The following is a 55,601-nucleotide window of genomic DNA, read 5'->3' on the forward strand; positions in this document are numbered from 1 at the left end:
ACCGGCCCGCCCGGTGTCGGGGCATCAACATATCTGGCGTTGACTTTTGGCACGCTGTTGAGTTCTCAAGGAACGGACGCTTCCTTCGTACTCACCCTCACAGGGCTTTCCTCCGGGCGCTTCCCTTCGGTGTTCACTACGTTAGCCGATCTCCCCGGCAATTCATAATCGCCTTCCGCGGGCTTGAATCAGGGCGCACGGGCGCACCAAACTCGCCCCCGCTTGAGGGATGCTCGGTAAGTAGTGGATTGGCCGCTCCGGCTGCAGGCAAGGGCCGTACCCGGTTCAGCGGCTCGGACTACGTTACGTACCTTCCCCCGGCAAGTCAACTTCGTCGGCGCCGCGGCACATGGGGGCGGTAGGGGCTCACCGTCGGGTCGTCGGCGACCCAGAAGCGCCAGGGGTGGGCCTTCCCGCAGCCCCCCGCGCCGGCGACCCCGACGCGGGGGCCGTTGCGTACCTGGTCGGGGGGTGTCGGGGTGCCGGTCAGGACACGTATGGGGGTGTCGCCGGCGGCGCAGGCGTCGGTGCCGTCGAGGGTCCGGTCCACGTCCAGGGCCATGGCCAGGCGGGCGGGGCCCTTGGCGAGTTCCTTGTCGTTGCGGGCCGAGAGCCGGCGGGCGCGGGCCAGCTCGGCGCCCTCGACGATCTCGCCGGCCCGGAGCAGGACTCCGCTCGCCTGGCCCTCCGGCCCGCACACCAGGTTCATGCAGTGCCACATGCCGTAGGTGAAGTAGACGTACACGTGGCCGGGCGGGCCGAACATCACGCCGTTGCGGGCGGTGCGGCCGCGGTAGGCGTGGGAGCCCGGGTCGTTCGGGCCGTCGTAGGCCTCGACCTCGGTCAGGCGCAGCACGATCGGACCGTCGGGGGTCGTTCGCACCAGAAGCCGGCCCAGCAGATCGGGAGCGACCTCCAGGACGGGGCGGTCGAAGAACTCTCTGGGCAGGGGCGTACGGTCCGAGGGCGCGATCATGGCTTCCGAGCGTAATCCAGACGGATGGGCTCTTGTCCGTGTTCGGGGATCGTCCCCCTTGCGGGGTGCGGCCACGGAACCGGTGGCGGTCGGACCGCGTGTGTACGAATCAGAATTCACACCATAGGGAGAATCATGGGGTTCAAGAAGCTGTTCGCGAGCCTCGGCGTCGGCGGTGCCTCGGTCGAGACGGTGCTGCATGAGCACAACGTCGTGCCGGGCGGGGTCGTCCAGGGGGAAGTGCACATCCAGGGCGGCACGGTCAACCAGCAGATCGAAGGGCTGTCGGTCGGGCTGCAGGCGCGGGTCGAGGTCGAGAGCGGAGACCAGGAGTACAAGCAGGACATCGAGTTCACCAAGGTGCAGATAGGCGGTGCCTTCGAGCTCCAGGCAGGAGCCGTGCACACGGTTCCGTTCGGGCTGGAGATCCCGTGGGAGACGCCGATCACGATGATCGACGGGCAGGCGCTGCGGGGCATGAACGTCGGGGTGACCACGGAGCTGGCGATCGCGCGTGCCGTGGACTCGGGTGACCTGGACCCGATCAATGTGCACCCGCTGCCGGTGCAGAAGGCGATCCTGGACGCGTTCATCCGCCTCGGTTTCCGGTTCAAGAACGCGGATCTGGAGCGCGGGCACATCCGCGGGACGCGGCAGCGGCTGCCGTTCTACCAGGAGATCGAGTTCTACCCGCCGGCGCAGTACCGGGGGCTGAACCAGGTCGAACTGAGCTTCGTGGCCGACGAGCACGCCATGGACGTGGTGCTGGAGATGGACAAGAAGCCGGGGCTGTTCAGCGAGGGCAGCGACACCTTCCGGTCGTTCCAGGTGGGCCTGCACGACTTCCAGGGGACCGACTGGGCGGCATATCTGCACCAGTGGATCGCCGAGGTCGGCAGCAGGCGCAACTGGTTCTAGGCTCGGGAGCCGAAGGCCCAGAAGCGATCAGGAGGTTATCGAGGTGACCGAGCTCAGGAGACGGCCCCTCCCCCACGACTTCCATCCGCCCGTGCCGTCGTTCACGGTCACGAGCAACGACGTCCAGGAGGGTGCGACGCTCCAGGAGGCCCAGCTCCACGCGGGCGGGAACATCTCGCCGCATCTGCGCTGGGAGGGCTTCCCCCCGGAGACCAAGAGCTTCGCCGTGACCTGCTACGACCCGGACGCCCCGACGGGCAGCGGGTTCTGGCACTGGGTGCTGTTCGACATCCCGGCCTCCGTGACAGAGCTGCCGACGGGTGCGGGCAGCGGCACGTTCGAGGGGTTGCCCGAGGGCGCCGTGCACGCGCGCAACGACTACGGGACGAAGGACTTCGGGGGTGCCGCGCCGCCGCCGGGGGACGGACCGCACCGGTACGTCTTCACGGTGTACGCCGTCGACCAGGAGAAACTGGGCCCGGACTCGGACGCCTCTCCCGCCGTGGTGGGCTTCAACCTGCGTTTCCACACACTGGCGAGGGCCCAGCTGATCGGTGAGTACGAGAACCCCGCCAAGGACTGACTTCCGCGCGGCCCGGTTCTCTGTTCACTGAACGTTTGCCCGTCTTCGGTCATGGAAGTGATCGAAGGCGGGCATTTATTGCGTTGTCCCATCCCGGCGTGCCCGGCCAGAGTTGACCCAGCCCGCCGCGGGGTGGGCCGATGCGCACGAAAGGTGGGCCGGAATGCGGGACACACTGGTGCTGAACGCGAGCTTCGAGCCGCTGTCGACGGTGACGCTGAAGCGGGCCATCGTGCTGGTGCTGCAGTCGAAGGCCGTGGTCGAGCAGGCGCACCCCGAACTGCGGATGCGGGCGGCATCGGTGGACATACCCGTGCCCCGGGTGATCCGGCTGTGCCGGTATGTACGGGTCCCCTTCCGAAGACAGGCTCCATGGTCGAGACGGGGTGTGCTGGTACGGGACCGGCACCGGTGCGCGTACTGCGGCCGGCGGGCGACGACCGTGGACCATGTGGTGCCGCGGTCGCAGGGCGGGCAGGACACCTGGCTGAACACGGTGGCCTCGTGCGCGGAGGACAACCACCGGAAGGCGGACCGGACTCCGGAGCAGGCGGGCATGCCGCTGCTGTGGGAGCCGTTCGAGCCCACGCCGACCGACGCGATGCTTCTGTCCCTGGGGCAGGAGGAGTTCGAGGCGCTGCCCTCCTGGCTGGTCCGGCGGGCCGCGTGACGGCTGCGTGACTCCGGGCGGCGGGACCTCACCGGACTCCGGGCGGCGGGGCCCACCAGCGGTGTGGGGCCCGCCTTTCCCATGGCCGTGAGGCCCGGGCCCACCGCGGGAGGCGGGGCCGCTTCCGTCAGTCGATGGACGGCTTCTCGCGGCGCTCGGTGTTCGTGTTCGCACCGGCGTCGCCCGCACCTCCGCCCCGGGCGCTGAAGTTCCCGATGGCCCCGGACAGGCCCTTGAGAGCCTCGCCGATTTCGCTGGGGACGATCCAGAGCTTGTTGGCGTCGCCCTCGGCGATCTTGGGGAGCATCTGGAGGTACTGGTAGGACAGCAGCTTCTGGTCCGGGTCACCGGCGTGGATCGCCTCGAAGACCGTACGGACGGCCTGGGCCTCGCCCTCGGCGCGCAGGGCCGCGGCCTTGGCCTCACCCTCGGCACGGAGGATCTGGGCCTGCTTCTCGCCCTCGGCGCGCAGGATCTCGGACTGCCGGACGCCCTCGGCCTGGAGAATCGCGGCGCGCTTGTCACGGTCGGCGCGCATCTGCTTCTCCATCGAGTCCTGGATGGAGGTCGGGGGCTCGATGGCCTTGAGCTCGACGCGGTTGACGCGGATGCCCCACTTGCCGGTGGCCTCGTCGAGGACGCCGCGCAGGGCCGCGTTGATCTCCTCGCGGGAGGTCAGGGTGCGCTCGAGGTCCATGCCGCCGATGATGTTGCGCAGGGTGGTGACGGTGAGCTGCTCGATGGCCTGGATGTAGCTGGCGACCTCATAGGTGGCGGCGCGGGCGTCGGTCACCTGGTAGTAGATGACGGTGTCGATGTTGACGACCAGGTTGTCCTGGGTGATCACCGGCTGCGGCGGGAAGGGGACGACCTGCTCACGCAGGTCGATGCGGTTGCGGATGGTGTCGATGAACGGAACGACGATGTTGAGGCCCGCGTTCAGCGTCCGTGTGTAGCGGCCGAAGCGCTCGACGATGGCAGCGCTCGCCTGCGGGATGACCTGGATGGTCTTGATCAAGGCGATGAAGACCAACACCACCAGAATGATCAGGACGATGATGACCGGTGCCATCGTTGCTGCCCGTACCCCTTCTCCGCCTCGGCTCTTTCGGAGGATCTTGTGGCTGTTGAAGATCTTGGCTGGTCGAGTCTGACAGACCGTCAGGCACCTTGTAAGGTGTTCGGTCCACTTGCGCCGCCCGGTGGGACGGTCATATGACGATGGCGGTGGCCCCCTCGATGTCCACGACGTCCACCTGTTCACCGACTTCGTAGACGCGATCGGTGTCGAGTGCGCGCGCCGACCAGATCTCCCCGGCGAGCTTGACACGGCCGCCCGAGCCGTCGACGCGTTCGAGTACGACGGCCTGCTTGCCCTTCAACGCGTCGACGCCCGTGGCCAGTTCGGGGCGCTGCCTGTTGTGCCGGGCGGCGATGGGCCGGACCACGGCGATGAGGGCGACGGAGACCACGACAAAGGTGAGCACCTGGGCGACGATGCCGAAGCCGAAGCCTGCGACGATCGCGGCGGCGACAGCGCCCACCGCGAACATGCCGAACTCCGGCATGGCGGTCACCACGAGCGGAATTCCGAGCCCTACCGCACCGACCAGCCACCACACCCACGCGTCGATGTTGTCCACATGTTCATGGTAAGCCGCGGCCGACGACGACGGACAGAGCGCAGTAAAAGGGATTGGGACAAAAGGCGGATCCAAAAGGAGGATCCAAGAGGCGGATCAGGACAACGGCAGGCCCTGGGCGGTCCAGCGGTCGCCGACCTGCTCGACGACGAGCGGGAGGCCGAAGCACAGGGAGAGGTTGCGGGAGGTGAGCTCGAGCTCCAGGGGGCCGGCGGTCAGGACCTTGCCCTGGCGGATCATCAGAACGTGGGTGAAGCCGGGGGCGATCTCCTCGACATGGTGGGTGACCATGATCATCGAGGGGGCGATCGGGTCGCGGGCGAGCCGGCCGAGGCGGCGGACCAGGTCCTCACGGCCGCCGAGGTCGAGGCCGGCGGCGGGCTCGTCGAGCAGGAGCAGCTCGGGGTCGGTCATCAGGGCGCGGGCGATCAGGGTGCGCTTGCGCTCGCCCTCGGACAGGGTGCCGAACTTCCGGTCGAGGTGCTCGCTCATCCCGAGGCGGTCGAGGAAGGCGCGGGCACGCTGCTCGTCGATGTCCTCGTACTCCTCCTGCCAGCCGGCGGTCATGCCGTAGGCGGCGGTGAGCACGGTCTGCAGCACGGTCTGGCTCTTGGGGAGCTTCTCGGCCAGGGCGATGCCGGCCATGCCGATGCGGGGGCGCAGGTCGAAGACGTCGGTGCCGGGCCTGCCGAGGGTCTCGCCGAGGACGGTGACCGTGCCGCGGGTGGGGAAGAGATAGGTCGAGGCGATGTTCAGCAAGGTGGTCTTGCCGGCGCCGTTGGGGCCGAGGATGACCCAGCGCTCGCCCTCCTTGACCGACCAGGAGACCTGGTCCACCAGAGCCCGGCCCTCACGGATCACGGATACGTCCTGAAGCTCCAGAACATCGCTCATGAGCGCGTTGTCTCCCCTTGCAGTGTGCCGCCGGTCTCGGCCGTCGCGTACGCCTGTGGCTCGGTCCGCCGCGCCGGTGGGCGCAGCCCCCCCACGAATCTACGCCACGAGCCGGGCAGGGCTGCCCATCGGTCCTCTCCTTAGGGTGGAGACATGCTCTCGGAACCGCGTTCTGGACGCCTCACCGCATGGGGAAATGCCCTTTTGTCTGGATATGTATCGCCGGACGATGCCGTGCTCGCCGTGGTCGGTGAGGATGCCGTCCATCGCGTGGAGGGGCTGCCCGGGGAACCGGGGCCGGTCGGGCTCACGCTGGCCCTGGGGCGGCTGCGGACGCTCGGGGTGACGGCGCTGCGGGTGGCGCTGCCCGTGCCGGGGCATCCGCTGGGGCTGAGCGGGCCGCCGGAGTTCAACGCACGGGCGCTGGAAGCCGAGGAGGCGGTGATCTGTCATGGGGCTGCTTTCGGGCTGGTGCCTCTGGTGCACGAGGCGGGACCCGAGGGAGACGTGCATGTCGAGGTGGTGTGGCAGGTGCTGCCCGCGCGACAGGCCCCGCCGGCCGATGTGCCGTCGCTGGGTGAGGCCGAACGAGAGCTGGCGGAGGCGTTGCGGGAGGCCACGGAGACGCTGACACGGCTGGATGTGGCCGGGTCGGGGCCGGTGGCCCGGGCCGCGGTCGACGCGTACCGGGCCCGGGCCGAGGAGGGGAACGGGCAGGGGGTGCTGGCGCCCGGGTATCCGCCGCGGGCGGCGCGGGTGCTGGAGCTGGCGCGGCGCGTGGGACTGCTGGTGTCGCTGGCGTACGAGAACGGGCACGGGGGTGCGGTGAGCGCGTTCGAGATGGGGGCGCGGGGGGAGGTGCTGCGCATGGTGGAGCGGACGGCCCGGCGGGCGCGGGTCGCGGCGTACAACTCCGTTGTGGAGGAGCGGGAGAAGGGCGTGCGGTGAGCGTGGGGCGCGCAAGCGTCCGGCATTGTTCCGCGGGGGGAGCGGAGAGTGCCGCCCGGCGCCATGGGGTGCCGTCCGCGCCCGTCCGTACCGCCCTGCGGCACACCGCCGCGCGGGACGGCGGCTGCCCGCGGGATCATTCGACTCCGTGGCGTACCGCCCACAGGGCGGCCTGGGTGCGGTCGGAGAGGTCCAGTTTCATCAGGATGTTGGAGACGTGGGTCTTGACGGTCTTCTCGGACAGGACCAGGGCCCGGGCGATCTCGCGGTTGGAGCGGCCGTCGGCGATCAGGGCGAGGACCTCGCGCTCCCGTTCCGTCAGGGAGCTCCCGCGGCCCTGACCGGGGGTGGTCTCCTCCTGGGACAGCAGGGCGCTGGCCACCTCCGGCTGGAGCAGGACGTGACCGGCGTGCACCGAGCGGATGGCCCCGGCGAGCGCGTCGGGGTCCACGTCCTTGTAGACGTACCCGGCGGCGCCCGCGCGCAGGGCCGGGACGACCGTGCGCTGCTCGGTGAAGCTGGTGACGATCAGCACACGCGCGGGGTTGCCGAGCTCGCGGAGCCGGCGCAGTGCCTCGACGCCGTCCAGGACGGGCATCCTGACGTCCATGAGGACGACGTCGGGCCTCAGTTCCTCGGCCCGGGCGACGCCCTCGGCGCCGTCGGCCGCCTCGCCCACGACCTCGATGTCGTCCTGCACCTCCAGGAAGGTGCGCAGGCCCCGGCGGACCACCTGGTGGTCGTCGACGAGCAACACCTTGATCGGTTCAGCCACCGGGGACCTCCATCTCGATCGTGGTGCCCTTGCCGGGCGCCGATTCCACCGTCAGCCGGCCGCCGACTCCGCTCGCCCGGTCCCGCATGGAGACCAGGCCGAGGTGGCGGCCGGCCCGGCGTACCGCCATGGGGTCGAAGCCGATGCCGTCGTCGGTGATCCGCAGGACGGCGCCGCGGCCACGGCGCTCCAGGACGACGTCGACCTGCTTGGCCTGTGCGTGCCGCAGCGCGTTGTGCAGGGCCTCCTGGGCGACGCGGAGCGTGGCCTCCTCCTGGGCGGACGGCAGGGCGCGCACCCCGCGTGCGGTGAAGGTGACGCGTGCGCTGTGGGCGCGGTCGAGGACCTGGACCTGGGTGCGGAGGGTGGCGACCAGACCGTCCTCGTCGAGGGCCGCGGGGCGCAACTCCACGACGGCGGCGCCCAGTTCGTCGGCCGCCTCGGCGGCGAGGGCGGCCACCTGCTGCAACTCGCCCTTGGCGCGCGCCGGATCGCGGTCGATGAGGGCGGCGGCGGCCTGGGCGGTCAGCCGCAGGGAGAACAGCTTCTGGCTGACCGCGTCGTGCAGTTCGTGGGCGAGGCGGGAGCGCTCCTCGGCGATGGTCAGTTCGCGGCTGCGTTCGTAGAGACGGGCGTTGGTGAGGGCGATCGCGGCGTGCTGGGCGAGGATGGAGAGCAGTTCCTCGTCCTCCGCGGTGAAGCCGCAGCCGCCCTCGGGCTTGGGGCAGCGCTTGTTCGCCAGGAACAGCGCGCCGAGGACCTCGTCGCCGTCGCGGATCGGCAGGCCCAGGAAGTCGGACAGCTCGGGGTGGGCGGACGGCCATCCCTCGAAGCGCGGGTCCTTGCGCACGTCCGCGAGACGCTCGGTCCTGGCCTCGTGCAGCATCGCGGCGAGGACGCCGTGCTGGCGCGGCAGCGGACCGATGGCCCGCCACTGCTCGTCGCTGACCCCGTCGACCACGAACTGGGCGAAGCCGCCGTGGTCGTCCGGTACGCCGAGAGCGGCGTACTGCGCGTCGAGCAGCTCGCGTGCCGAGACGACGATCGTCTTCAGGACGTCGCGGACCTCGAGATGCCTGCTCATGGCCAGCAGCGCGGAACTCACCGCGGCGAGGCCGGACGGGGGACCTTGACTCATGTCCTCACGGTACCGGCGGGATCCGACGACGCGGATCGGCCCCGTGACGGCCCTGCCCGGGTCTGTGGTCCTAGGCCCGCGGGCCGAGGACGGACGGTCCCGGACCAGAGGACCGGATCGCCCGCCCTACGGCGAAGAGCCCCGTCGATCTGCGGCTCGCGTCCGAGGCGGCGCCAAAGTCGCCGTTCCTACGGTGGGCGGCGCGCCGGTCCGGCGGCGCACGAGGACGACCCGGCGGCGAGGGCCGGGTCATGACCGAGGGACGAGTGCCATGCCAGTAGCGATCATCACGGGGGCCTCGAAGGGGCTGGGGCGGGCCCTGGCCGAGGCGCTGGCCGCACAGGGCTGGGACCTGGTGCTCGACGCCAGGAACGCCCGGGTGCTGGAGGAAGCGGCCCGGGCCGTCTCCGCGCAGGGCACACGGGTGGAGGCCCTGCCCGGGGACGTCACGGACGCCGGGCACCGGGCCGGGCTGGTGGCGGCCGCGCGCGGGCTGGGCGGGGTCGACCTGGTGGTGCACAACGCGAGCGCGCTGGGCGCGGAGCCGCTCGTACGGCTGGCGGAACTGCCCCTGGAGGGGCTGCGCCGGGCCCTGGAGGTGAACACGGTCGCGGCCCTGGGTCTGGCGCAGGAGGCGCTGCCGGCGCTGCGGGACTCGGCGCAGGGCACGGTGATCGCGGTGAGTTCGGACGCTGCCGTCGAGGCGTACGAGACCTGGGGCGGCTACGGGGCGTCGAAGGCGGCGCTGGACCATCTGGCGGCGGTGCTCGCCAGGGAGGAGCCGGGGCTGCGGGTGTGGGCGGTGGACCCGGGGGACATGGACACCGACCTGTACGCGGCGGCCGTACCGGACGACGACACCCCGCGTCCGGCGCCGAAGGAGGTGGTGCCGGCGTTCCTGCGGCTGCTGACGGAGCGGCCGGCCAGCGGCCGTTACAGCGCGCCCGCCCTGCTGGAGGAGCGGTGACCCTGGCCGTGCGGGTTCCGCGGGAGCTGTCGGCGCGGGTGCCAGCCGAGCAGCGGGGCCCCGGGCTGGACCGGGACGCCGTGCGTCTGCTGGTGTCGCGTGGCACCGAGGTGTCGCACCACGTCTTCCGGGAGCTGCCGCGGCTGCTGTGCGCCGGGGACCTGCTCGTGGTGAACACCTCCCCCACGCTGGCCGCCGCGGTGGACGGGCGGATCGGGCGCACGGACGTGGTGGTGCACTTCTCCACGCGCGGGGACGACGGCCGCTGGGCGGTGGAGCTGCGGGAGCCGGACGGAAGGGGGACCACGCGCGCGCGTGCGGCCGCGCCCGCGGAAGGAGAAGTGGTGCTGCCCGGAGGCGTACGGCTGACGCTGGAGGAGCCGCTGAGCGCACAGAGTGCGCGGCTGTGGTGGGCGCGGGTGGCGGGGCCCTCGGTGCTCGGGATGCTGCGGGTGCACGGGCGGCCCATCCGTTACTCCTACACGGAGCGGGATCAGCCCCTGTCCGTCTACCAGACGGTGTTCACGGTGCCGTCGGCCGACGGTTCGGGCAGTGCGGAGATGCCGAGCGCGGCACGGCCCTTCACCAGGCGGCTGGTGGCCCGGCTGGTGAGCCGGGGGGTGCTGTTCGCACCGGTCGTCCTGCACACGGGCGTGGCCTCGGCCGAGGCGCATGAGCCGCCGTATCCGGAGCGGTTCTCGGTGTCCGAGGCATCGGCCCGGTTGATCAACGGCGTACGGGCGAGCGGCGGCCGGGTGATCGCGGTGGGGACCACGGCGGTGCGGGCCGTGGAGTCGGCGGCCGGGCCGGACGGCGTGGTCCGGGCGGCCTCGGGGTGGACCGACCTCGTGGTGACGCCCGAGCGCGGCGTACGGGTCGTGGACGGGCTGCTGACCGGGCTGCACGAGCCGGAGGCCTCGCATCTGCTGATGCTGGAGGCGGTCGCGGGCCGGGCGGCGGTCGAACGCGGGTACGAACAGGCCGTTCGTGAGCGCTATCTCTGGCACGAATTCGGTGACGTGCACCTCGTTCTTCCGGAGGAGAACACTCACCGGGAGCATTGCGACGGCAACGCCACGTAACAAAAACTCCCCTCCGATGTGAAGAGGCGCATAGGGCACGCATCACGTACGAAGCGGCGTAGGAGTCACGGACGCCCTTGATGAGCGGGACAGATGGAGCCATCTGTCCCGTTTTGTCCGTTCCCATTCTCCTATCCGGCTTCGTACATCACATCTTTGCCCGCCGATTTTGCGGCCGCTAAGAATTGCTCCCGTCGCTCAGCGCCGCGGATCTCTGCTCGCGGCTTGTGCGCGGGGAGGGCCCCTTCCCGCAGTCCGGAGAGCGACCTCCGTGCTACTCGAAGAGGTCCATTCGTCATGCCCGCTCACCTCCGTGCCCGTGCCCTCGGCCGTGCCCTGACCACGCGCCGCAAGTGCGTCGCCGCCGGCACCGCCGTGCTCGGTGCCGCCACTCTGGCCGTCTCCGCCGTGCCCAGCCAGGCCCAGCCGGCCACCGGCGCCGCCACCGTCACCGCGGCCCCGGTGCAGCTCGGCGCCCAGCCGATCAAGGGGGTCAAGGCCGCTGTCACCGACCAGCTGGCCGGTGAGAGCGTGAAGATCCAGGCCATCGAGGCCAGGCAGCAGGCCGCCAGGAAGGCCGTCGCCGAGAAGGCCGCGGTCAGGAAGGCGGTCGCCCGTGCCGCCGAGAAGGCCGTCGCCGGGAAGGCGGCCGCCCAGAAGGCCGTCGTCACGAAGGCCCGGGCCACGCACCGGGCCGAGCAGGCCGTGAGCCGGTCCGCCGCACGCCCGCAGGCGCAGAAGGCCGCCGCCCCCACCCGCTACCCCAACAACCTGGACGGCTGGATCCGGGAGTCGCTGGCCATCATGAGGAAGCACAACATCCCCGGCACCTACCAGGGCCTGTACCGGAACATCATGCGGGAGTCCTCGGGCAACCCCTACGCCATCAACAACTGGGACATCAACGCCCGCAACGGCATCCCCTCCAAGGGTCTGCTCCAGGTGATCCCGCCGACCTTCAGGGCGTACCACGTGCCGGGCACCTCGTGGAACATCTACGACCCGGTCGCCAACATCACCGCCGCCGCCAACTACGCGGCCCACCGGTACGGCTCGATCGACAACGTCTACAGCGCGTACTGACGCACCGGGGCCGGCGCGGGCCCGGACACCACGTGCGAGGGGCGGCACCCCGGCGGGGTGCCGCCCCTCGGCGTCCTCGGCACGCTCTCGTGCGGTTACTTGCGCATGACCTCCGGCTCGTGGCGGCGCAGGAAGCGTGCCACCAGGAAGCCGCAGACCACTCCGAGGGCGAGCAGCGCGGCCATGTCGACGGCCCAGGCCGACGCCGTGTGGTCCCACAGCGGGTCGGTGCTGGACGGGTCCTCGGTGTTCGGGGCGATGTTGTTGAAGTCCAGCGTGGTGCCGGCGGCGGCCACCGCCCAGCGCGACGGCATCAGGTAGGAGAACTCGTTGACACCGACGGTGCCGTTCAGGGTGAACAGGCAGCCGGTGAACACCACCTGGACGATCGCGAACATCACCAGCAGCGGCATGGTCTTCTCCGCGGTCTTCACCAGCGAGGAGATGACCAGGCCGACCATCATCGAGGTGAAGCCGAGCGCCATGATCGGCAGGCACAGCTCGAACAGCGTCGCGTTGCCCAGGATCAGCCCCTCCTCCGGGATCTCACGGCTGGAGAAGCCGATGAGGCCGACCATCAGGCCCTGCAGCACGGTGATGACACCGAGCACGACCACCTTGGACATCAGATACGCCGAGCGGGACAGGCCGGTGGCGCGTTCCCGCTCGTAGATGACCCGTTCCTTGATCAGCTCGCGGACGGAGTTCGCGGCCCCCGCGAAGCAGGCGCCGACCGCGAGGATCAGCAGCACCGTGGTCGCCGTGCCGTTCGGGATGGGCACGCCGGTCTTCGGGTTGACCGGGTTGACCAGCAGCCCCCTGTCGTGGTCGATGAGCAGGCTGACCGCGCCGAGCACCGCCGGCAGGATCACCGTCAGCGCCATGAAGCCCTTGTCGGAGGCGATCACCGCCATGTACCGCCGGATCAGGGTCATCAGCTGCGAGCCCCAGCTCTGCGGCTTGGGCGGCCTGACGGCCTGCGGCGGCGGCAGCTGCGCGGACTGCGGGGCGACCGCGTCGATGTCCGCGGCGTACATCTGGTAGTGCTGCGAGCCCTTCCAGCGGCCCGCCCAGTCGTAGTCGCGGTAGTTCTCGAAGGCGGAGAACACATCGGCCCAGCTGTCGTAGCCGAAGAAGTTCAGCGCCTCCTCCGGCGGGCCGAAGTAGGCCACGGAACCGCCCGGCGCCATCACCAGCAGCTTGTCGCACAGCGCCAGCTCGGCCACCGAGTGGGTGACGACGAGGACGGTGCGGCCGTCGTCGGCCAGGTCCCGCAGCAGCTTCATGACGTCGCGGTCCATGCCCGGGTCGAGACCGGAGGTCGGCTCGTCCAGGAAGATCAGCGACGGCTTGGTGAGCAGCTCCAGGGCCACCGACACACGCTTGCGCTGGCCGCCGGAGAGGGAGGTGACCTTCTTGTCCTTGTGGACGTCCAGCTTCAGCTCGCGCAGCACCTCGTCGATGCGGGCCTCGCGCTCGGCGGCCGTGGTGTCGGCCGGGAAGCGGAGCTTGGCCGCGTACTTCAGCGCCCTTTTGACGGTCAGTTCCTTGTGCAGGATGTCGTCCTGCGGGACCAGACCGATGCGCTGACGCAGCTCGGCGAACTGCTTGTAGAGGTTCCGGCCGTCGTAGAGGACCTCGCCCTGGTCGGCGGGCCGGTAGCCGGTGAGCGCCTTGAGCAGGGTCGACTTGCCGGAGCCGGACGGGCCGATGACCGCGATCAGCGACTTCTCCGGGACGCCGAAGGAGACGTCCTTGAGGATCTGCTTGCCGCCGTCGACCGTGACGGTCAGATGACGGGCGGAGAAGGTCACCTCACCGGTGTCGACGAACTCCTCCAGCCGGTCGCCGACGATCCGGAACGTCGAGTGGCCGATGCCGACGATGTCGTTCGGGCCGAGCTGCACCGAGCCGCCCTTGGGTATCGGCTGGCCGTTGACGTACGTGCCGTTGTGCGAGCCGAGGTCGCGGATCTCGAAACGGCCGTCGGGCGTGGCGTGGAACTCCGCGTGGCTGCGGGAGACCTGGAGGTCGGAGACGACCAGGTCGTTCTCCAGGGCACGGCCGATGCGCATCACACGGCCGAGTGAGAACTGGTGGAAGGTGGTGGGACTGCGGTCACCGTGGACCGGCGGCGCTCCGGCGCCGGAGCCGGGACCCTGCTGATGCGGAATCGACGGTGCCTTCGGTCCCTGCTGCTGTTGCTGCCAGCCGGCCTGCGGCGCCTGCTGCTGCGGCGCCTGCTGCTGCGCCCAGCCGGGGTCGGCGCCCTGGGCGGCGTGCGGCTGCTGCTGAGGCTGGGCCTGCGGCGTGCCCACGGCGGCCGCGGCGACGGAGAAGCTCAGCCGCGGCCCGTCGGTCGCGTTGCCGAGATGGACCACCGTGCCGGAGCCGATCTCCCACTGCTGGATCCGTTGGCCCTGCACATACGTGCCGTTGGTACTGCCCTGGTCCTCGATGACCCAACTGCGGCCGTTGAAGCCGACCATGGCATGACGCCAGGAGACCCTGGCGTCCTCGAACACTATGTCGCCCTGCGGATCACGTCCCAGGGCGTAGCTCCTGGACGGGTCCAGCGTCCAGGTCCGTCCATTGGTTTCCAGTACGAGTTCCGGCACTCCATGCCCCACTGAGTTGTCCCCCGAGTTACCCCCGTCGCAGGGAGTCTAGGGATGTCGAACATCGTGGGGAACTATTTCAGGATCTCGCCTCTGACCGAAATCCGGGGCTTGCGACGTGTACGTACGTCCGCTTCGAGTGCTTTCTCACCGACGGGCGTTGAAAACCGGCCGTAGAGTGGTATTCCCCGCAAGGGGGATATGCGCGGCAGTCGTGCCGTGCCGCGGATCGGGGGGTCTGCCATGAGCGCTGCCACGGGAACCGGAACCGCGAGGCGCGGTGCACATCCGCCCTGGCCGGACATACTGCTGGCCGCGATCGCCTCCGTGAGCTGGGCGTTGATCGGCATGGTGGGCACGGCGGCGCTGGGACTGCATCTGCTGGGGGCCGGCTCGGCGGGGCCGCTCGGCCCCATGACCGCCGCGGTGGTGGCCCTGGGGGCCGGTGGTTCGGTCACGCCGTCCGGCGAGGTGTCCGCGTTCGGCTCGAAGGGCGTCGAGATCCACACCGCCCTCCAGATCACGCCACTGGGGGTGAGCCTGGTCGGGGCGCTGCTGCTGTCGTGGTTCTTCCTGCGCTCCCTGCGCACGGCGGGCACGGTGATCTCCCCGGCCGAACTCCTCGCCCGGGCGGGCGCGGTGATGGCGCTGTTCACGGCGATGCTGGGCGGGCTGGCCTGGGCCGGGCACGGTGTCGTCGCGCTCGACGAAGACGTGCTCGAGCCGGGCGGCGGGCCGGGGGGCGTGGGCGTTCCCGGGCTGGACGGCCTGGGGGACATCGGCGGTCTCCTCCCCGGCGGCATCGGCGAACTGATCGGTGCCCGGCCGACGGCCGGCTTCGCCGTCGACACGGCGCCGACCCTGCTGGGCGGGCTCGGCTGGTCGGCCGGGATCCTGCTGATCGCCCTGCTGGCCTCGCGCCGCACACCGTTGCCGCGGGGCTGGGACGCCGTGCACCGGGTGGTGCGGCCGGCCGTGTCCGCGGTGGTCACCGTGGTGCTGATCGCGGTGGCCGCGGGTGCGGCGACGGCGGCGTACACGGCGGCCGGCGACGACCGTCCCCGGCGCGTCCTGGGCGCCGCCCTGCTCGGCATGCCCAACGGGGTGTGGCTCGGTGTCCCGGTGGGCCTGTTCGTGCCCTTCGACGGCAGGGCGACCGGCGAACCGGCCGGCTTCCTGCCCGCTCCCCTGGACAGGATCCTGAGCGTGTCCTCCGACCAGCCGGTCACCCTGTCCCGGCTGGCCGGCCTGGACGGCCGGATGTGGCTGCTGGGGGTGGCGGCGGCACTGCTGATGCTGCTGGCGGGGGTTCTGACGGCCGTACGGACGCCGGTGGAGGCGGGGCAGAAGGCCCTGGGCCTCGCGGGTCGCTGCGCGCTGCGGCTGGGCATCGTCACCGCGCTGACGCTTCCGCTGCTCGCGTGGCTGACGGAGGTGTCCGTGGACGCGTCCCTGTCCGTGCTCGGCTTCGAGCTGGCCGAGGCGGGGGTGGAGCTGCACGGCCGCCCGGGCGCGGCCGTGCTTCTGGGCGCGGTGTGGGGCGCGGGGGCGGGTGCGGCGGGTGCTCTGATGGCTCGCTCCACGGGGGCGGCGGGGCTGCGGGCGGCACCACTGGCACGGGGTGACATGGAGGGCGGCCGGTGGGCGGAGGCCGGGGGCGGGCCGGCGGAGGGCGCCGGTCACGGTCCATGGGCCGCCGCGGGCGAGGCCCGGCGTCCCGGACGCACAAAGCAGCAGGCCGGGCCCTCTGCGCCCGGTACGCCCCGCCGGCCACCGCTTCCGTCCACCACCCCGTATCTCCGCCTGCCCGGTGACCCGCGTTCCCTGGATTCCCCGGAGGACGCCCGTCCGCCGGACGGCCGGGGACAGGGCGGCAAGGCGGCGCCCTCCGGGCGGACGGAGCCTGGAAGCGGCGGGCGGCCCCGGCCCGGGGCGGCGGCCGACGACCTGTACGGCGCTCCGACCGTGATCGGTCCTCTGAAGCCGCCCCCGCGTCCGTCCGGGCGACGTACGGACAAGCGGCCGGGCGACGGTCCGCCGCCCCCACCGCCCCCGCCGCCGGCGCTTCCGCCACGGCCTCCTCGGCCCCCTCGGCAGCCTCCTCAGCCGTCCCAGCCCCCTCGGCCTCCTCGGCCCCCGCAGCAGTGAGATTGTCTTCTTGTCCACCAGGCGGACCTGGGAAGCGGGGGGCATTGGGTGCCGGATACCGTGGAAACACCATGAGCGCTTCGCAGACCACCGACGATCCCACCCTTCTCGTCAAGATCTTCGGGAAGGACAGGCCGGGCATCACAGCCGGACTCTTCGACACTCTCGCCGCCTACTCCGTCGACGTGGTCGACATCGAACAGGTCGTCACCCGTGGCCGTATGGTGCTGTGCGTGCTCATCACCCAGCCGTCCGCCGGGCTCGAGGGTGATCTGCGGGCCACCGTGCACAGCTGGGCCGAGTCGATGAAGATGCAGGCGGAGATCATCTCCGGCCGGGGCGACAACCGGCCGCGCGGTCTCGGGCGCTCCCTGGTCACCGTGCTCGGCCATCCGCTCACCGCGGCGGCGACCGCCCGGATCGCCGCGCGGATCACCGCGTCCGGCGGCAACATCGACCGTATCTTCCGGCTGGCCAAGTACCCGGTGACAGCGGTGGAGTTCGCGGTGTCCGGCGTGGAGACGGAGCCGCTGCGCACCGCTCTGGCCACGGAGGCGGCGGCACTCGGTGTCGATGTGGCGGTCGTCAGCGCGGGTCTGCACCGGCGGGCGCAGCGGCTGGTGGTGATGGACGTGGACTCCACGCTCATCCAGGACGAGGTGATCGAGCTCTTCGCCCGGCACGCCGGCTGCGAGGACAAGGTCGCCGAGGTGACGGCGGCCGCGATGCGCGGTGAGCTGGACTTCGAGGAGTCGCTGCACGCACGTGTGGCCCTGCTGGCGGGGCTGGACGCCTCGGTGGTGGAAAAGGTGCGCAGCGAGGTGCGGCTGACCCCGGGCGCGCGCACCCTGATCCGTACGCTCAAGCGGCTCGGTTACCAGGTGGGGGTCGTCTCGGGCGGCTTCACCCAGGTCACCGACGATCTGAAGGAGCGGCTCGGGCTGGACTTCGCGCAGGCCAACACGCTGGAGATCGTCGACGGGAAGCTGACGGGCCGGGTCGTCGGCGAGATCGTCGACCGGGCGGGCAAGGCGCGGCTGCTGCGCCGGTTCGCCGCCGAGGCGGGTGTTCCGCTGTCGCAGACGGTCGCGATCGGTGACGGCGCCAACGACCTGGACATGCTGAACGCGGCCGGTCTGGGGGTCGCCTTCAACGCCAAGCCGGTGGTGCGAGAGGCGGCGCACACGGCGGTGAACGTGCCGTTCCTCGACACGGTGCTGTATCTGCTCGGGATCACCCGGGAAGAGGTCGAGGCGGCGGACGCGCAGGTGGGGGCCTGAGCAGCGCGCGGATCCCGTCGGGCCGCGGAGAACAACCCGCGGAAGACACATCTGCGGGAAGCGAACCGGAAGGCGGCCAGGCACCGTGCGGGTGCCCGGCCGCCTCTTGCCCGGGCCGTCGGGCTACTCCGACGGCGCCCAGTAGTCGAGCAGCGTGGCCACGCCCGGCTCCAGGGTCTTCCAGGAGCCGTCGAAGGACACCAGGGCGAACGCCGCGGCGGGAAATCCACGGCGGTTCATCCGCTCGCGCGCATCGCCCTCGGCCGAACCGCACAGCACCTCGGCCAGACCGTGGATGCCCGGGTTGTGGCCGACGAGGATCAGGTTCCGTACGTCGTCCGGTGTCTCGTTGAGCAGGGTGATCAGCTCACCGGGTGAGGCTTCGTAGATCCGCTCCTCGTAGACGGTCTTCGGTCGCTGTGGCAGTGCGTGGACCGCGAGCTTCCAGGTCTCACGGGTGCGGGTCGCGGTCGAGCACAGGGCCATGTCGAAGGGGATGCCGGTGTCGGCGAGCTTGCGGCCGGCGGCCGGGGCGTCCTGACGGCCCCGTTCGGAGAGCGGTCGTTCATGGTCGGCCACCGGGGGCCAGTCGGCCTTCGCATGCCGGAAGAGGGCGATCCTGCGGGGTTCTGCGACGCTCATGGCACCCAGCTTCGCATGAAACAGAACACCAGGCGCAGGGAGTTGACATGCGGATTCCCGGCTGCCGCGGACGGCACGGGGCCGCCTTCAGGGGCGCCCGGGCACAGCGGTGCGGGCGTCACCGGGTGAACAGCTCCCGGATGAGCTGAAGGAGCTGGACGGTCGCGGGGGTACCGGTGGCCGCGTGGGCGTCCGCCGGGTTCAGCACCAGGGCGAGCAGCGCGATGAACGCCAGGACGGGCAGGGCGAGGGCCCACCACGGCAGCCGGGAGCAGACGCCGTCCGTGGTCGCCGGGTGAGGCCGGGTGCGCGTACGGGCCGACATGATCGCCTCCGCTGGTCTCCGAGGTCCGTGGACCGCCTCTCTTCTCGGTCGCTTCTCGACGCTACGGAGTCCGCGCTCCCCGGCCCATCCGGTGATCCACCCACTTGACCCTGACCCTCGCCCCCTAGGGGACAGGGGGGTTGTCCCCACCATCGACGCCCTCGACCGCCGGGCCACCCGCGGCCTCGCCCGGTTCCGGGGCGGCAGGGCCGCGGCCGGTCATGACCGCGCCGTGCCCGGCACGGCCGTCAGGGCGCCGCCAGGGTCGCGACAACGGCGATGATCACGAAGATGGCGAGGAACGCGCTGCACACGAGCAGCAGCTTCTTCTGGCCGTCCTTCGGATTCGGGTCGAGTACAGGCTGCATGTGCCCCAGTCTCGCACCTTTCATCCGGGGCACGGCCTCCCCAACCCGCCTCAGCGTGCTGTCTCGTCCTCCACCGTGCGGTTGCGGCCGGCCAGCCAGCCCATCACCGTCTGCGGGATCATCAGGCCGAACATCAGGGCGAGCGGCAGCCCCCAGCCCCCGCTGCTCTGGTACAGCACGCCCACCAGCACCGGTCCCGGGATCGAGATCAGGTAGCCGGTGCTCTGGGCGAACGCGGACAGCTGGGCCACGCCCCGGGCGGTCCTGGCCCGCATGCCGACCATGGTGAGCGCGAGCGGGAAGGCGCAGTTGGAGAGGCCGAGGAGCAGGGCCCAGGCCCAGGCCCCGGCGGCCGGTGCGAGGTACAGACCGGTGTAGCCGGCCAGGCCGCAGGCGCCGAGCACCAGCACGATCGGGCCCTGCCGGGGCAGCCGGGCGGCCAGGCGCGGGATGACGAAGGCCAGCGGCACGCCCATCACCATCGTGACCGCGAGCAGCAGTCCGGCCGTCCCGGCGGGGACGCCCGCGTCCCGGAAGATCTGCGCGATCCAGCCCATCGTGATGTAGGCGGCGGTGGACTGGAGTCCGAAGAAGACGGCCAGGGCCCAGGCCGTGGGGCTCCGGGTGATCCGCAGGGCCGGTGCCGGTGCCTCCTGCGCGGGGGCCGTTTCCTCCCGTGCGGGTGCGGTGCGGGCCGGCGCCGTTGCCCCGGGCTCCGCTCCCCGGTCCCGCAGCAGCGGCAGCCACGGCAGCACGGCCACCGCGGCGAGCAGCGCCCACGCCGAAAGGCCCGACTGCCAGCTGTGGCCCAGCACTCCGGCCAGGGGCACGGTCACCGCCGCGGCGGCCGCGGTGCCCAGGGCGAGGGCCATCGAGTACAGGCCGGTCATGGAGCCGATCCGGTCGGGGAACCAGCGCTTGACGATGACCGGCATCAGGACGTTGCTGACGGCTATGCCCATGAGCGCGAGCGCGCTGGCGGCCAGGAAGGCGGCCGTGCTGCCCACGTAGGGCCGTACGGCCAGTCCGGTGGCGATGGCGGCCATGCCCGCGCACATCACCGCGGCGGGTCCGAAGCGGCGGGCCAGCCGGGGTGCCATGACGCCGAAGACGGCGAAGCAGAGCGAGGGCATGGAGGTGAGCAGGCCGGCCATGCCGCCGCTCATGCCGAGCCCGGCGCGGACCTCCTCCAGAAGCGCGCCGAGGCTGGTGATGGCGGGGCGGAGGTTCAGCGCGGACAGCACGACGCCGACGACGACCAGGCGCGTCATCCAGGTGCGCCCGGGGGTGTCCCCGGCTTTCCACAGGGCGGTGGTCGCGGCCTTGACCCGCCCGGTCGACGAGGGTGCGGTCCGGGTTTTCTCGCTCGGCATGGACTCCATCATAAAATCATGGGATGAATTGCCGTCCGCGTCGTTCCGGTCGTCCCTGGTCGCCCCTGGTCATCCCTTTCGGCTTCTGGTCGTCCGGTCGTCCCTGTCGCGGACAGCTGCTTCCGGGTGCCCGTACGAAGGTGTGGCATGTCACTGAACCCTCCGCGCCGATCGGCGCTGTCCGAACAGGTCATCGCCGCGCTGCGGCACCGGATCACCTCGGGCGAGTGGCCGGTCGGCTCCCGCATCCCGACGGAGCCGGAGCTGGTGGAGCAGTTCGGTGTCGCCCGCAACACCGTCCGCGAGGCGGTCCGGGCGCTCGCCCACAACGGCCTGCTGGACATCCGCCAGGGTTCCGGCACCTATGTCGTGGCGACCAGCGAGCTGGCGGGCGTGATGCAGCGCCGGTTCGCCGGGGCCGACCCGCGGCACATCGCCGAGCTGCGTTCCGCGCTGGAGTCGGCCGCGGCACGGCTGGCCGCCGAGCGACGCACCGAGCAGGACCTCAAGCAGCTGCACGCGCGGCTGCTGCGGCGCGAGGAGGCCTGGCAGTCCGGGGACGCGGAGGCGTTCGTGACCGCGGACGCCTCCTTCCACCTGGCGGTGGTGTCCGCCTCCCACAACGATGTGATGATCGCGCTGTACGCGGATCTCGGTGAGGTGCTGCGCGACTGGCTGCGCGCGGACATCGGCCCGAACCTCACCCCGGACACGTACATGGACCACACCCGGCTGCTCGACGCCGTTCGCGCGGGCGACGCCGAGACGGCCGCCGCCGAGGCCGCGAGCTATCCGCTGCTGTGCCGTCCCGGCCGGTTCGGCCCGCCCGCCGGCCCCTGACCGGCGGTCCGGCACGGCACCGGCCCCTGACGGCGGAAGAGCCCGCACCCTGAGGGTGCGGGCTCTCCGGCACATAGGCCAGGCTCGGCGGCGGTCACGCCCCGATGGCGTGCAGACCGCCGTCCACGTGGATGATCTCGCCGGTGGTCTTCGGGAACCAGTCGCTCAGCAGGGCGACGACGCCGCGGCCGGCCGGCTCGGGGTCCTTCAGGTCCCACTCCAGGGGGGAGCGGGTGTCCCACACGGAGGCCAGCTCGTTGAAGCCCGGGATGGACTTGGCGGCCATGGAGCCGATCGGGCCCGCCGAGATGAGGTTGCAGCGGATGTTCTGCTTGCCCAGGTCGCGGGCCAGGTAGCGGTTGACGGCCTCCAGGGCGGCCTTGGCCGGGCCCATCCAGTCGTACTGCGGCCAGGCGTACCGCGCGTCGAAGGTGAGGCCGACCACCGAGCCGCCGTTCTGCATCAGCGGCAGGCAGGCCATGGTCAGCGACTTCAGGGAGAACGCCGAGACGTGCATGGCGGTGGCGACCGACTCGAACGGCGTGTTGAGGAAGTTGCCGCCGAGGGCGTCCTGCGGCGCGAAGCCGATGGAGTGCACGACGCCGTCGAGGCCGCCGAGCTCCTCGCCGACGACGTCGGCCAGACGGCCCAGGTGCTCGTCGTTGGTGACGTCGAGCTCGATGACCTTGGTGGGCTTCGGCAGCTTCTTGGCGATGCGCTCGGTCAGCGTGGGCCGCGGGTAGGCGGTGAGGATGATCTCGGCGCCCTGCTCCTGGGCCAGCTTGGCCGCGTGGAAGGCGATGGAGGACTCCATCAGCACACCGGTGATCAGGACGCGCTTGCCCTCGAGAATTCCGCTCATGTTGATCAGTGACCCATTCCCAGTCCGCCGTCAACGGGGATGACGGCTCCAGTGATGTACGAGGCGTCGTCCGAGGCGAGGAACCGCACCGTGGCGGCGATCTCCTCCGGCTGCGCGTACCGGCCGAGCGGCACCTTCTCCAGGATGTCCTTGCGCTGCTCCTCCGAGAGCGCCCGGGTCATGTCGGTGTCGACGAAGCCGGGGGCGACGACATTGAAGGTGATGTTGCGCGAGCCCAGCTCACGGGCGAGGGAACGCGCGAAGCCGACCAGGGCGGCCTTGGAGGCGGCATAGTTGGCCTGCCCCGCCGAACCGAGCAGACCGACCACCGAGGAGATCAGGACGACACGGCCCTTCCTGGCCCGCAGCATGCCGCGGTTGGCGCGCTTGACGACACGGAAGGTGCCGGTGAGGTTGGTGTCGACGACCGAGGTGAAGTCGTCCTCGGACATCCGCATCAGGAGCTGGTCCCTGGTGATCCCGGCGTTGGCGACGAGAACCTCGACGGGGCCGTGCTCGGTCTCGATCTCCTTGTACGCCTGCTCCACCTGCTCGGGGTCGGTGATGTCGCACTTGACGGCCAGGCAGCCCAGTTCCTTGAGCTCGGCCGGCGGCTCCCCCGACCGATACGTGATCGCGACCTTGTCGCCGGCTTCGGCGAACGCGCGGGCGATGGCGAGGCCGATGCCCCGGTTGCCTCCTGTGACGAGAACCGAGCGGCTCAACGGATCACCCTTTCGATAGCGGTCTCTCAGCGTTCCGACAACCGCCCGAGCGCACGGACGGCAGGCGGCTTCACCGAAAACCTATCGGTCCGACCACGTCGAAGGGCAATCCGGCACCGACAGTGGCGCCTCCTTGCTCCTGTCGGGTTCCTACAGTCGCCGCCCCGAGGTCAGTCCTCCGCTCCGGGAGCGTGGGCGCTCAGGCCGACCTCCCTCGCTGCGTCAAGCATCCGCTTGTCGTAGGTGACCAGGCAGTCGAGCGCCTCGCCGAGAGTCAGGGCACTCGCCACGTGGATGGCATCGAGGGAGCGAAGGGTGGGTGGAACCCGCGTCGCCAGGTCCCGGACCTCTTCAGTGAGGAGGACTTCGGTCACCATGCCGTCGAGGTCAGCCAGAGCGTTCGGAAAAGACCCGACCCTGTCGAGCTGCCGCACCGTCTCCACCACGCCGACGGTACTGGTGGCCATAGGGGTTCCCGGCCGTTCGGCAAGGAAATGCCGCAGTTCAGCGGCACCCGACCGACCTGTCAACAGTGCGAGCAAGGCCGAGGAGTCCATATAGATCACCGGTCGTCGTCCTCTCGCTCGGCGAGCAGAAGCTCGACCGGATCGGGGGAGCCGGCGGGGAGGTCGTACCGGGGCAGACGGTCGAGGTCGGAGGTGGTGGCTGCCTTGAGACGGATCTTTCCCTGGGCGACAAGGTCGGAATAACGGGCGACCGGCCCCGAACCAGGCAGCAGTATGGCGATGACCTTGCCATGGCGTGTGACTTGGACCGCCTCGCCCCTCTCGACGCGAGCGAAGACGGCGCTGGGGTTGTAGGAGAACTCCCGAACGGAGATGGCACTCATGGCGGACTCCCTCACTGCCACCGGCATTGTGCCTACATCTCCCTAATGGTACCTACACTGCTCAAGCAGCACCCCAGCTCGCCATTCACCCATCAGCGGGGTTTCCGCAGCACTTCTTGTACTTGCGTTCCGAACCGCACCAGCAAGGGCCGTTGCGCGGCGGCGGCCAGGCGGTCGCCTGTCCGCGGCGGGCGAGTTCGGCCGCGTACGCGGAGCGCGTGGCGGGAGCGTCGGGAGAGCCGCCGTCCGTCTCGGCGTGGGCCTGGAGCCCGGCCACCGTGGCGCGGCCGACCGCGAGGTGCGGGGCGCCCTCGTCCGACATGCCACGCAGGGTGCGCTCCACCTGGCGGAGGTGGGCGGCGTGGTCGTCGCCGTACGCCTCCGCGGCCTTCGGCCAGCGCTGGAGCAGCAGGGCGAACTCCTCCGCGGGCCAGAACAGGACACAGGCTTTGAGCAAGCCGGTACGTGCGGCTCGTTCCGCCTCTTCCCGTTCCATCGCCTCCGTCAGCTCCCTGATCTCGGCCTCAAGGGCTTCCGGGCCTTCCTCCTTGAACCGCCGGAGGCGGACCGGGTCGTGCATCTCGTCGAGGGGACGCGTCCGCCCGGGCAGGGGTGAGCTGCGTCGTGTGTGGAGCTCGTCGGCGACCTCGTCCCAGTCGTCGTGCGGGGCCCCGAGCAGGCGCCGCACCCGGTGACGGCCGATGACCAGCGTCTCCAGGTCGAAGTTGTCCGGATGCTCCCCGACCGTGTCCGCGGTGACCGGCGTCCCGGCACCCAGGACGTGCGTGATGCCTGCCGTGTACCACTCCGCGGCCGTCGCCGTCTCGTCCGCCTCCTCGAAGCACTCGGCGACGAACATCCAGGCACCGGCGTCCCGTGGGTGGCGTGCGCGGAACGCCGCCGCGCCCGCACGGGCCTCCTCCTGACGTCCGAGGTCCCACAGCAGGCTGATACGGAAGGCGTCCACGAGGTCGGGCCTCTCGCTGCCGCCCTCCCCCTGGTCGAGAAGCCTCTCGTACACCGCGAGCGCCCGCTCGGGTTCGCCCGCGTCCTGCCATGCATCGGCGGCCTCCAGGAGGAGTTCCTCGCGCTCCTCGGGGTACTGCTTCGCCAGCCGTTCGCAGTCCTCGGCGGCCTGGGCCGGGGTGACGGGCGTGGAAACCGCCGCCCGTACGGCCGGAATCCGCTTGCTCTTGCGTGCCTTCTTCTTGCCGGTGCTACGGCTCCTGCTGGACATGGACCGACCGTAGTGCAGTCGGGACGGGGCCCGCCGAAGTACCCCTGAAATCACTCCTCCATGTGATCTTCACACGGGGCTCGGCTCCCGGTCCTCGCCGTACTCGTCCCCTTCCTCGGCAGCCACCGCATCGACCAGCGGCAACCCATTGCCCAGCGTTCGCCACCAGTGCGGCAGCAGACAGTCGGTCTCTTGGAGAACGCCGGGAGCTCGACATACGTTGAAGGTGACGTCGCGGCACCCTTCGAGAGGGCGTACGAGCGCATCCGGGCCACGGCGCTCTCGGTGGAGGACTCGCTCGTCCGCATCGCCGAGCTGGAGGAAGGTCTGAGACGGTGACCGATCACAAGACCGACTTGTACGCCCTGGACCTCACGAACGTCGTGTGGCGCAAGTCCTCCGCGAGCGGGGCGGAGAACGACTGCGTCGAGATCGCCGAACTGCCCGGCGGTGGACGGGCCGTGCGCGACTCCAAGGACCCCGGCCGGAAGCCCCTGCGGTTCACCGCGTCAGGATGGGCGGCGTTCTGCAATGGGGTCATAGCCGGGGACCTCTGAGCCGACCCGATCGAAGGGGCGTCGGCGGCACGGTGCCGTGACCGGTCACTTCTCGCCGTACGGCAGAGGCCCGATGTCGTGTCACTGGAGAACCTGATCGGCGCGGCCTATGTGGAGGGGTGGACGACGTCCGCGTCTTCGCAGACGCTTCGAACGCATTGGCGCTGCGGCACTTTCGATGGACGATGCGTTGGCACTTACCGCCCAGATGGAAGAGAGAAGCCGCACGTGAACCGCAAGGCGGAGCTGTACGAGCCGTACGACTTCGATCTCACCGGCGTCACTTGGCGCAAGTCGAGTGCGAGCGCGGGCGAGCATGAATGTGTCGAGATCGCCGAACTACCCGGCGGTGGACGGGCCGTGCGCGACTCCAAGGACCCCGAGCGGAAGCCCCTGCGGTTCACCGCGTCGGGGTGGGCGGCGTTCTGCGAGGGAGTCATAGCCGGGGACCTCTGAGCCGAGCCGGCCGAAGGGGCGCCGCCGACGCGGTGTCGTACCCGGTCCGCTTCTCGCCCGTACGGCGGGGGAAGACGTGCTTCACTTCACTCTTGCGCAGAGCTGCGCAAGCAGGACGTAACCACCGGCCGGAGCGAAGGGAAGCCGTTCGTGCCCCATGAAGTCGATCAGTCATTCCTGGACCTGCCCCTGCGCCCCCTGGCCGACGCCGCGCTGGCACGCGCGCGTGCGCTCGGCGCCGAGCACGCGGACTTCCGGTTCGAGCGGGTGCGCAGTGCGGCCTGGCAACTGAGGGACGCACGGCCGGCCGGGTCGTCGGACACCACCGATCTGGGGTACGCGGTACGGGTCGTGCACAACGGGGCGTGGGGATTCGCCTCCGGGGTGGATCTGACCCTGGACGCGGCCGCGCAGGTCGCCTCGCAGGCCGTGGCGATGGCCAGGCTGTCCGCCGAGGTGATCCGGGCCTCCGGGTCCAACGAGCGGGTGGAGCTGGCCGACGAGCCGGTGCACGCCGAGAAGACCTGGGTGTCGTCGTACGAGATCGACCCCTTCTCCGTGCCCGACGAGGAGAAGACCGGGCTGCTCGCGGAGTGGAGTGCGCGGCTGCTCGCCGCCGACGGGATCGACCATGTCGACGCCTCGCTGCTCACCGTGCACGAGAACAAGTTCTACGCCGACATCGCGGGGACCGTGACGACCCAGCAGCGGGTGCGGGTGCATCCGCAGCTGACCGCCGTGTCGGTGGACGACTCCAGCGGGGAGTTCGACTCCATGCGGACGCTGGCCCCGCCCGTCGGGCGCGGCTGGGAGTACCTGACCGGGACCGGCTGGGACTGGGACGGCGAGCTGGAGCGGATTCCCGAGCTGCTCGCCGAGAAGCTGCGGGCACCGAGCGTCGAGGCGGGCGTCTACGACCTGGTCATCGACCCCTCCAACCTGTGGCTGACCATCCATGAGTCCATCGGGCACGCCACCGAGCTGGACCGGGCGCTCGGCTACGAGGCCGCCTACGCCGGCACCTCCTTCGCCACCTTCGACCAGCTCGGCAGGCTGAAGTACGGCTCCGAGCTGATGAACGTCACCGGTGACCGCACCGCCGAGCACGGCCTCGCGACCATCGGCTACGACGACGAGGGCGTGGAGGCCCAGTCCTGGGACCTGATCAGGAACGGGATCCTGGTCGGCTACCAACTGGACCGCAGGATCGCGAAGTTGACCGGGTTCAAGCGGTCGAACGGGTGCGCGTTCGCCGACTCCCCCGGGCATGTGCCCGTGCAGCGCATGGCGAACGTGTCGCTCCAGCCCGATCCGGCCGGGCTGTCGACCGAGGACCTCATCGGCGGCGTCGACCGGGGCATCTACATCGTCGGGGACCGGTCCTGGTCCATCGACATGCAGAGGTACAACTTCCAGTTCACCGGACAGCGGTTCTTCCGGATCGAGAACGGGCGGCTGGCCGGGCAGCTGCGGGACGTCGCCTACCAGGCGAACACGACCGACTTCTGGGGCTCCATGACGGCCGTGGGCGGTCCGCAGACCTATGTCCTCGGGGGCGCCTTCAACTGCGGCAAGGCCCAGCCCGGACAGATCGCGGCCGTCTCCCACGGCTGCCCGTCGGCCCTCTTCAGGGGCGTCAACGTCCTCAACACCGCCCAGGAGGCCGGTCGGTGAACGTCCGCTTCGGCATCGGCCAGGAGGCCGGGGTTCGCCCCCAGGGAAAGCACAGTCTCAACACGATTCAGGAGGCCGGTCGATGAGCCCGCGCAATGTCAAGCCGCACGAGGTCGTCGAGCGCGCCCTCGCGCTGTCCCGGGCCGACGGGTGCGTCGTGATCGCGGACGAGCACTCGACCGCCAATCTGCGCTGGGCGGGCAACGCGCTCACCACCAACGGGGTCACGCGCGGACGGACGCTCACCGTCGTCGCCACCGTCGACGGCAAGGAGGGCACCGCCTCGGGTGTCGTGTCGCGGGCCGCCGTGACGGAGGACGAGCTGGAGCCGCTGGTGCGGGCCGCGGAGGCCGCCGCGCGCGGGGCGGGGCCGGCCGAGGACGCGCAGCCGCTGGTCACGAACGTACCGGAGTCCCCCGGCTTCACCGACGCGCCCGCCGAGACCTCCTCGGCGGTGTTCACGGACTTCGCGCCGGCCCTCGGCGAGGCGTTCGCCCGCGCGCGGGCCGGCGGCCGTGAGCTGTACGGCTTCGCCCACCACGAGATGGTGTCGACCTACGTGGGGACGTCGACGGGGCTGCGGCTGCGCCACGACCAGCCGAACGGCACGCTGGAGCTGAACGCGAAGTCCCCGGACCGTACGCGCTCGGCCTGGGCGGGCCGGTCGACACGTGACTTCAAGGACGTCGACCCGACGGCACTCGACGCGGAGCTGGCCGTACGGCTCGGCTGGGCCGAGCGGCGGGTCGAGCTGCCCGCCGGACGGTACGAGACGCTGCTGCCGCCGTCCGCGGTCGCCGACCTGCTGATCTACCAGTTGTGGTCGTCGTCGGGCCGGGACGCGGCCGAGGGACGCACGGTGTTCTCCAAGCCGGGCGGCGGCACACGTCTCGGCGAGAGGCTGAGCGGGCTGCCGCTGACGCTGCGCAGCGATCCGCACGAGCCCGGCCTGGAGTGCGCGCCGTTCGTGGTCGCGCACTCCTCCGGGTACGACCAGTCGGTGTTCGACAACGGGCTGCCGGTGCGGGCCACCGAGTGGATCGCCGACGGCGTGCTGAAACACCTGCTGACCACCCGGCACAGCGCCGCTCTGACCGGGCTGCCCCTCGCCCCGTCGGCCGGGAACCTGATCCTGGAGGGCGGCTCCGGCCGCTCGCTGGAGGAGATGGTCGCCGGCACCGAACGGGGACTGCTGCTGACCTGCCTGTGGTACATCCGCGAGGTGGACCCGGCGACGCTGCTGTTGACGGGGCTGACCCGGGACGGGGTGTACCTGGTGGAGAACGGCGAGGTGACCGGCGAGGTCAACAACTTCCGTTTCAACGAGTCGCCGGTGGACCTGCTGCGCCGGGCGACCGAGGCCGGGCGCACCGAGAAGACCCTGCCGCGGGAGTGGAGCGACTACTTCACCCGGACCGCCATGCCCGCGCTGCGCGTCCCCGATTTCAATATGAGCTCTGTGAGCCAGGGCGTATAACCTCGTATGCGTTCGCGGTCGGGGATCACCCGGCCGCCCGAAAGCGTTGAGCATCACGAGGAGACACGAGAACCGTGACGGACATCGTCGACGAGCTGAAGTGGCGGGGTCTTTTCGCCCTGTCCACCGACGAGAGCGCTCTGCGCAAGGCGCTCGCGGACGGTCCCGTCACGTTCTATTGCGGTTTCGACCCGACGGCGCCGTCGTTGCACGTGGGGCACCTGGTGCAGGTGCTCACCATGCGCCGGCTCCAGCAGGCCGGTCACCGGCCGCTGGCGCTGGTCGGCGGCGCCACGGGGCTGATCGGCGATCCGCGCCCGACCGCGGAGCGCACGCTGAACGATCCGGAGACGGTGGCCGGCTGGGTGGAGAAGCTGCGCCGCCAGATCGAGCCGTTCCTGTCCTTCGAGGGCGAGAACGCCGCGGTCATGGTGAACAACCTGGACTGGACGCGGAACCTCTCCGCGATCGAGTTCCTGCGGGACATCGGCAAGCACTTCCGTGTCAACAAGATGCTGACGAAGGACTCGGTGGCCCGGCGTCTGGAGTCCGACCAGGGCATCAGCTACACCGAGTTCAGCTACCAGATCCTGCAGGGCATGGACTTCCTCCAGCTCTACCGGCGCTACGGCTGCACGCTCCAGCAGGGCGGCAGCGACCAGTGGGGTAACCTCACCGCGGGGCTGGACCTGATCCACAAGCTGGAGCCGGACGCCGAGGTGCACGCGCTGGCGACGCCGCTGATGACGAAGGCGGACGGCACCAAGTTCGGCAAGACCGAGGGCGGCGCCGTCTGGCTCGACCCGGAGATGACGACGCCGTACGCGTTCTACCAGTTCTGGCTGAACACGGACGACCGGGACATCTCCCGGTACATGCGCATCCTGTCCTTCCGGTCCCGCGAGGAGCTGGAGGAGCTGGAGCGGCAGACCGAGGAGCGTCCGCAGGCGCGGGCCGCGCAGCGTGCGCTGGCGGAGGAGCTGACGACGCTGGTGCACGGCGCCGGGCAGACGGCCGCCGTGGTCGCCGCGTCCAGGGCGCTGTTCGGCCAGGGCGAGCTGACCGGGCTGGACGAGGGGACGCTGGCCGCGGCGCTGTCCGAGGTGCCGCACATCAAGGTCCCCGAGCTCGGTCCGGTGGTCGACCTGTTCGCCGAGGTCGGCCTGGTGCCCAGCAAGTCGGCCGCCCGCCGCACGGTCAAGGAGGGCGGCGCCTACGTGAACAACGTCAAGGTCGCCGCCGAGGACGCGGTCCCCGCCCAGGAGGACCTGCTGCACGGCCGCTGGCTGGTGCTGCGGCGGGGCAAGAAGAACCTGGCGGCCGTCGAGGTCACGGGCGGCTGAGCCGGGCGCAGAACGTCAGTTTGGGGCAGCCGGCGGGTCCGGCTCACATCTGCTGGGCCCGCTGCCGCTTTTTGTTGCCCCACAGGGCCATGTACGCCATGTCGCCGAGACCGACGATGATGATGGCGGCCACGAGCTGGAAGAGATGCCGGGTCCAGTCGATGCCGCGGGTCGAGGCGACCCCGACCGCGGCGGCGACCGCGTTGCCGATGATGCCGCCGATGATGCCGAAGATCGTGGTCAGCCAGAGCGGGCTGTGCTGCTTGCCGGGGATGATCGCCTTCGCGATCAGCCCCAGGACGAAACCCACGATGATCGCCCACAACCAGCCCATGATTGCCTCCTCATCCGGCTCGACGTGAGCATTACGCCCAGTGTCCGTGGTGTTGCGGTGCGTCGCATGTCGAGCAAGGGCGACCCGGCCTCGTGGGCGCCGTCCATGCGGCGTAACGTGGGAAAAGCGCGGACGGTATTCCCGACCGGTCGGGGAAGGGATACGGGCCGGGAAAGGGTCCGATGCGGGCGGATGGTGACGGTGATGCGGAAGCTGCGCGGCAGGGGCAACAGCCAGGTGTTCCGGATCACGGGAGCCCGTGCCGGCCTGCAGGACGACGTACGCGCACGGCAGCGCCGGTATGTCATCTCGATGTCGATCCGCACGGTGTCGGTGATTCTCGCGGTGGTGCTGTGGCAGGTCGAGCGGCACATGGCGATCGTGGCGCTGGTGCTCGGCATGGTGCTGCCCTACATCGCCGTGGTGATCGCGAACGCGGGGCGGGAGAAACCCCCCACACTGCCATCCACGTTCGTCGCCATGCCGACGAAACCGATGATCACTCCCCCGCCGGCCGAGGACGATTTCACCCGATCCGCCCCGGAAGGTTCCGCTGCCGACCCCACGGCGGGCACAGCGAGCAAGCCGCACCACAGAACCTGACCGGCGCCGATGACCGCCCCTGAGCAGGAACTTTACGGAAACCTCAAGAAAAGCTCAGATCAATCATGCTGTTCCGGTGCCGGGCAGCGGGTTGCCCGTGCCATACTTCCTACGCGCTCCGCATCCCCCGTCGGAGCGACGGACCGACGCCGGGCAGCTCCCCCCGTGGCTGCTCGGCGTCGCCCTGTCCATGCACCTGTGAGACGAACCTGTGAGTGACGAGACCCCCGACGAGACCCCCATCTGCTCCGCCAAGGGCTGCCGTGCCGCCGCCGTGTGGGTGCTGGCCTGGAACAATCCGAAGATCCACACACCGGAGCGCCGCAAGACATGGCTGGCGTGCGAGGAGCACCGCGGGCACCTGTCGGCGTTTCTCGGGGTGCGGGGCTTTCTGAAGGACGTCGTGACGCTCGAGGAGTGGGAGGCCTCCAGGAGCTCCGAGGGTCCGGAGGGCTCCGAGCGCTCGTGACGCCGCCCCCGCGGGGTGCGTCTCTCAGCCGCCGATCGCCGACATCGGCCGCTCCGGCTGGACGAAGGAGGGGTCGTCCAGGCCCGCACCGGCCTTCTTGCCCCACATCGCCACCCGCCACAGACGGGCGATCTCCTCGTCCGGTGCGCCGGAGCGCAGGGCGGTGCGCAAGTCGGTCTCCTCGGTGGCGAACAGGCAGGTGCGGACCTGACCGTCGGCCGTGAGGCGGGTGCGGTCGCAGGCCGCGCAGAACGGGCGGGTGACGGAGGCGATGATCCCGACGCGGTGCGGGCCGCCGTCGACGATCCACCGCTCGGCCGGGGCCGACCCCCGTTTCTCGGCGCCCTCGGGGGTCAGCTCGAAGCGGGTGCGCAGCGAGGCCAGGATGTCCCCGGCGGTGACCATGCCCTCGCGCGTCCAGCCGTGCTGGGGGTCCAGGGGCATCTGCTCGATGAAGCGCAGTTCGTAGTCGTGCTCCATCGCCCAGGCCAGCAGGTCCGGGGCCTCGTCCTCGTTCAGGCCGGGCATCAGGACCGTGTTGATCTTCACCGGGGTCAGGCCGGTCTCGCGGGCGGCCTGGAGGCCGTCGATGACGTCCCTGTGGCGGTCCCGGCGGGTGAGGGCCTTGAAGACGTCCGGGCGCAGGGTGTCCAGGGAGACGTTGACCCGGTCCAGACCGGCCGCTTTCAGGGCGTCCGCCGTGCGCCTCAGCCCTATGCCGTTGGTGGTCAGCGACATCTGGGGGCGGGGGGTCAGCGCCGCGACCCGCTCGACGATGCCGACCAGGCCGGGGCGCAGCAGGGGCTCGCCGCCGGTGAAGCGGACCTCCTTGATGCCGAGGCGGGTGACGGCGATGCGGATCAGGCGGACGATCTCGTCGTCGGTGAGGAGGGTGGGCTTGGCCAGCCACTGCAGGCCCTCCTCGGGCATGCAGTACGTGCAGCGCAGGTTGCACCGGTCGGTCAGCGAGACCCTCAGGTCGGTGGCCACCCGGCCGTAGGTGTCGATGAGCACGCGGGCCCCTCCTCGCCGTGGATCCCGGGGACGGGTCTTCGCCGTTCCCGTCTCTACCTGCGAGCCTACGCGACGTCACCGACAACGACGCGCCCGGGCATGGCGGGGCCCACGGCACGGCCGCGCCGCAGGACCCGTGAAGCCCTGCGACGCGGCCGTTTCGCGTGGTGCGGGCTCAGTGCGCTCCCGTGCCCGTCAGGGACCGCACCTCCAGTTCGGCGTACTTGGCGGTGTCGGGGGTCTCCTTGGACAGGAGGGTGCCCACGATGCCCAGCAGGAAGCCGACCGGGATGGAGATCAGGCCCGGGTTCTCCAGCGGGAACCAGTGGAAGTCGACGTCCGGGAACATCGACGTCGGCTTGCCCGAGACCACCGGCGAGAACAGCACCAGGCCGACCGCGGTGACAAGGCCGCCGTAGATCGACCACAGGGCGCCGGAGGTGGTGAACCGCTTCCAGAACAGGCTGTAGACGATCGTGGGCAGGTTGGCGGAGGCGGCGACGGCGAAGGCGAGGGCGACCAGGCCGGCGACGTTCAGGTCACGGGCGAGGGCGCCCAGCACGATGGAGACGGCGCCGATGCCGACGGTCGCCCAGCGGGCGGCGTTGACCTCCTGCTTCTCGGTGGCGGCGCCCTTCTTGATGACATTGGCGTAGATGTCGTGGGCGAAGGAGGAGGACGAGGCCAGGGTCAGGCCCGCGACGACGGCGAGGATCGTGGCGAAGGCGACCGCGGAGATGGAGGCGAGCAGGACGGCGCCCCAGGTGGAGTCGACGCCGCCCAGGTGCAGGGCGAGCAGCGGTGCCGCGGTGTTGCCCGCCTTGTTGGAGGCGGTGATCTCCTCGGGGGTGATGAGCGCGGCGGCGCCGAAGCCGAGCGCGAGGGTCATCAGGTAGAAGGAGCCGATCAGGCCGATCGCCCAGATCACGGACTTCCGGGCGGCCTTGGCGGTGGGCACCGTGTAGAAGCGGATCAGGATGTGCGGCAGACCGGCGGTGCCGAGGACCAGGGCGATGCCGAGCGAGAGGAAGTCCAGCTTGCTCATGTCGCTGACGCCGTACTTCAGTCCGGGCTCCAGGAAGGCGGCGCCCTTGCCGCTGGTCTCGGCGGCCCTGCCGAACAGCTCGGAGACGTTGAAGTTGAACTTCAGCAGGACGAGGAAGGTGAGCAGCAGGGCGCCCGCCATGAGCAGGACGGCCTTGACCATCTGCACCCAGGTGGTGCCCTTCATGCCGCCGATGCTGACGTAGAGGATCATCAGGACGCCGACCAGCGCCACGATGGCGATCTTTCCGCCGTCGCTGGTGATGCCGAGCAGCAGGGAGACCAGGACGCCGGCACCGGCCATCTGGGCCAGCAGATAGAAGATCGACACCACGATCGTCGAGGCGCCGGCCGCGGTGCGGACCGGGCGCTGGCGCATGCGGTACGCCAGGACGTCGCCCATGGTGTAGCGGCCGGAGTTGCGCAGCGGTTCGGCGACCAGGAGCAGGGCGACCAGCCAGGCGACCAGGAAGCCGACGGAGTACAGGAAGCCGTCGTAACCGAACAGCGCGATGGCGCCGGCGATGCCGAGGAAGGACGCGGCGGACATGTAGTCGCCGGAGACGGCGAGACCGTTCTGGAAGCCGGAGAACTGCCGTCCGCCGGCGTAGAAGTCGGCGGCGTTCCTGGTCTGGCGGCCCGCCCAGACGGTGATGCCGAGGGTGGCGACGACGAACGCCGAGAACAAGGTGATGATCAGTGTCCGGTGCTCGCTCGCCTCGCCGACGGCCAGGGTGATCGCGGAGTTCATTTCACGCCCTCCATCCGGGACTTGATGGCCTCGGCCTTGGGGTCGAGCTTGGCGGCGGCGTGCCGCGCGTACCACCAGGCGATGAGGAATGTGCTGAGGAACTGGGCGAGGCCCAGGACGAGTGCGACGTTGATGTTGCCGAAGAGCCTGGTGCCCATGAAGCCGCCGGCGTAGTTGGACAGCAGGACGTACAGCAGGTACCAGGCGACGAAGGCAACGGTCAGCGGAAAGGCGAAGGAACGGTAGGAGCGGCGCAGTTCACCGAACTCGTCGCTCTCCTGCACCGCGACGAACTCCTCGGCGGAGGGCAGGGGGGCCTGGGTCTTCGAGGGTGGTGGGGTCTCGGTGGCCACGTCGGTCTCCTCGCGTCACGGGTGGGATTGCGGCAGGGGGTCGAGCGCGCTCGGCCTCCTGCCCAGGGTCCACGGCGCCACGCGGTGACCGGTTCAAGTCCATTTCGAGTCCTCCGGTTCTTTTGCCGGCGGCCCGAACAAGTCGTGAAGAAGTCATTGAAGGCCGGTGAGGCGGCGGGATAGTTTCGGCCTGCACACGCACCACTCGTCATGTACCTGTCCAGCACACACCTGTGCCCGGAGCAGGTTCTGCACCCGGATGATGTGGAGACCCCATGGCTCATCTGCGTTCCAGCCGCAGACTCGCACTGGCCGTACCGCTTGTGCTGTCGCTGACCGCCTCCCTCGGCTTCCTGCCCTCGGCGGCGTCGGCGGCGCCCCGGACGGCCCCGGTGGCGCAGGCGGAGGACGCACCCGTCCAGGCATACGTCGTCAACACCAGGACGGACCGCCGCACGATCGCCCAGGTGCAGCGGGCGGTCACCGCGGCCGGCGGGAGCATCGTGGAGACGTACGACCGGATCGGTGTCATCGTCGCCCGCTCCGCCGACCCCGGCTTCGGCGCGCGCATGCGCGCGGTCCGCGGAGTGCAGTCGGCGGGTGCCACCCGTACCGCGCCCGTCAAGGCCGCCGGGACGACCGACGAGGGCGCGGCGCAGTACCTCTCCCGGGCCGAGGCCGCCCGGCTCGAGAAGGCCGCCAGGGCGTCGAAGAAGCCGAAGGGTCCGGTGCCCCCCGAGCCTCTCGAGGCCGACCAGTGGGACCTGCGGGCGATCGGTGCCGACAAGGCCGCCGCGATCAACCCGGGCAGCGCGAAGGTCACCGTCGCCGTGATCGACACCGGGGTCGACGACACCCACCCGGACCTCGCGCCGAACTTCTCCCCCCAGCAGTCGGCCAGCTGTGTCGGCGGCAAGGCGGACACCTCACCGGGCTCCTGGCGGCCCGTCAGTCCCGACCACTACCACGGCACGCATGTCGCGGGCGAGGTGGCCGCCGCCCGCAACGGGATCGGTGTCGCGGGTGTCGCCCCGGGTGTGAAGGTCTCCGGCATCCGGGTGTCCGAGCCGGACACCCAGCTGTTCTACGCGGAGAGCGTGGTCTGCGCCTTCGTGTTCGCCGCCGACCACGGGGTGGAGATCACCAACAACAGCTATTACGTGGACCCCTGGCTCTACAACTGCGCGGACGACCCCGACCAGCGGGCCATCCTCGACGCGGTCGGCCGGGCCCAGGCCTACGCGCAGCGCAAGGGCGTCCTGAGCGTGGCCTCGGCGGGCAACTCCAACCACGACCTGGCCGCCGAGTCGATCACCGACACCTCCAGCCCGAACGACACGACCCCGGTGACCCGCACCGTCGACCCGAGAAAGTGCCTCGACATCCCGACGCAGCTGCCGGGTGTGGTGACGGTCAGCGCCACCGGTGTGCAGGGCCTGAAGTCGTACTACTCCAACTACGGCAACGGGGTCGTCGACGTCGCCGGACCGGGCGGCGACAGGTACCAGATCCCCGACACCCCGTCGCGAAACGGCCGCATCCTGTCCACGATGCCCGAGGGCCAGTACGCCTTCCTGCAGGGCACCTCGATGGCCGCCCCGCACGTGGCCGGAGTCGCCGCGCTGCTGAAGTCGAAGCACCCGCACGCGACACCCGCCCAGCTGCAGGCCCTGCTCAAGATCCAGGCGGACAACCCGGGCTGCCCCACCGAACCCTACGACCCGGACGGCAACGGCACCGTCGACTCGGTCTGCAAGGGCACCAAGCACCGCAACGGTTTCTACGGCTTCGGCATCGTCAACGCACTCGCCGCGGTCAGGTGACCGGCCTTCTCCCTCATCCGCGCGCGTGCCGTCGCCCGCACCTGGGCGCATGCCGTCCCGCACTGACCCGACACACTGGAGTTCGCATGAGCGTTCGCCTCAACCGGCGTACCGTCACCCTCCCGCTCGGCCTGGCCGTCGCCTCCGCTCTCGCCTTCCTGCCGCAGGCGGCGTCCGCCGCCGAGACCGGTCCGCGCACATCCGCGCAGAGCGCGTCGCCCGCCGACGGGGACACCCTGAGTTATGTCGTCAACGTCCGTGCCCGGCACGGCTCCTCGTCCGTGCAGAAGGCGATACGCAAGGCGGGCGGCACGGTCGTCATGGCCTACGACCAGATCGGCGTCATCGTCGTCCACGCGTCGAACGCCGACTTCGCCCGGAAGATCCGCAAGCACCCGGGGGTCGCGTCGGCCGGCGCCACACGGACCGCTCCGCTGTCGCTGCAGACGACCACTCAGGTGGGGGCGCCGCAGGTGCTCGGCGAGGCGGAGATGAAGGCCGCGGCCGAGGCGGCCGAGGACGGCCAGGAACCGTTGCAGCCGCTGCAGTGGGACCTGCCGATGATCAAGGCCGACAAGGCGCACCAAGTCACGCCGGGCAGCCCCGGGGTCACGGTCGGGGTGATCGACACCGGGGTCGACGACACCCACCCGGACCTCGCCCCCAACTTCGACCGGGCGGCGTCCGTGAACTGCGTGTCGGGCAAGCCGGACACGACCGAGGGCGCCTGGCGGCCGGGCGAGGGCGAGAGCCCGCACGGCACGCACGTCGCCGGTGAGATCGCCGCCGCGAAGAACGGTGTCGGCATGGTCGGTGTCGCCCCGGGCGTGAAGGTGTCCGGCATCAAGGTGTCGACGCCCGAGGGCTGGTTCTACACCGAGGCCGTGGTGTGCGGCTTCGTCTGGGCCGCCGAGCACGGGGTGGACGTCACCAACAACAGCTATTACGTGGACCCGTGGCAGTTCAACTGCGCCGACGACCCCGACCAGAAGGCTCTGCTGGAGGCCGTGTCGCGGGCCACGGCGTACGCGGAGCGCAAGGGCACGGTCAACGTCGCGGCCGCCGGCAACGACAACTGGGACCTCGCCGCCAAGTCGATCCTCGACCCCGGCAGCCCCAACGACAGCACCCCCGTCGACCGGGTGATCGACCCGAGGAAGTGCCTGGACCTGCCGGCGCAGCTGCCGGGCACCGTCACGGTCTCCTCCATCGGCGCCAAGGGCATCAAGTCGTCGTTCTCCAACTACGGCCGGGGCGTCATCGACGTCACCGCGCCGGGCGGCGACTCGACCCGCTACCAGGCGCCCGAAGCCCCCGCCACCAGCGGCCTGATCCTCGGCACCATGCCGGGCGGCGGATACGGCTACATGGCCGGTACGTCGATGGCCTCGCCGCATGTCGCGGGGGTCGCCGCGCTGATCAAGTCGGCCCATCCGCACGCCGGACCGAAGCAGGTGAAGGCGCTGCTGGCCCGGGGCGCCGACGCCAAGGCGTGCACGGCCCCGTACGACATCGACGGCGACGGCACGGCCGACGCCGAGTGCAAGGGCGGCAAGGGCAACAACTCCTTCTACGGCAAGGGAGTCGTGAACGCCCTGAACGCTGTGACCAAGTAGGCACGGCGAAGGAGGGGCCGGTACCGCACAGTGTGGGCATGACCGACCCCTCCTTCTTTCCTTCCTTTCTCTCCTCCGCCTGGTCCGCGGTAGGGGGCGACACCGCCCTTCTCGAACGGGTCACCGCCGTGGAGCGGGAAGGCGCGCTGCCGGCGCGCCTTCCCGTGCGGGAACTGGCACGCGCGTGCGTGGGTGCCTGTGCGCTGGCCGCCGCCGAACTGGGCGCGCTACGGGCGCGGCGTGCCGAGGTGCCGGCGGTGAGGGTCGACGACGGGGCCGTGGCCACGGCGTTCCACAGTGAACGGCATCTGCTGGTGGACGGGCGGGCACCGGTCTCCTTCGCGCCGCTGTCACGGTTCTGGCGGACGGCGGACGGCTGGGTGCGCACGCACGCCAACTACCCGCACCACCGGGAGCGGTTGCTCACCGCGCTGGGCGTGCCGGACGACGTGGACCGTGTCGCGTCGGTGCTCGCCGAGCGGTCCGCGCCCGAGGTCGAGGAGACCGTGTACGCGGCCGGCGGCCTCGCCGTCGCCCTGCGCACTCCCGAGGAGTGGGCCGCGCACGAGCAGGGCGTCGCGGTGGCCGCGCGGCCGCTGGTCGAGCGGGAGCGGCTGGACGAGACGCACGCGCGCGTCCTGCCGCCCGTCACGGGTACGCCCCTGCTGCCCGCCGCCGGGCTGCGCGTCGTCGACCTGACCCGGGTGCTCGCGGGCCCCGTCGCCACCCGCACGCTCGCCCTGCTGGGCGCGGACGTGCTGCGCCTGGACCCGCCGGACCGCCCCGAACAGGCCGACCTGCACGCGGACACCGGCTTCGGGAAACGGTCGGCGGCCCTGGACCTCGCAGCCGACCGGGCCGCCCTCGAGGAGTTGCTCGCGTCGGCGGACGTCGTGGTCACCGGGTACCGGCCGGGCGCCCTGGACCGGTTCGGCCTCTCCCCCGAGGCACTGGCCGAGCGGCGGCCCGGACTGGTCGTGGCCCAGTTGTCGGCGTGGGGCGCCCACGGGCCGTGGGGCGGCCGGCGGGGCTTCGACAGCCTCGTCCAGGCCGCCACCGGCATCGCCGCGGCCGAGGGCTCGCCCCGGCGGCCCGGCGCACTGCCCGCACAGGCCCTGGACCACGGCACGGGCTATCTGCTGGCCGCCGCGGTCCTGCGCGCCCTGACCGACCAGACGCGCCGGGGCGGAACCCGCGCCGTACGCCTGTCCCTGGCGCGCACGGCGGCCCGGCTGATGGACACAGACCCGGGGGACACGAACCCGAGGGACACGGACACCGCGAAGGCTTCCGCCCGGGTCACCGCGGACTCCCCCTTCGACCGGCCCGGTCCCTGGCTCGCGGAGACCGACAGCCGCATCGGCCCACTGCGGTACGCCCGCTCCCCCGTCACCTTCGCCGACGGCCCGGCCGACTGGTCCCGCCCACCGGTCCCCTGGGGCTCGGACACGGCCCAATGGACTTGAGAACAAGGCCCGCTGGTGGGTGAGCGGAACGATGTTCCCCCACTTGACGGCAGTCCCTTGCTCCGTCCGGAACGGCTGGTGAGGATCCTGGGGTGACGCTCACACGACCGGCCGCCGAGGCGGAGGACACGCGCGGAACGGGGTGGCGGCGGAGCGCGACCGTCCGGGCTGTCACCGTCCTCGCCCTGGTGGCCCTCGCCGCGCTGATACCCCTGCTCGGCCCCTCCGCCGCCCTGCACGGCACCGGGGAGGCCGCCGCGCCCGGGGTCGGCGGCATCGCGGTGCTGCGGACGGTGCTGTTCGCGGCGATCTGCGTCCCCGTCGGCGAGCTGTTCGTGAAGCGGCTGGCCGGCCGCGTCCCCGAGGCCCCCGGCCGGCTGCCGCGCAGCTGGTCGCCGTACGCGGCCGCCGCCGGTTTCCTCGCCGCCCTGGGCCTGGCCTCCGTGGTGGCCACCGGCAACCTGGTGCCGCACAGTCCGGCCCAGATCGACGTGGGCGGCCTCTACCGGACCCGGGACGGCTCCCTGGCCCTGCTGGAGGTCAACGCCTTCCTCGTCATGGGCCTGTGCGCGCTCTCACGGCACCCGTCGCGACAGGTGTGGCCGCTCGCCGCGGTGATCGTCGCCGAGGCCCTGCGCGCCCACCCCGACACCGAGAGCAGCCCGCTGACCGGCACCGCCCTGACCGTCGTGCACCTGCTCTGCGGGGCGCTGTGGGCGGGCGCGCTGCTGTGTGTGCTGCGCACCCTGCGGCTGTGGCGCGGCGCGGCGGCGGGCGCCGCCCTGCTGGGCCGCTACGCGCGCACGGCGGCCGCTCTGCTGGCCGCGGTCACCGCGACGGGCGTGTGCAGCACCCTGCGCCGGATGCCGCCGGACACGGTGCTGCACCAGCTCACGGCGACGGCCTACGGCCGCACCCTGCTCGCCAAGGTGATCCTCATGGCCGGTGTCGCCCTGCTCGCCCTGTGGGCGCGGATCCGGCTGAGCCGGGCCCCCGATCCGCTGACCGCCTGCACCCCCGCCTGGGCCGAGGTCTCCGTGCTCGGCGCGGTGGTCGCGGTGTCGGGGCTGCTGACGGCGCTGCCGCTGCCGATCCGCTGGTGAATGGATCAGCACCATGGCCGGCGCACCGCCGCGCACAGTGCGCACCACCGCCCGGCCGCACCCGGCCGTGCGCCGCTCCATCGGTCACGCGGCCGCCCTTCCGGATGCCGTCCGCGACGGGGTGACGGAACTCGGTGCGGCTTCCGCGGGAGCCGGCCCGGCGGGCCACCACGGCCGACGCACGACCGCCGACGGGCCATGGGCCGTCGTCCCGGCCACCGGTGGGCATGGCTGTCGGCAAAGGACCGTATTCTCAGGGACCATGCTCGAAGACCGCACGCTCACAGGGTTCTCCGCCACACCGTGGCCGGCCACGCATCCGACACCGTGGCCGGCCACGTATCCGAAGGGGTATGCGGTCGTCGACGTGGAGACGACCGGCCTGGCGCGGCACGACAGGATCATCTCCGCGGCGGTCTACCGGCTGGACGCGCGCGGTGAGGTCGAGGACCACTGGTACACGCTGGTCAACCCCGAGCGGGACCCGGGACCGGTGTGGATCCACGGGCTGACGAGCGAGACGCTTCAGGACGCACCGCTGTTCGCGGACATCGCGGAGGAGTTCGGGGAGCGGCTGGCCGACCGCGTGCTCGTCGCGCACAACGCGCTGTTCGACTGGCAGATGATCGCGCGGGAGTACGCGCGCGCGAAGCGCGAGGCGCCGGTGCGGCAGCGGCTGTGCACGATCGCGCTCGCCAAGGAGCTGGGCCTGCCGCTGCCCAACCACAAACTGGAGTCGCTGGCGGCGCACTTCGGCGTCGTGCAGCAGCGGGCGCACCACGCGCTGGACGACGCGCGCGTGCTGGCGGAGGCGTTCCGGCCGAGTCTGTGGGCCGCGGCCGCGAACGGGGTGCGGCTGCCGCTGCTGGAGTGCCGGCCGCTGACGGAGTGGTCGGACCCGCCGGTGTCCCGGCAGTCGTCCGGTGGCTACGGCGGCCGCCGGCAGAGCAGTTGGCGCCCGTCCCGCAAAAGACCCGCGTGCCCCTACCCCAACCCGGGGCGCTACGAGGCGGGCAAGCGTCTCAAGCAGGGGATGCGGGTGGCCTTCTCCGGGGACACCTCCACCGACCGCGAGCTGCTGGAGGACCGGGCGGTCGAGGCCGGACTGCATGTGTCCACCAGCCTGTCCCGGCTGACCAGCCTGCTGGTGACCAACGACCCGGACTCGGGCACGTCGAAGACGGTCAAGGCCCGGCAGTACGGCACTCCGGTGGTGGACGAGGCGGCGTTCGTGCAGCTGCTCAAGGACGTGGAACCGGCGGACGGCCCCTGACGGACGCACGGGCGTACGGGCGTACGGGCGATCACCGGACGGCACGCCCGTCGTCCGCTCCCCCCGCGTGGCGGGAAAGGACAGGAACCGCGTGGCGGGAAAGGCCGGAGCCGGCGACCGTGTGCGGGGCACGCGTACAGGGGCGCCGCCCGAGGACACCCCTGCCGCAGACACCCCCGTGCCGGGAGGTACCGTCGTGGGGTGTACCGCTTCCTGTTGACCCGCCAGTGGGTGATCCTCACCGTCGTCGCGATCGCGCTGATCCCGGTGATGGTACGGCTGGGCTTCTGGCAGCTGCACCGCCATGAGCACAAGGTCGCGCTGAACAAGGTGATCGCCGAGTCGCTGGCGGCCGATCCGGTCCCGGTCGAGTCACTGACCGCGCCCGGCGCGACGGTGAAACGCGCCGATCTCTACCGCGAGGTCACGGCCAAGGGCCGTTTCGACACCGCGAACGAAGAGGTCGTGCGCCGCCGCACCAACGCCGACGACAGGGTCGGTTACCACGTGCTGACCCCCTTCGTCCTCGACAGCGGCAAGGTTCTCCTGGTCAACCGGGGCTGGGTCCCCGCGGATGCCTCGCAGACGGCGTTCCCGAAGATCCCGGCGCCCGCATCCGGCGAGATCACCATCACCGGCCGGCTGATGCCCGACGAGACGACCGAAGAGAGCGGCATCAAGAATCTCAAGGGCCTGCCCGACCGTCAGGTGATGCTGATCAACAGCGCCCAGGAGGCCGAACGGCTCGGCAAGCAGGTCCTCGGCGGCTACATCCAGCTGACCTCGCCCGCCCCCGAGGGCGGCAGCCCCCAGCTGCTGCCCGAACCCGAGCACGACGACATCGGCCCGCACCTGGCGTATGCCATCCAGTGGTGGCTGTTCGCGGCGGGCGTCCCGATCGGCTGGGTGATCCTGCTGCGCCGCGAGGCCCGCGAGCGCGCGGCGGCGGCGAAGGAGGAGACGCAGAAGACGGAACCGGCGTCGGTGTAGGCACCCGGGCCCGGCCCCCGGACCGGCAGCCCGGCGGCCCTGCGGCCCTCCGTGGACGTCCGGCCGTATCGGCCCGGTGAACACCGCTCTCGCCCGTTGGGGGGACGAGCGGGCAGGATAGGTGCCATGGATCTTGGACTGAAGGACCGGGTGTACGTCGTCACCGGCGCGACCCGCGGACTGGGCAACGCCACCGCGCGCGAACTCGTCGCCGACGGCGCCAAGGTGGTCGTCTCCGGACGGGACGGGAAGCGTGCCGCCGAGACGGCGGCCGAGCTGGGCCCCAACGCGGTCGGGGTGGCCGCGGACAACGCGGACGCGGAGGCCCCGGCACGGCTGATCGCGGCGGCACGGGAGAACTTCGGCGGCTTCCACGGCGTCCTCGTCAGCGTCGGCGGGCCGCCGCCCGGCTTCGTCGCCGACAACACCGACGAGCAGTGGCGGACGGCGTTCGAATCGGTGTTCCTGGGCGCGGTGAGGATCGCCCGCGCGGCGGCGGCCGAGCTGGAACCGGGCGGGGTCATCGCCTTTGTGCTGTCCGGGTCGGTGCACGAGCCGATTCCCGGGCTGACCATCTCCAATGGGCTGCGGCCCGGTCTCGCCGGGTTCGCCAAGTCCCTCGCGGACGAGCTGGGGCCACGGGGCATCCGGGTGGTGGGACTGCTGCCGGGACGCATCGACACGGACCGGGTGCGGGAACTGGATGCGCTGTCGGCGGATCCGGAGGCCACGCGGGCGGCGAGCGAGTCGCGTGTGCCGCTGCGGCGGTACGGGACGCCGGCGGAGTTCGGCCGGGTGGCCGCGTTCCTGCTGTCGCCGGCGGCGTCCTATGTGACCGGGGTGATGCTGCCGGTGGACGGCGGGGCACGGCACGGCTTCTAGCGCCGGGGGTTCCGCAGCCGCAAGCCGACGGGGAGTGTCCGCGCCTTCGGGGCGGGTCAGCTCACCCTTTCCGCACGGTGCCTGACGCTCTTCAGTCTCACCTCCGCCGGAAGCGACCGGAGGTTGGCCGAGTGCCTGGCGTGGGCCAGGCACTCGGCCGTGAGGCCGTTCAGCGTGGGTCCCGGGTCCGCGTGCGGCTCCAGAAGGAGCCGCACCTGGGCCGCGGGGGCGGTGCGGCGGCCGGTGAGGCGGACATGGGCGCGGGCCACGCCGTCCAGTCGCTCGGCGTCCGCGGCCAGCGCGTCCGCCAGGGCGGGGCCCCGCAGCACGGTCTGCCCGTCGTCACCGGTGTCGACCAGCACCTCGGCCGGCCGGCGGCGGCGCAGTACGGCGATCAGCCACCACAGGGCCAGCAGGAACAGGACGGCCAGAGCGGCGAGAACGCCGGGCCACCACCAGCCGGTCCCGCGCCACCGGGTCCGTTCGGCGGCGGTCAGCAGGACGTCGTGCCGGCCCTGGTGGATCCACCAGGAGGGCGGCCGTACGCCCAGGCCCACGGCGAGCACCGAGCCGCCGGCGACGAGCAGAACCAGTCCGATGAGCCCGGTCAGCACCCGGTTGACGATTCCGAGCACCGGTCTCACCCCTTCCGTCGGGGCCGGGTGACACGTACCGACAGGGCGGGCGGCCGGGTGAGCCCGAGCCCGGTGACCGCGTCGGCGAGCGCGGTGTCCAGGTCGGCGCGGACCTCCTCCAGTTCCCGGAAGTGCGCGACCGCGCGTATGTCGGCGCGGCGGCGGCGCAGCCGTACACGGACCGACCGCACCCCGGGGACCTCCATGGCCCGGTCGCGCAGCACCAGTGCGGCGGCGCTCCGGTGCAGCCCTGCCCGTACGTCGGGGTGGGGGCGCCGCATGGGCAGCAGACGGCGCAGGCCGGGGGTGACGGCCAGCACGATCAGCCACAGGCCGAGCAGGGCGGCGACGGCCGCGCCGATGCGTACCCAGGTGTCGTCCAGGGGGCGCTCGGCCAGCTGCCGGGCCAGTTCGTCGCGCCAGGGCGAAACGGACCCGTGGGCGCGTACGGCCGCGATGTCGTACAGGAACGCGCCGGTGAGGGCCACCAGCGGCAGGGCGACGAGACCGGCGGGCACCCGGCGCGCCGACCAGAAACGGCCGCCGCGGCCGTCCGTGTCGTCCTGGGCGGGTGGGGGTCCGTGGGTGCCGGGGGCCCCGGGCCGCTCGAGGGGGTCGTCCTTCCCGGCGGCCGACAGGGGCCGCGTGGTGCTCCGGGAGTTCCGGGGCTCGCTCATGGCGTCCTCCCCTGTACCGCTCCGTGCGCGGGGGCCGGGTGCAGCCGTTCCACCCGGACGGCGACCTCCGGCACCCGCATCCCCGCCAGCGCGCCCACCCGCTCCACCACACGACGGCGCACCGCGCGGCAGCACGCGCCGATGTCCTGCGGGTAGGGAAGGTCGACGAGAAGCCGGACGCGTGCGACACCGCGGTGCACGACGACCGCGGCCTGCGGCGGCGCGGCGTCCGGCGGCAGCGGGCCGAGTGCCTCCCGGGCCGCCTGTGAGGCGATCTTGGCGACGACGCGGTCGGCGATCGTCGTGGCGCCGCGCTCGCCGGGCTCGACGTGCACCGCGGATCACCGCCGGCGGTGGTCACGGGAGCGGAAGAGGTCGCCGGGTTCCAGGTCCCCCTCCAGGAACCGGCCGACGACGAAACCGACGGCGCCCAGGGCCGCCACCAGCAGGAAGGCGCCGAATCCGCCGAAGTACCCGGCGAAGCCCAGCGCCATACCGGCGATCATGCCGACCACGGCCATGTTCATCCCGCGCTCCTCACCTGCTCGGCCATCGCCGGGCCGTTCACCAGCCGTCCTCGGTGCTGTCCGTTCGTACGGTCCCCCGGTGCTGTGCTCCGTGCGTGTCCCTCAGGGGTGCCGCGGCCGGCGGCCTGTCACCGGAGGCGCGGCCTCGGCTCCTCCTCCTGCTCCGGTTCCTCCGGCAGCTTCACATCGGTGACGGCGATGTCGACCTCGACGACCTCCAGCCCGGTCATCCGCTCCACCGCCGCGATCACGTTCTTTCTGACCGCCCGGGCCACCTCGGTGATCGGCACGCCGTAGTCGACGACGATCTCCAGGTCGAGCGCGGTCTGCACCTCGCCGACCTCGGCCTTCACGCCCCGGGTCACGGACTTCGCGCCGCCGGGCACCCGGTCCCGTACGGCCCCGAAGGTCCTCGACAGTCCGCTGCCCATGGCGTGCACACCGGCGACGTCGCGCGCGGCGAGTCCGGCGATCTTCTCCACCACGCCGTCGGCGATGGTGGTCCGTCCCCGGCTGCCGGGCTCTCCCCGTCCGGGCCGGGGCGCGGAGGTCCTGGGGAACACAGGGGTCTCCAGGACCTCCCGCCCGTCGTCGAGGGTGTCTGTCCAGTCCTGCTCCGCCATGTCGGTCATCGCCGTCCGTCCCTCCCGGTCACCGTCTTTTACCCACGGTAGGCGGACCGACGGGATCCCGCTTCCGAAAGGGCGGGGCCTACTCCCCGATGCCGGCCAGGTCCCGCAGGCGTCGGGCCTGGGCCTCGCGTTCGGCGACGCGCTGCTGCTCATAGGTGCGCTCCAGGGCGCCGCGCAGCAGGGTCTTGGTCTCGACGACGGCGTCACGGGGCGCCGCCAGGAGCGCGGAGGTCAGGTCCTGTACGGCCGCGTCGAGCTGGTCGAGGGGCACGGCGAGGTTCGCCAGGCCGGTCTGCACCGCCTCCTCGGCACCCACGAAACGGCCGGTGACGCAGATCTCCAGCGCGCGGGCATAGCCGACCAGCCCCACCAGCGGATGGGTGCCGGTGAGGTCGGGGACCAGGCCGAGGCTGGTCTCGCGCATGGCGAACTGCACATCGTCCGCGACCACACGCAGGTCGCAGGCCAGCGCCAGCTGGAAACCGGCCCCGATGGCGTGCCCCTGCACGACGGCGACGGACAGGATGTCGTTGCGCCGCCACCAGGTGAACGCCTCCTGGTACTCGGCGATGGTGGCGTCCAGCTCGGCGTCGCTGCCGCGCGCGAGGTCGACGAACGACGGCTCGCCGTCGATGCCCTCCGGCGTGAACGCCTGCCGGTCGAGCCCGGCGGAGAAGGACTTGCCCTCACCGCGCAGCAGCACCACACGGACGGAGCCCGGCAGCAGCCGGCCGGCCTCGGTGAGCGCCCGCCACAGAGCGGGGCTCTGTGCGTTGCGCTTGGCCGGGTTGGTCAGCGTCACCGTGGCGACCGCGTCGTCGACGGTGAGCCGTACGCCGTCCTTGTCGAGTACCGGATCGAGGTTGTGCTCGGGCGAAGCCATGTGCGCCTCCGATGGGTGCAGTCAGCGTGGATGCCCCGAGGGCATCGTAAGTGACTGCACAGTAACCACCCGGCCGACCGGTGGACCGGCCGGGTGGTCACCATCGAAAGCCGATGGGTCGCCCGCGGTCGGTCAGGACGACTGGTTCTTCTTGCCCCGAGTCGCCCCGCCACGCCCACGGAGCGTGACACCCGACTCGCTGAGCATCCGGTGGACGAAGCCATACGAGCGGCCGGTCTCCTCGGCCAACGCTCGAATGCTCGCACCGGCGTCGTACTTCTTCTTCAGGTCTGCCGCGAGCTTGTCGCGCGCGGCGCCGGTCACCCGGCTGCCCTTCTTCAGAGTCTCGGCCACCCGTGCCTCCTCATGGGAAGTGCGCTCTGGTCCCCTCATGATCACCCCTCCGGGCCCTGATGGCCACCCATTCGGCAAGGTCTGTGAGACAGACTTGTGACGACAGGAGCACATCCCCACAAGCGGAATCCGTCACTCCGCACGGTGATATCTGTACCACCGAACGGCTTCTTTCATGAAATGCCTGGTCAGCGACGCGCGACGGCCGAGCCCCCGCCTTATAGGGGCTCGGCCGTGAATTCGATGGAGGACACACCTCGATACGAGGAGATCTCACACAGATGATGGATCACCTGTAGGCCGAATGATCCATACGTCGTTGATCGGTTGTTCGGTCAAGCGAGGGCGACGAGGTCCGCGTAGTCGGCGCCCCACAGGTCCTCGACCCCGTCGGGCAGCAGGATGATCCGCTCCGGCTGCAGCGCCTCGACGGCTCCCTCGTCGTGGGTGACGAGGACGACGGCGCCCTTGTAGGTGCGCAGCGCGTTGAGGATCTCCTCGCGGCTGGCCGGGTCGAGGTTGTTGGTGGGCTCGTCGAGCAGCAGGACGTTCGCGGAGGAGACGACCAGGGTGGCGAGCGCCAGACGGGTCTTCTCCCCACCGGAGAGGACACCGGCCGGCTTGTCGACGTCGTCGCCGGAGAACAGGAACGAGCCCAGCACCTTGCGGATCTCGGCGAGCTCCATGTCGGGGGCGGCCGACCGCATGTTCTCCAGGACCGTGCGGTCGGGGTCCAGGGTCTCGTGCTCCTGCGCGTAGTAACCGATCTTGAGGCCGTGACCGGGGACGACCGCACCGGTGTCCGGCTGTTCCACGCCCGCGAGCAGGCGCAGCAACGTGGTCTTGCCGGCGCCGTTGAGGCCGAGGACGACGACGCGGGAGCCCCGGTCGACGGCCAGGCTGACGTCGGTGAAGATCTCCAGCGAGCCGTACGACTTCGACAGTCCCTCGGCCATCAGCGGGGTCCGGCCGCAGGGCGCGGGCTCGGGGAAGCGCAGCTTGGCCACCTTGTCCTGCCGGCGGACCTCCTCCAGGCCGGCCAGCAGCCGCTCGGCGCGGCGGGCCATGTTCTGCGCGGCCACCGCCTTGGTGGCCTTGGCGCGCATCTTGTCGGCCTGGGCCTGGAGCGCGGCGGCCTTCTTCTCCGCGTTGGCCCGCTCCCGCTTGCGGCGTCTCTCGTCGGCCTCGCGCTGCTGCTGGTAGAGCTTCCAGCCCATGTTGTAGATGTCGATGCAGGCGCGGTTGGCGTCCAGGTAGAACACCTTGTTGACGACCGTCTCGACCAGGTTGACATCGTGGGAGATCACGATGAAGCCGCCGCGGTAGGTCCTCAGATAGTCGCGCAGCCAGACGATCGAGTCGGCGTCGAGGTGGTTGGTGGGCTCGTCGAGCAGCAGGATGTCCGCGTCGGAGAACAGGATGCGGGCCAGCTCGATACGGCGGCGCTGACCGCCGGAGAGCGTGCGCAGGGGCTGACCGAGCACCCGGTCGGGCAGGTTGAGCGCGGCGGCGATCGTGGCGGCCTCGGCCTCGGCGGCGTAACCGCCCTTGGCGAGGAACTCGGTCTCCTGGCGCTCGTACTGCTTGAGCGCCTTCTCCCGGGTGGCGCCCTTGCCGGTGGCGATGCGCTGCTCGTTCTCGCGCATCTTGCGGATCAGGACGTCCAGTCCGCGGGCGGAGAGGATGCGGTCGCGGGCGAGCACGTCGAGGTCGCCGGTGCGGGGGTCCTGCGGGAGATAGCCGACCGCACCGGAACGGGTGACGGTGCCGGCGGCGGGAATCCCCTCGCCCGCCAGGACCTTGGTGAGGGTGGTCTTTCCGGCGCCGTTGCGGCCGACCAGGCCGATGCGGTCGCCCCGGGTGACGCGGAAGGTGGCGTTCTCGATGAGGACGCGGGCACCGGCACGCAGCTCGAGACCGGAAACAGAGATCACGGACAGACTCCTGGGCAAGTGGGGGCGGAACGGGCGGCTGGAGGACGGTCCCGCCGTCTAATGCGCGAGGAGAATGACCATGCGGGAAGTCTAACGGGGGTGCGCAAGCGGTTTTTCCCGTTGCGCACGCCGGGGCGTTGTCAGTGACGGGTGCCACACTGAGCCGCACACCGGACCTTCCGGCGGGAACCGGCGCACAAGGGAGTGATCGGTACGGCGGACACGGCCGGCGGACGCCCGAGCGTGTATCCGACGCTGCTGTACGCGGACGCCAAGGCGGCCGTCAAGCAGCTGACGGAGGCGTTCGGCTTCACGGAGCTGTCGGTGCACGAGGGCGAGGACGGCCTTGTGCACCACGCCGAACCGGTGCAGGGCAACGGTGCGGTGATGCTGGGCTCGAAGGGCCGTGGCGGCCGTTTCGACGAGGCGATGCGCGCCGCGGGCCCGGCGGGGGTGTACGTGGTGGTGGACGACGTGGACGCCCACCACCGGCGGCGGTGGAGCACGGCGCGGAGATCCTGATGCCCCCGACGGACCAGGACTACGGCTCGCGCGACTACATGACCCGGGACCTGGGGGGCAACATCTGGACCTTCGGCACCTACGCGCCTCGCATCGGAGGTGACGTCGCGCCCTGACCGCCCGGACGGCACCCCCTGACCGTGCCCCCCCCTGCCCACTGCCCCCCCCTGATTGCTAGCTGCCTCCGGTGTGCACCTGGAAGGCGGCCCGGCGCACGGCCTTGGCCAGCGCCGGGTCGGGGTGGGCGGCGGCGAGGGCGACCAGCACCTGCACGGTCCGGGGATGGCCGACGGCGCGCACTTCCTCGAGCAGGGCCGGGATGGTGGGCTGCACCGCGGACTCCAGATGGCGCACGAGCATGGAGGGCTCGCCGTGGTCGATGACGGCGGCGGCGGTGTCCACCCACAGCCACGTGGCCTCCTCACGGGTGAGGGCCTCGTGGGCGTCCTCCGCGTCGACGCCCTCGTGCTCGGCGAGCCACAGCAGGGCGTACGGCCTGAGCACCGGCTCGTCGAGCACGGCCCGTACGTCGGGCTCGGCGGGCGCGCCGACGACCCTCAGCGCGTCGAAGGCGAGACCGCGCAGCAGGGCGTCCGCGCCGCGGGCGGCGTCGAGCAGCTCGGCGACGGCACTGCCGACGGGCCTGGCCGCCAGCCAGGCCCGGTACTCGGCCCGGGCCGCGTTCGGCCGCAGCTGCGCACAGCCGCGGAGCATGTCCTCCGCCGACTGCTCGATGTTCCCCGCGGGGCTCTGGGCGGCGACACAGATCTGCTCCAGCTTGACCCAGACCGCCCAGCTGCCGAGCGGCGTGAGGGTGGCCTGCCCGTCCTCGCAGGTGAGCGCCCCGACGGACGCGAGCGCCCGCAGCGCCCAGTCGAGCAGAGGCGCGAGCTCGGCGGCGTCGGCCGGCTCGGCGGCGGGCGGAGGGGACTGCGGGTCGTAGGGGATCTCGCAGCGCTCGGTGCGCAGTTCGGTGACGCGCTGCCTGAGGAGGTCGAGGAGCTGGTCGACGGGGACGGGACCGGCGGAGAGCTGGAGGAAGGAGAGGACCTGCGGCATGGCCGAGACGACCTCGGCGACGGCGGCGGGCTCATGGCCCTCGGGTTCCGGACAGGCGAGCGACCAGGCGTCGAACAGGGCGACCCAGCCACGCAGAACGGCGCTGTCGTCGCGGTCCCAGGCGCGCAGCCGCCATCCGGGGCGGGCACTGTCGCCGTGCACCTCGATCAGGCCGGAGAGCCGGGCGGTGTCCCAGTCGGCACGGACCTGGTCGGGCGTCAGGCCCAGGGCGATGGCCGCGCGTTGGGCGGACGCGTCGGAGAGGGTGGCCTTGCCGTCTCCGGTCGCCCCGGCACGGCCGGGGCCGAGGGCGGCGTCGGCCCAGCGGGCCACACGGGCCGCTCCGGCCAGCTGGGAACGCGCCATTCCGGCCAGCTCCGGAGGGGCCGAGGTGCCCTGCGGGGGGCGCGGTGCGGTGCGGTGGGGCTGCCGCCGGCCCGCGGCTCGGGGAGCGGCGGACAGGGGTCGCGGGCGAACGAGTCGCAGTCTGGAGTCGCGCGGGGTACGGGACGTCACGGGTGCAGTCTTCCGGTTGACGGTCCGAAAACCCAAACGGAATGTCGCACCGGGCGGTGAGGAGGTCCGCGGAAGGGGCCGGAAGGAGGGTGGTACGACGCCTTTCAGCCGGTGCCGAAGGCCGCCGAAGGACCCGTCGCCGGCCGAAGCGGAACCCGGCCGCCAAGGCCCGGCCACAGCTCCCGGCGGTCTCCGCCGGGCTCATATCAGCGGCGTCAGGAAGCGCCGCAGCGCCTCCTCGTACCCTTTCGGGTCGGCATTCCACATCGCGCTGTGCGCGGCGTTCCGCACCGTGTGCAGGGCCACCAGGTTGGGGTGGCGTTCGGCGAGGCGACGGGAGAGCTGCCAGGGGGCCACCCGGTCGTCGGGGCCGTGGACGATCAGCGTCGGCACCGAGAGTCTCTCGGGGGTGGCCGCTTCGGCGAGCCGGTCGCCGTACAGTCCGGCGCGCCCCTGCGCGGCGCGCACCGCGAGCGGCAGCAGCGGCCCCGGGACGTGCCGGGCCCGGGCCAGGGCCCGCATCGTGACCTCCCAGTTGAGCACCGGGGAGTCCAGCACCAGCCCGGCGACGCGCTCGCGCAGCTCCGAGCGGCGGGCGGCCCGCAGGGCCATCGTGGCCCCGGTGGACCAGCCGTAGAGGACCACCCGCTCGGCCCCCGACTCCACCGCATGGCGGATCGCCGCCTCCAGATCGCGCCACTCGGTCTCGCCGAGGTGGCTCAGGCCGTCCGGGGAGCGGGGCGCACCGGCGTCGCCGCGGTAGGCGAGGGCCAGCACCGGGAAGTGCCGGTGGTGCAGGAACTCCATGACGTTCATGGCCAGTTCGCGGGTGGTGCCCAGCCCGTGCACCGCGATCACCCAGGTTCCGCGCGCCCCGGGCACGAACCAGGCGGGCAGGGTGCCGAGTTCGCCCGGGATCCTGACGTCCTCGTGGTTCAGGCCGAGTGCGGAGCGGGGGTTGCCGACGTACAGGTTGGGGGTGAGCCACACCTTGTCGCGGGGTTTCAGGGAGCCGTGGGTGACGCGTTCCAGGCGGCGTACGACGGTGTCGGGCCGGTGCGAGGCGCCGGACAGGACGGGGCCGACCACCGCGTGGGAGCCGTTGCCGGCCAGGCCGTAGGTGCCGGGGCGCAGGGAGGCCAGATCGCGGGTGAGGATGACCTGGCCCGCGGCCGTGCCGTGGACGGTCAGCCGTGGTTCGGTGGGCAGGGGGCGGCCCGGGACCACCTTGAGCGCGGCGTCGCTGGCGAGCCTGCCCGCGACGACGCTCGCCACGCTGCCTGCCAGAACCGCGGTGACGGCCGCAGCCGTCGCTGTGACTGTGCGCACGGGACCAGTGTCACGGCGTATCCGGCCATGGGCCAGTGGAGAGGGACGGTCGGGGTGACACACCCCCGCGCGCTTCACCGGAGAGAGGCGTTCCTCCCCTGCCTCCCGCCTCCCCCGCCTCCTCTGCCTCCCCGAGCCTCCTGCACCCGTGGCCCGGGGGCGGCTTGCGCCGCCCCGTACCGGCCGGCCGCTACCGCCCCGGCTGCCCGTACTTCCGCAGCCGCTCCTCCGCCTGTGCCAGCTGCTCCGGCGTCAGCAGAGTGGGGGTCAGGCCGGGCACGGACGAGGCCGTCAGCCAGAGGCGGCACATCCACTCCAGCTGGGCGGTGCGGTCGTACGCCTGGTCGAGGGTGGCGCCGTAGGTGATCGTGCCGTGGTTCTGCAGCAGACAGCCGGTGCGGCCCTCGAGGGCGCGCACCATGTTCCGGGCCAGCTCCTCGGTGCCGTACGTCGCGTACGGGGCGACCCGGACGGGTCCGCCGAGCACGCCGGTCATGTAGTGGACCGGCGGCAGCTCGGTGACGAGCGTGGAGACGGCCGTGGCGTGCACGGCGTGGGTGTGGACGACGGCGCGGGCGTCGGTGGTGCGGTGGAGGGCAAGGTGCATGGGCAGCTCACTGGTCGGCACCAGTGCGCCGAGCACCTGCCGTCCCGTCAGGTCGACGCCGGTCACGTCGTCGGGGGTGAGCCGGTCGTAGGGGACACCGGACGGGGTGACCAGGACGATGTCGCCCACGCGTACGGAGACGTTGCCGGAGGTGCCCACGACCAGCCCGTCGGACACCATGCGGCGGGCCGTCGCGACGAGCGCCTCCCATGCGCCGGCCACCTCCTCCGCGTTCGGTGCGTCCGGCGCGTCCCCCTCGCCTCCCTGCGCGTTCTGCGCCTCTTGTGCGCCTTGTACGTCCTGTACGCCTTGCCGCTCCCGCTCTCGTTCCCGCTCCTGTGCGCGCTCCCGTTCCCGCCGCTGCTCCGCCATGCGCCGCCCCTTCCGCACCGTCCCGCCCTGAGCTGCTCCGTCATGTGTTGCCCCGTCCTGCCCCGACCGTGTCGGGACAGCCCCGGAAGCGACCGGTATCTCCCCGGCGGACCACTGGAACGGACACCGTGAAGACCGCCTCAGTTCATCTTCTGTTCACCCTGGTTACCTACGTTCAAGCCGCCCATGACGCTCGAACGATTGCCAGGTAAATGGAAAGCTTCTCGCTGATCCTCGCGATTGTGGTGATCACCGCACTCGTGTTCGATTTCACGAACGGTTTCCACGACACCGCCAACGCGATGGCCACCACCATCTCCACTGGCGCACTCAAGCCCAAGGTCGCGGTGGCCATGTCCGCCGTGCTCAACCTGGTGGGCGCTTTCCTCTCCGTGGAGGTCGCCAACACGATCTCCAAAGGTCTCGTCGACGAAAGCGGCATTCGTCCCGAGGTCATCTTCGCCGCCCTGGTGGGCGCGATCCTCTGGAATCTGCTGACCTGGCTGGTCGGGCTTCCGTCCAGCTCCTCGCACGCCCTCATGGGCGGCCTGATCGGCGCCACCGTCGCCTCGGCGGGCATCGGCGCGGTGCACGGCGGCGTCCTGGTCACCAAGGTGCTTCTCCCGGCAGTCGCCGCCCCGCTCGTCGCGGGCATCTCCGCTCTGGTCGCGACCCGGCTGACGTACCGCCTCGGCAGGAACACGGACGGCAGGGCGGCCGAGAGGGGCCACCGCGCCGGCCAGATCGCCTCCGCGGGCCTGGTCTCGCTGGCCCACGGCACCAACGACGCGCAGAAGACGATGGGCATCATCACTCTCGCCCTGATCACCGGCGGTGCCCTCGCCCCCGGTTCCAACCCTCCCGTCTGGGTCATCGCCTCCGCGGGCATCGCCATCGCGCTCGGCACCTATGTCGGCGGCTGGCGCATCATCCGCACCATGGGCAAGGGGCTGACCGACCTCCAGCCGCAGCAGGGCTTCGCCGCCCAGACCAGCGCGGCCACCGCCATTCTGGCCTCCTCCCACCTCGGCTTCTCCCTCTCCACCACGCACGTCGTCTCCGGCGCGGTAATGGGCGCCGGCCTGGGCCGCAAGGGCGGCGTCGTCCGCTGGTCCACCGCGACCCGCATGTGCGTCGCCTGGGCCCTGACCCTGCCGGCCGCGGCCCTGGTCGGCGCCGGCGCGGAGGCCATGACGCGCCTCGGTGACTGGGGCACCGGGTTCGTCGCCGCCTTCCTGGTGGTCTCCAGCGCCACGATCTGGAAGATCTCCCGCCGCGAGGTCGTCGACCACACCAACGTCAACGCCGCCGACGAGACCCCTGCGGTCGCCGACAGCGAGAAGCCGTCCGACGCCCTCACCCCGGCCACCCTGGCCTCCCA

The 55,601-nt window shown here is 71.4% G+C and carries 57 protein-coding genes and 1 pseudogene (1 of these 58 running past the window's edge); 27 read left to right on the plus strand and 31 right to left on the minus strand.

The genetic code is table 11. From position 1 onward, the window contains the following. Positions 1 to 325: 325 nt before the first annotated feature. Complete coding sequence (locus ABD224_RS02740) at positions 326 to 976, minus strand: DNA-3-methyladenine glycosylase (protein ID WP_344046296.1); 651 nt, start codon at positions 974 to 976, stop codon at positions 326 to 328. 135 nt (positions 977 to 1,111) lie between these two features. Between ABD224_RS02740 and ABD224_RS02745 the strand changes: the two genes are divergently transcribed. The 3 genes from ABD224_RS02745 to ABD224_RS02755 all read left to right on the plus strand — a co-directional run bounded on the left by ABD224_RS02745 (position 1,112) and on the right by ABD224_RS02755 (position 3,147). Beyond that, positions 1,112 to 1,894 carry a sporulation protein gene (locus tag ABD224_RS02745; protein ID WP_344046298.1) on the plus strand — a complete coding sequence of 261 codons (783 nt, stop codon included), beginning with the start codon at positions 1,112 to 1,114 and terminating at the stop codon, positions 1,892 to 1,894. Positions 1,895 to 1,937: 43 nt separating this feature from the next. Beyond that, a complete protein-coding gene (locus ABD224_RS02750; protein ID WP_344046300.1) occupies positions 1,938 to 2,477 on the plus strand; it encodes a YbhB/YbcL family Raf kinase inhibitor-like protein in 540 nt (179 codons plus the stop codon). Positions 2,478 to 2,640: 163 nt separating this feature from the next. Next, positions 2,641 to 3,147, plus strand: a complete 507-nt coding sequence (locus tag ABD224_RS02755; protein WP_344046302.1) for an HNH endonuclease — start codon at positions 2,641 to 2,643, stop codon at positions 3,145 to 3,147. A gap of 127 nt (positions 3,148 to 3,274) precedes the next feature. Here ABD224_RS02755 and ABD224_RS02760 read toward each other — a convergent pair whose 3' ends face one another. From ABD224_RS02760 to ABD224_RS02770, 3 genes are all read right to left on the minus strand, one after another. Further along, entirely contained in the window at positions 3,275 to 4,219 is a 945-nt protein-coding gene (locus ABD224_RS02760) for an SPFH domain-containing protein (protein WP_344046304.1), read from the minus strand. A gap of 139 nt (positions 4,220 to 4,358) precedes the next feature. Further along, the gene (locus ABD224_RS02765) at positions 4,359 to 4,790 is read right to left on the minus strand and encodes an NfeD family protein (protein WP_344046306.1); all 432 of its coding nucleotides are present in this window, start codon (positions 4,788 to 4,790) and stop codon (positions 4,359 to 4,361) included. A gap of 96 nt (positions 4,791 to 4,886) precedes the next feature. Next, entirely contained in the window at positions 4,887 to 5,684 is a 798-nt protein-coding gene (locus tag ABD224_RS02770; protein ID WP_344046308.1) for an ABC transporter ATP-binding protein, read from the minus strand. A gap of 153 nt (positions 5,685 to 5,837) precedes the next feature. Here ABD224_RS02770 and ABD224_RS02775 point away from each other — a divergent pair, with 153 nt between their 5' ends. Further along, entirely contained in the window at positions 5,838 to 6,632 is a 795-nt protein-coding gene (locus ABD224_RS02775; RefSeq protein ID WP_344046310.1) for a hypothetical protein, read from the plus strand. Between the two features lie 136 nt (positions 6,633 to 6,768). Here the strand turns inward: ABD224_RS02775 and ABD224_RS02780 are convergent, their stop codons facing one another. Then, positions 6,769 to 7,407: a response regulator gene (locus ABD224_RS02780; protein WP_344046312.1), complete on the minus strand. Its 639-nt coding sequence runs from the start codon at positions 7,405 to 7,407 to the stop codon at positions 6,769 to 6,771. Next, a complete protein-coding gene (locus ABD224_RS02785) occupies positions 7,400 to 8,545 on the minus strand; it encodes a GAF domain-containing sensor histidine kinase (RefSeq protein WP_344046314.1) in 1,146 nt (381 codons plus the stop codon). The genes ABD224_RS02780 and ABD224_RS02785 overlap by 8 nt, the downstream gene beginning before the upstream one ends. 271 nt (positions 8,546 to 8,816) lie before the next feature. On the opposite strand from ABD224_RS02785, the gene ABD224_RS02790 reads away from it, so the two are divergent. The 3 genes from ABD224_RS02790 to ABD224_RS02800 all read left to right on the plus strand — a co-directional run bounded on the left by ABD224_RS02790 (position 8,817) and on the right by ABD224_RS02800 (position 11,677). Next, a complete protein-coding gene (locus ABD224_RS02790; RefSeq protein ID WP_344046316.1) occupies positions 8,817 to 9,512 on the plus strand; it encodes an SDR family NAD(P)-dependent oxidoreductase in 696 nt (231 codons plus the stop codon). After that, a complete protein-coding gene (locus ABD224_RS02795) occupies positions 9,509 to 10,594 on the plus strand; it encodes an S-adenosylmethionine:tRNA ribosyltransferase-isomerase (RefSeq protein WP_344046318.1) in 1,086 nt (361 codons plus the stop codon). Before ABD224_RS02790 ends, ABD224_RS02795 begins: the two co-directional genes overlap by 4 nt. A gap of 297 nt (positions 10,595 to 10,891) precedes the next feature. After that, a complete protein-coding gene (locus tag ABD224_RS02800; protein ID WP_344046320.1) occupies positions 10,892 to 11,677 on the plus strand; it encodes a transglycosylase SLT domain-containing protein in 786 nt (261 codons plus the stop codon). A gap of 95 nt (positions 11,678 to 11,772) precedes the next feature. Here ABD224_RS02800 and ABD224_RS02805 read toward each other — a convergent pair whose 3' ends face one another. Beyond that, on the minus strand, positions 11,773 to 14,295 hold the full coding sequence (locus tag ABD224_RS02805) for an ABC transporter ATP-binding protein/permease (RefSeq protein WP_344046322.1): 2,523 nt from the start codon (positions 14,293 to 14,295) through the stop codon (positions 11,773 to 11,775). A gap of 243 nt (positions 14,296 to 14,538) precedes the next feature. On the opposite strand from ABD224_RS02805, the gene ABD224_RS02810 reads away from it, so the two are divergent. Next, positions 14,539 to 16,443, plus strand: coding sequence for a streptophobe family protein (locus tag ABD224_RS02810; protein WP_344046324.1), 1,905 nt, complete (start codon positions 14,539 to 14,541; stop codon positions 16,441 to 16,443). Between the two features lie 71 nt (positions 16,444 to 16,514). Further along, positions 16,515 to 17,723 (plus strand): phosphoserine phosphatase SerB, encoded by a 1,209-nt coding sequence (gene serB, locus ABD224_RS02815; RefSeq protein ID WP_344046326.1) that lies wholly within the window; start codon positions 16,515 to 16,517, stop codon positions 17,721 to 17,723. Positions 17,724 to 17,846: 123 nt separating this feature from the next. Here the strand turns inward: serB and ABD224_RS02820 are convergent, their stop codons facing one another. The 4 genes from ABD224_RS02820 to ABD224_RS02835 all read right to left on the minus strand — a co-directional run bounded on the left by ABD224_RS02820 (position 17,847) and on the right by ABD224_RS02835 (position 20,431). After that, on the minus strand, positions 17,847 to 18,365 hold the full coding sequence (locus ABD224_RS02820) for a SixA phosphatase family protein (protein ID WP_344046328.1): 519 nt from the start codon (positions 18,363 to 18,365) through the stop codon (positions 17,847 to 17,849). Positions 18,366 to 18,483: 118 nt separating this feature from the next. Continuing rightward, positions 18,484 to 18,690: a hypothetical protein gene (locus ABD224_RS02825; protein WP_344046330.1), complete on the minus strand. Its 207-nt coding sequence runs from the start codon at positions 18,688 to 18,690 to the stop codon at positions 18,484 to 18,486. Between the two features lie 248 nt (positions 18,691 to 18,938). Beyond that, the gene (locus tag ABD224_RS02830) at positions 18,939 to 19,058 is read right to left on the minus strand and encodes an SGM_5486 family transporter-associated protein (protein WP_344046332.1); all 120 of its coding nucleotides are present in this window, start codon (positions 19,056 to 19,058) and stop codon (positions 18,939 to 18,941) included. 50 nt (positions 19,059 to 19,108) lie between these two features. Beyond that, positions 19,109 to 20,431: a CynX/NimT family MFS transporter gene (locus tag ABD224_RS02835; protein WP_425580904.1), complete on the minus strand. Its 1,323-nt coding sequence runs from the start codon at positions 20,429 to 20,431 to the stop codon at positions 19,109 to 19,111. A gap of 147 nt (positions 20,432 to 20,578) precedes the next feature. On the opposite strand from ABD224_RS02835, the gene ABD224_RS02840 reads away from it, so the two are divergent. After that, complete coding sequence (locus ABD224_RS02840; protein WP_344046336.1) at positions 20,579 to 21,271, plus strand: FadR/GntR family transcriptional regulator; 693 nt, start codon at positions 20,579 to 20,581, stop codon at positions 21,269 to 21,271. A gap of 94 nt (positions 21,272 to 21,365) precedes the next feature. On the opposite strand, the gene fabI is transcribed toward ABD224_RS02840, so the two are convergent. The 5 genes from fabI to ABD224_RS02865 form a co-directional block, all read right to left on the minus strand. Further along, a complete protein-coding gene (gene fabI / locus ABD224_RS02845) occupies positions 21,366 to 22,133 on the minus strand; it encodes an enoyl-ACP reductase FabI (protein WP_344046338.1) in 768 nt (255 codons plus the stop codon). Positions 22,134 to 22,138: 5 nt separating this feature from the next. Then, on the minus strand, positions 22,139 to 22,858 hold the full coding sequence (gene fabG / locus ABD224_RS02850; protein ID WP_344046340.1) for a 3-oxoacyl-[acyl-carrier-protein] reductase: 720 nt from the start codon (positions 22,856 to 22,858) through the stop codon (positions 22,139 to 22,141). A 170-nt stretch (positions 22,859 to 23,028) separates the two neighbouring features. Next, entirely contained in the window at positions 23,029 to 23,415 is a 387-nt protein-coding gene (locus tag ABD224_RS02855) for a type II toxin-antitoxin system VapC family toxin (protein WP_344046721.1), read from the minus strand. A 5-nt stretch (positions 23,416 to 23,420) separates the two neighbouring features. Next, positions 23,421 to 23,708: a type II toxin-antitoxin system Phd/YefM family antitoxin gene (locus tag ABD224_RS02860; protein ID WP_344046342.1), complete on the minus strand. Its 288-nt coding sequence runs from the start codon at positions 23,706 to 23,708 to the stop codon at positions 23,421 to 23,423. A gap of 85 nt (positions 23,709 to 23,793) precedes the next feature. Next, complete coding sequence (locus ABD224_RS02865) at positions 23,794 to 24,945, minus strand: SEC-C metal-binding domain-containing protein (protein WP_344046345.1); 1,152 nt, start codon at positions 24,943 to 24,945, stop codon at positions 23,794 to 23,796. 192 nt (positions 24,946 to 25,137) lie between these two features. Between ABD224_RS02865 and ABD224_RS02870 the strand changes: the two genes are divergently transcribed. From ABD224_RS02870 to tyrS, 6 genes are all read left to right on the plus strand, one after another. Beyond that, positions 25,138 to 25,284 (plus strand): hypothetical protein, encoded by a 147-nt coding sequence (locus tag ABD224_RS02870; protein WP_344046347.1) that lies wholly within the window; start codon positions 25,138 to 25,140, stop codon positions 25,282 to 25,284. After that, positions 25,281 to 25,502 (plus strand): DUF397 domain-containing protein, encoded by a 222-nt coding sequence (locus tag ABD224_RS02875; RefSeq protein ID WP_344046349.1) that lies wholly within the window; start codon positions 25,281 to 25,283, stop codon positions 25,500 to 25,502. Before ABD224_RS02870 ends, ABD224_RS02875 begins: the two co-directional genes overlap by 4 nt. Before the next feature lie 228 nt (positions 25,503 to 25,730). Continuing rightward, positions 25,731 to 25,958 (plus strand): DUF397 domain-containing protein, encoded by a 228-nt coding sequence (locus tag ABD224_RS02880; protein WP_344046351.1) that lies wholly within the window; start codon positions 25,731 to 25,733, stop codon positions 25,956 to 25,958. 150 nt (positions 25,959 to 26,108) lie between these two features. Continuing rightward, positions 26,109 to 27,632, plus strand: coding sequence for a TldD/PmbA family protein (locus ABD224_RS02885; RefSeq protein WP_344046353.1), 1,524 nt, complete (start codon positions 26,109 to 26,111; stop codon positions 27,630 to 27,632). Between the two features lie 82 nt (positions 27,633 to 27,714). Continuing rightward, positions 27,715 to 29,109, plus strand: a complete 1,395-nt coding sequence (locus ABD224_RS02890; RefSeq protein ID WP_344046355.1) for a metallopeptidase TldD-related protein — start codon at positions 27,715 to 27,717, stop codon at positions 29,107 to 29,109. Between the two features lie 74 nt (positions 29,110 to 29,183). Beyond that, positions 29,184 to 30,452 (plus strand): tyrosine--tRNA ligase, encoded by a 1,269-nt coding sequence (gene tyrS, locus ABD224_RS02895; RefSeq protein ID WP_344046357.1) that lies wholly within the window; start codon positions 29,184 to 29,186, stop codon positions 30,450 to 30,452. A gap of 43 nt (positions 30,453 to 30,495) precedes the next feature. Here the strand turns inward: tyrS and ABD224_RS02900 are convergent, their stop codons facing one another. Then, positions 30,496 to 30,786: a GlsB/YeaQ/YmgE family stress response membrane protein gene (locus ABD224_RS02900; RefSeq protein ID WP_344046359.1), complete on the minus strand. Its 291-nt coding sequence runs from the start codon at positions 30,784 to 30,786 to the stop codon at positions 30,496 to 30,498. Positions 30,787 to 30,978: 192 nt separating this feature from the next. Between ABD224_RS02900 and ABD224_RS02905 the strand changes: the two genes are divergently transcribed. Both ABD224_RS02905 and ABD224_RS02910 read left to right on the plus strand, forming a co-directional pair. Continuing rightward, entirely contained in the window at positions 30,979 to 31,389 is a 411-nt protein-coding gene (locus ABD224_RS02905; protein WP_344046361.1) for a DUF3099 domain-containing protein, read from the plus strand. 211 nt (positions 31,390 to 31,600) lie between these two features. Next, positions 31,601 to 31,858, plus strand: a complete 258-nt coding sequence (locus ABD224_RS02910) for a hypothetical protein (RefSeq protein ID WP_344046363.1) — start codon at positions 31,601 to 31,603, stop codon at positions 31,856 to 31,858. Positions 31,859 to 31,882: 24 nt separating this feature from the next. On the opposite strand, the gene moaA is transcribed toward ABD224_RS02910, so the two are convergent. The 3 genes from moaA to ABD224_RS02925 form a co-directional block, all read right to left on the minus strand. Further along, on the minus strand, positions 31,883 to 32,872 hold the full coding sequence (moaA, locus tag ABD224_RS02915) for a GTP 3',8-cyclase MoaA (protein ID WP_344046365.1): 990 nt from the start codon (positions 32,870 to 32,872) through the stop codon (positions 31,883 to 31,885). A 175-nt stretch (positions 32,873 to 33,047) separates the two neighbouring features. Beyond that, the gene (locus ABD224_RS02920; protein WP_344046367.1) at positions 33,048 to 34,667 is read right to left on the minus strand and encodes a solute symporter family protein; all 1,620 of its coding nucleotides are present in this window, start codon (positions 34,665 to 34,667) and stop codon (positions 33,048 to 33,050) included. Then, positions 34,664 to 35,020, minus strand: coding sequence for a DUF485 domain-containing protein (locus ABD224_RS02925; RefSeq protein WP_344046369.1), 357 nt, complete (start codon positions 35,018 to 35,020; stop codon positions 34,664 to 34,666). The genes ABD224_RS02920 and ABD224_RS02925 overlap by 4 nt, the downstream gene beginning before the upstream one ends. A gap of 275 nt (positions 35,021 to 35,295) precedes the next feature. Here ABD224_RS02925 and ABD224_RS02930 point away from each other — a divergent pair, with 275 nt between their 5' ends. The 7 genes from ABD224_RS02930 to ABD224_RS02960 all read left to right on the plus strand — a co-directional run bounded on the left by ABD224_RS02930 (position 35,296) and on the right by ABD224_RS02960 (position 44,173). Then, on the plus strand, positions 35,296 to 36,843 hold the full coding sequence (locus ABD224_RS02930; protein WP_344046371.1) for a S8 family peptidase: 1,548 nt from the start codon (positions 35,296 to 35,298) through the stop codon (positions 36,841 to 36,843). Between the two features lie 86 nt (positions 36,844 to 36,929). Continuing rightward, the gene (locus tag ABD224_RS02935) at positions 36,930 to 38,459 is read left to right on the plus strand and encodes a S8 family peptidase (protein WP_344046373.1); all 1,530 of its coding nucleotides are present in this window, start codon (positions 36,930 to 36,932) and stop codon (positions 38,457 to 38,459) included. A gap of 38 nt (positions 38,460 to 38,497) precedes the next feature. Beyond that, positions 38,498 to 39,925, plus strand: a complete 1,428-nt coding sequence (locus ABD224_RS02940; RefSeq protein WP_344046375.1) for a CoA transferase — start codon at positions 38,498 to 38,500, stop codon at positions 39,923 to 39,925. A 92-nt stretch (positions 39,926 to 40,017) separates the two neighbouring features. Then, entirely contained in the window at positions 40,018 to 41,028 is a 1,011-nt protein-coding gene (locus ABD224_RS02945; RefSeq protein WP_344046377.1) for a CopD family protein, read from the plus strand. Between the two features lie 262 nt (positions 41,029 to 41,290). Next, entirely contained in the window at positions 41,291 to 42,301 is a 1,011-nt protein-coding gene (locus tag ABD224_RS02950) for a DEDDh family exonuclease (RefSeq protein ID WP_344046379.1), read from the plus strand. Positions 42,302 to 42,502: 201 nt separating this feature from the next. Then, positions 42,503 to 43,291: an SURF1 family cytochrome oxidase biogenesis protein gene (locus ABD224_RS02955; RefSeq protein WP_344046381.1), complete on the plus strand. Its 789-nt coding sequence runs from the start codon at positions 42,503 to 42,505 to the stop codon at positions 43,289 to 43,291. Positions 43,292 to 43,417: 126 nt separating this feature from the next. Then, positions 43,418 to 44,173, plus strand: a complete 756-nt coding sequence (locus tag ABD224_RS02960; protein WP_344046383.1) for an SDR family oxidoreductase — start codon at positions 43,418 to 43,420, stop codon at positions 44,171 to 44,173. 56 nt (positions 44,174 to 44,229) lie between these two features. On the opposite strand, the gene amaP is transcribed toward ABD224_RS02960, so the two are convergent. The 8 genes from amaP to ABD224_RS03000 all read right to left on the minus strand — a co-directional run bounded on the left by amaP (position 44,230) and on the right by ABD224_RS03000 (position 49,815). Then, on the minus strand, positions 44,230 to 44,808 hold the full coding sequence (gene amaP / locus ABD224_RS02965; protein WP_425580905.1) for an alkaline shock response membrane anchor protein AmaP: 579 nt from the start codon (positions 44,806 to 44,808) through the stop codon (positions 44,230 to 44,232). A gap of 5 nt (positions 44,809 to 44,813) precedes the next feature. Next, positions 44,814 to 45,485: a DUF6286 domain-containing protein gene (locus ABD224_RS02970; RefSeq protein WP_344046387.1), complete on the minus strand. Its 672-nt coding sequence runs from the start codon at positions 45,483 to 45,485 to the stop codon at positions 44,814 to 44,816. Continuing rightward, positions 45,482 to 45,820, minus strand: a complete 339-nt coding sequence (locus tag ABD224_RS02975) for a hypothetical protein (protein WP_344046389.1) — start codon at positions 45,818 to 45,820, stop codon at positions 45,482 to 45,484. The genes ABD224_RS02970 and ABD224_RS02975 overlap by 4 nt, the downstream gene beginning before the upstream one ends. 6 nt (positions 45,821 to 45,826) lie before the next feature. Continuing rightward, positions 45,827 to 46,012, minus strand: a complete 186-nt coding sequence (locus ABD224_RS02980) for a hypothetical protein (RefSeq protein ID WP_344046391.1) — start codon at positions 46,010 to 46,012, stop codon at positions 45,827 to 45,829. Between the two features lie 128 nt (positions 46,013 to 46,140). Further along, a complete protein-coding gene (locus tag ABD224_RS02985) occupies positions 46,141 to 46,644 on the minus strand; it encodes an Asp23/Gls24 family envelope stress response protein (protein ID WP_344046393.1) in 504 nt (167 codons plus the stop codon). Between the two features lie 79 nt (positions 46,645 to 46,723). Next, positions 46,724 to 47,527, minus strand: coding sequence for an enoyl-CoA hydratase/isomerase family protein (locus ABD224_RS02990; protein ID WP_344046395.1), 804 nt, complete (start codon positions 47,525 to 47,527; stop codon positions 46,724 to 46,726). Between the two features lie 132 nt (positions 47,528 to 47,659). Continuing rightward, a complete protein-coding gene (locus ABD224_RS02995) occupies positions 47,660 to 47,881 on the minus strand; it encodes a helix-turn-helix domain-containing protein (RefSeq protein WP_067390647.1) in 222 nt (73 codons plus the stop codon). A 335-nt stretch (positions 47,882 to 48,216) separates the two neighbouring features. After that, complete coding sequence (locus ABD224_RS03000; RefSeq protein ID WP_344046419.1) at positions 48,217 to 49,815, minus strand: ABC-F family ATP-binding cassette domain-containing protein; 1,599 nt, start codon at positions 49,813 to 49,815, stop codon at positions 48,217 to 48,219. Positions 49,816 to 50,019: 204 nt separating this feature from the next. Between ABD224_RS03000 and ABD224_RS03005 the strand changes: the two are divergent. Next, a pseudogene (locus ABD224_RS03005) lies at positions 50,020 to 50,453 on the plus strand (VOC family protein). 58 nt (positions 50,454 to 50,511) lie between these two features. Here the strand turns inward: ABD224_RS03005 and ABD224_RS03010 are convergent. The 3 genes from ABD224_RS03010 to ABD224_RS03020 form a co-directional block, all read right to left on the minus strand. After that, positions 50,512 to 51,762 (minus strand): hypothetical protein, encoded by a 1,251-nt coding sequence (locus tag ABD224_RS03010; protein ID WP_344046421.1) that lies wholly within the window; start codon positions 51,760 to 51,762, stop codon positions 50,512 to 50,514. 351 nt (positions 51,763 to 52,113) lie between these two features. Next, complete coding sequence (locus ABD224_RS03015) at positions 52,114 to 53,241, minus strand: alpha/beta hydrolase (protein ID WP_344046423.1); 1,128 nt, start codon at positions 53,239 to 53,241, stop codon at positions 52,114 to 52,116. 190 nt (positions 53,242 to 53,431) lie between these two features. After that, positions 53,432 to 54,220, minus strand: coding sequence for a class II aldolase/adducin family protein (locus ABD224_RS03020; RefSeq protein WP_344046425.1), 789 nt, complete (start codon positions 54,218 to 54,220; stop codon positions 53,432 to 53,434). A gap of 212 nt (positions 54,221 to 54,432) precedes the next feature. On the opposite strand from ABD224_RS03020, the gene ABD224_RS03025 reads away from it, so the two are divergent. Then, positions 54,433 to 55,601, plus strand: partial view of an inorganic phosphate transporter gene (locus ABD224_RS03025; protein WP_344046427.1) — the 5' portion only. It continues 85 nt past the right edge of the window; 1,169 of the gene's 1,254 nt are visible here — the first part of the coding sequence; the start codon lies at positions 54,433 to 54,435; the stop codon falls past the right edge of the window.

Source organism: Streptomyces thermoalcalitolerans (genome assembly GCF_039525155.1).
GTDB lineage: Bacteria > Actinomycetota > Actinomycetes > Streptomycetales > Streptomycetaceae > Streptomyces > Streptomyces thermovulgaris.

Coding starts and splice junctions, on each gene's coding strand:
- ABD224_RS02740 (WP_344046296.1), bottom strand. CDS start 976: ATGATCGCGCCCTCGGACCGTACGCCCCTGCCCAGAGAGTTCTTCGAC.
- ABD224_RS02745 (WP_344046298.1), top strand. CDS start 1,112: ATGGGGTTCAAGAAGCTGTTCGCGAGCCTCGGCGTCGGCGGTGCCTCG.
- ABD224_RS02755 (WP_344046302.1), top strand. CDS start 2,641: ATGCGGGACACACTGGTGCTGAACGCGAGCTTCGAGCCGCTGTCGACG.
- ABD224_RS02760 (WP_344046304.1), bottom strand. CDS start 4,219: ATGGCACCGGTCATCATCGTCCTGATCATTCTGGTGGTGTTGGTCTTC.
- ABD224_RS02770 (WP_344046308.1), bottom strand. CDS start 5,684: ATGAGCGATGTTCTGGAGCTTCAGGACGTATCCGTGATCCGTGAGGGC.
- ABD224_RS02775 (WP_344046310.1), top strand. CDS start 5,838: ATGCTCTCGGAACCGCGTTCTGGACGCCTCACCGCATGGGGAAATGCC.
- ABD224_RS02785 (WP_344046314.1), bottom strand. CDS start 8,545: ATGAGTCAAGGTCCCCCGTCCGGCCTCGCCGCGGTGAGTTCCGCGCTG.
- ABD224_RS02790 (WP_344046316.1), top strand. CDS start 8,817: ATGCCAGTAGCGATCATCACGGGGGCCTCGAAGGGGCTGGGGCGGGCC.
- ABD224_RS02800 (WP_344046320.1), top strand. CDS start 10,892: ATGCCCGCTCACCTCCGTGCCCGTGCCCTCGGCCGTGCCCTGACCACG.
- ABD224_RS02810 (WP_344046324.1), top strand. CDS start 14,539: ATGAGCGCTGCCACGGGAACCGGAACCGCGAGGCGCGGTGCACATCCG.
- serB (WP_344046326.1), top strand. CDS start 16,515: ATGAGCGCTTCGCAGACCACCGACGATCCCACCCTTCTCGTCAAGATC.
- ABD224_RS02820 (WP_344046328.1), bottom strand. CDS start 18,365: ATGAGCGTCGCAGAACCCCGCAGGATCGCCCTCTTCCGGCATGCGAAG.
- ABD224_RS02825 (WP_344046330.1), bottom strand. CDS start 18,690: ATGTCGGCCCGTACGCGCACCCGGCCTCACCCGGCGACCACGGACGGC.
- ABD224_RS02830 (WP_344046332.1), bottom strand. CDS start 19,058: ATGCAGCCTGTACTCGACCCGAATCCGAAGGACGGCCAGAAGAAGCTG.
- ABD224_RS02835 (WP_425580904.1), bottom strand. CDS start 20,431: ATGCCGAGCGAGAAAACCCGGACCGCACCCTCGTCGACCGGGCGGGTC.
- ABD224_RS02840 (WP_344046336.1), top strand. CDS start 20,579: ATGTCACTGAACCCTCCGCGCCGATCGGCGCTGTCCGAACAGGTCATC.
- fabI (WP_344046338.1), bottom strand. CDS start 22,133: ATGAGCGGAATTCTCGAGGGCAAGCGCGTCCTGATCACCGGTGTGCTG.
- ABD224_RS02855 (WP_344046721.1), bottom strand. CDS start 23,415: ATGGACTCCTCGGCCTTGCTCGCACTGTTGACAGGTCGGTCGGGTGCC.
- ABD224_RS02860 (WP_344046342.1), bottom strand. CDS start 23,708: ATGAGTGCCATCTCCGTTCGGGAGTTCTCCTACAACCCCAGCGCCGTC.
- ABD224_RS02865 (WP_344046345.1), bottom strand. CDS start 24,945: ATGTCCAGCAGGAGCCGTAGCACCGGCAAGAAGAAGGCACGCAAGAGC.
- ABD224_RS02890 (WP_344046355.1), top strand. CDS start 27,715: ATGAGCCCGCGCAATGTCAAGCCGCACGAGGTCGTCGAGCGCGCCCTC.
- ABD224_RS02900 (WP_344046359.1), bottom strand. CDS start 30,786: ATGGGCTGGTTGTGGGCGATCATCGTGGGTTTCGTCCTGGGGCTGATC.
- ABD224_RS02905 (WP_344046361.1), top strand. CDS start 30,979: ATGGTGACGGTGATGCGGAAGCTGCGCGGCAGGGGCAACAGCCAGGTG.
- ABD224_RS02920 (WP_344046367.1), bottom strand. CDS start 34,667: ATGAACTCCGCGATCACCCTGGCCGTCGGCGAGGCGAGCGAGCACCGG.
- ABD224_RS02930 (WP_344046371.1), top strand. CDS start 35,296: ATGGCTCATCTGCGTTCCAGCCGCAGACTCGCACTGGCCGTACCGCTT.
- ABD224_RS02935 (WP_344046373.1), top strand. CDS start 36,930: ATGAGCGTTCGCCTCAACCGGCGTACCGTCACCCTCCCGCTCGGCCTG.
- ABD224_RS02940 (WP_344046375.1), top strand. CDS start 38,498: ATGACCGACCCCTCCTTCTTTCCTTCCTTTCTCTCCTCCGCCTGGTCC.
- ABD224_RS02950 (WP_344046379.1), top strand. CDS start 41,291: ATGCTCGAAGACCGCACGCTCACAGGGTTCTCCGCCACACCGTGGCCG.
- ABD224_RS02960 (WP_344046383.1), top strand. CDS start 43,418: ATGGATCTTGGACTGAAGGACCGGGTGTACGTCGTCACCGGCGCGACC.
- ABD224_RS02970 (WP_344046387.1), bottom strand. CDS start 45,485: ATGAGCGAGCCCCGGAACTCCCGGAGCACCACGCGGCCCCTGTCGGCC.
- ABD224_RS02980 (WP_344046391.1), bottom strand. CDS start 46,012: ATGAACATGGCCGTGGTCGGCATGATCGCCGGTATGGCGCTGGGCTTC.
- ABD224_RS02985 (WP_344046393.1), bottom strand. CDS start 46,644: ATGACCGACATGGCGGAGCAGGACTGGACAGACACCCTCGACGACGGG.
- ABD224_RS02990 (WP_344046395.1), bottom strand. CDS start 47,527: ATGGCTTCGCCCGAGCACAACCTCGATCCGGTACTCGACAAGGACGGC.
- ABD224_RS03010 (WP_344046421.1), bottom strand. CDS start 51,762: ATGGCGCGTTCCCAGCTGGCCGGAGCGGCCCGTGTGGCCCGCTGGGCC.
- ABD224_RS03020 (WP_344046425.1), bottom strand. CDS start 54,220: ATGGCGGAGCAGCGGCGGGAACGGGAGCGCGCACAGGAGCGGGAACGA.